This is a genomic window from Sporolactobacillus sp. CQH2019 (assembly GCF_028765345.1).
GTDB lineage: Bacteria > Bacillota > Bacilli > Bacillales > Sporolactobacillaceae > Sporolactobacillus.
On the sequence record NZ_JARAJZ010000012.1, the window covers coordinates 57672 to 115342 of the forward strand.

Below are 57671 nucleotides of genomic sequence, written 5' to 3' on the forward strand. Positions count from 1 at the left end.
ATGATCTTTTCCGAGGCCGAGAATTCTTACATTTAATATGGCTTTCTGAATCTCGCGCGCGAACCAGGACTCTCCCAGCCCGAAATTCAGCGTAAAGAAAGGCGTCTGACCGTTGCTTGAGAACAGCGTATTGATTTCATATTCGAGCGACTGCATCGAATCATAGATTTCTTTCTTCGTCATTTCGTATGCATAGCTTTCCTGCACGGCCGGATCGGAAATCCACGCCTTTGCGGTTTTCAAGTATTTATTGAAACTGATTCTGGCATAGGGTTCCAGCACTTCGTCGGCGCGGTTGAATGACGTGCCGCCATAAATATTCGATGAAACATTAGCCACTATCTGGGCAACGAGCGCCGTCGCCGTCTTGATCGATTTCGGCCGTTCCACATCGGCATTTCCGATTGAAAAGCCGTTTTTCAGCATACCCCTGAAATCAATCAGCATGCAATTGTACATTGAGAAAAAAGGCGAATAGTCAAGATCATGAAAATGAATGATCCCCTCATTATGAGCGGCGGCAAACTCTTCAGGCAGAATATGGCGCAGAGCATAATCCCGTGCCGTCACGCCCGCAAGCAGATCGCGCTGCGTGTTAAAAACCTTTTCGTCTTTATTGGCATTTTCGTTAGCTACATATTCATCCATATTGATTAAATCACGAATTTTATCATCCAGTGTTTTTTCTTTAATCACCGGTTCTTTAATCATTCCTGTCCCCCCTACCTAGGCTTCAAAAATATTATATAACAACATATAGTAGGGTCAAGAGGCATCATTATACAACATATTGATTAAAGACGCAATTTCGTTGATTTTCTGGATAACAGTGCGGAAAAAGAGAGAGAACCCCTCTTGTGACAACTTTTCGAACGCAGAAAAATGAAGAAGCATACGAATCTATCGGAGACAATGCCGGAACAAAAACTCTATACAACTTATATCGGATATTCGGCTCAACAAATAAACAGCTGTTTCTTAATTTTATCGGCGGGCAGAGTAGGGTGGCTGCTGATGCGGAAATGTGTATCCATGCCCCATGACAGCGGACGGGTCGCTTTCGCTGCTTTTTTCAGGCTGAAAAAAAACAGCGGCAGCTGCGGCACGGATGCTAAGTTTTGACTGCTGCCTGACACCCGTCTATAATTAAAATCACTGGAAATCTTTTAACAGCACGTTTGTAAGCGAATACATTGTCTGTGCCAGGAGGAGAGCGGATTATATGGCAGTAAAAGAAAACCGTCGTCAGGACATTGATCAACTGCTGACCGATATTGCCGTTTATGTGAAAGACGGATCGATTGAAAGTAAAGAAGCCTTATCAACCGCCCGCTTTGTTTTAATGGATACTGTCGGCTGCGGCCTGCTGGCTCTGCGTTTCCCCGAGTGCACGAAACTGCTCGGGCCTGTCGTGCCGGGCACGGTCGTTCCGAACGGAGTCCGTGTGCCCGGGACTTCCTATGTTCTTGACCCTGTCCAGGGCGCCTTTAACATCGGCTGTATGAACCGCTGGCTTGATTTCAACGACACATGGCTTGCGGCTGAATGGGGACATCCTTCCGACAATCTTGCCGCCATCCTCGCGGCAAGCGATTTCATCAGCCGTTCGAACCGTTCTAAGGGAAAAGCGCCGCTTCTGATGAAGCAAGTGCTGGAATCAATGGTGAAGGCTCATGAAATTCAGGGCGGGCTGGCACTTGGCAACAGTCTGAACAGACACGGGCTGGATCACGTGCTGTTTGTCAAAATCGCTTCCGCAGCGGTTTCATGCGCCCTCTTCGGCGGCAGCGGGGAAGACGTTGCGGCGGCGGTCTCACAGGCGATCGTTGACGGTTCAAGCCTGCGCACATACCGGCACGCCCCGAATACCGGATCCCGGAAATCATGGGCGGCAGGCGATGCGGCGAGCCGCGGCGTCCGTTTCGCGCTGATGACGCTGCATGGGGAGATGGGATACAGGACCCCGCTGACTGCCCCCGGCTGGGGATTTCAGGATGCACTGTTCGGCGGACAGAGCCTTGCGCTGGAACGTCCGCTCGATTCCTATGTCATGGAAAACGTCCTGTTCAAAGTTTCCTATCCTGCCGAATTTCACGGACAGACGGCGCTGGAGGCGGCAATCCGGCTTCATCCCGAGGCCGCCGGAAGGCTTGACGATATTCAGCGCATCGTCATCACAACTCATGAATCCGCCATCCGCATTATCGACAAGACGGGACCGCTGCGCAATCCGGCCGACCGCGACCACTGCATTCAATATATCGTCGCCATCGGTCTGATTTTCGGTACGCTGACCGCCGATCATTACGAAGACGAAGCAGCCGCGGATCCGCGCATCGACCGGCTGCGTGCTAAAATGCAGGTTGTCGAAAACGAGGCCTACAGCAGAGACTATCTGGATCCGGAAAAGCGGTCGATCGCCAGCAGCGTTCAGATCTTTTTCAAAGACGGAACGGAAACAGAGCGCGTTGCTGTTGAATATCCGATCGGCCACAGGAGGCGGCGCAAGGAGGCCGTGCCCCTGTTAATCGATAAATTCAGAAATAATTTGCTGACGGCTTTCACTGAAAAGAAAACAGAACAGATTCTCTCGCTTTGCCTGGACAGCAGCCGGCTTGAAGCCACGCCGGTAGATGAGTGGATGGATCTGCTTTCATTTGCCTGAGAAAGATATTAAAAAAATAAGCGGATCGGGAGGAGATTTTTTTGAGCTGGATTGTTAACGAACAAACACCGCAGAAGCAGCTGGCCGAACAATTCCGCCGGCTGATGGAAGGCCCGGAACTGTTACAGATTCCCGGAGTCCATGACGGCATGTCGGCGCTGATTGCCAGCAAAGTCGGATTTGAGGCGCTTTATCTATCGGGAGCCGCTTACACCGCAAGCCGCGGCCTCCCTGATCTCGGCATTATCTACTCTGATGAAGTTGCCGAGAAGGCGCGTGAACTGGTCCGTGCCGCCGATCTCCCTCTGCTCGCCGATATCGACACCGGATACGGCGGAGTGCTTAATACGGCCAGAGCGGCAAAAGAAATGACAGAAGCCGGGGTGGCGGCCGTTCAGATTGAAGATCAGCAGATGCCGAAAAAATGCGGACATCTGAACGGAAAGAAGCTGATCTCTTCCGAAGAAATGCAGCAGAAAATCCGGACGATCAAGGCCGTGGCTCCGGATCTCGTTGTTGTTGCGCGGACAGATGCCAAAGCCGTCGAGGGAATTGAACGCGCAGCCGTCCGGGCACGGGAATACATCGCCGCCGGTGCCGATGCCGTCTTTCCCGAAGCGCTCACGTCCAAGGATGATTTTCAGACCATGCGGCGCGCAGTCAGCAAACCCCTGCTCGCCAATATGACCGAGTTCGGAAAGACGCCTTATTTTACCGCTGAAGAATTCGCCGGATTCGGCTTCAATATGGTCATCTACCCCGTAACCTCAATGCGGGCGGCGGCCAAGGCGTGCGAACAGGTTTTCAGTGAAATTTTCGAAAAAGGGACGCAAAAAAACAGGCTCGACAGCATGCAGACGCGAGCGGAGCTTTACGAAACGATTGACTACGATAAGTATGAATCCCTCGACCGCCATATTGCCAAAACCGTTCTTCCCGAGATCGGAAAAGAGGGAAAAAAACCTTAATCCACCGCATCCGCGCCGTTTCATGGCATATAAAGAAATCCTAAGACATAGCGAAGATCAGTCAAACGTCTTTTTCAGAAAACGGCAAAGGCCGTTTTCGGCACATGAATAGTCCGTTACTTCATCCGCCTGCTCCTTTATGTGATCAGGCGCATTTTTCATGGCGGCGGAATGGCCGGCGATCTGAAACATTGGCAAGTCATTTTCTCCGTCTCCGACGGCAAGCGCCGATTCAAAAGAAAGGCGGCAGCGGTCAAACAGGATCCGAAGGCCACTCGCCTTCGAAATCCCTTTCGCCGTGACTTCTGCGTTATTCGGCGACGAGGAGAAAACTTCGAACGGTATTTCCCGGCTCAGTTCGGTCAGCTCCTGTTTCCATCGGCGGATTTTTCCCGCATCCCTGCTGAAGAAATACATTTTACTGGTACTGGAATATTCCGATTCGGCGATCGTTTTTTCCCAGGCGATTGTTTGATTGACGGCCTGCAGACGGGACAGCCATTCATTTTCCGACACCGAGTCCGGTTTAGCCCCGTGAACCTGTTCCAAAATATAGGGCCGGTCGCGGACAAGCGTGACACGCCCTCCCGCCGTCGGGATCAGCTCGTAGTACAGCTCAGCCCGTTCCGCACGTCTGACCAGCTCCGGGGCAAGCCTCTCGGGAAGCACGCCCTGAAAAATATTGGTTGTTCCCACATAAACAGCCATACCGTTTGCCGTAACCATACCGTCAACCGGAAAATCCTGCGGCAGTACCTCCCAAGCAGTTCCGTACGACCGCCCGGTGACGGCAAAAATATGAACGCCGCGTTTTCTGAGCACCTTTAAATAATTTCTCAATTCATCCGTCACTGTATTTCTCGGAGTCAGCACGGTTCCGTCAAGATCCATCATCACTGTCTGGTACACGTTCATCCCGCCTTTCAAAAATACAACCGTTTTTCACACTGCTCCATTCTATCACATGCGGCAGGCTTTAAGGAACACGTAAGGATCAACGATAAAAGTGGGGTAAGAGCTTTCTTGATTGAAATGAAGCACTCTGTGATCACTAGTCAGTGGCATTGGATAAGGGAACGACGAAGCTTATTGTAAACCTCACAATCCAAATAATTTCTTTGGAAAGGATATCTTTCTTTTTAGAAATCATCCTCTTAAACGACATCCATTCGTCAACTGAATAAATGAACGGCAGAGACCGATAGGAGTCCTGCCGATATTAATCCCTAGTTTTCAGTGTGAGAGCTCTAAAACATACAATGGACAATAGGAAGGCCCGATTAGTGCAGCTGAAGGCACTGTGTTTCTCACTCCGATTTCTATTTATTTAAAGTTATTCATACTCCAGTCATAATTATGTTGTTGACTCGGAGGCTGATTGCCTGATTAACAGTTCGGCGAAAAAATAATTTAATGCTCCTGAGACAAAATAAAGAAAGTTGCTACAGCCCTGGCAATCAAATTTTTTTGTTCGTTCACAATCTCACAATCCATAACTAGGGTTTCTTTTCCAATGTGAATTGTTTTCGCGGATATGTTCAGTCGTTCTCCCTGTCCGGGGGCAATAAAATTGATAGAAAGGTCCATGGTCACTGCAAACTGATTTTCATTCACTATTTGCGCAGCTAATTCTCCCATTGTCGTGTCGGCCAAGGCTGCAAGAACCCCTCCGGAAACCATACCCATTCCATTGAAGATGATCGGCTGAACGGGTACAGAAGCAATGATACTTTTTTCTGTCAGCTCCACTAAACGGAATCCAAACAATTCTTTTAGAAGCAGATACTCCTTATGGTCCGCTCGCAATGTTTGTATAAATGCCCCCATTACTTTTTTTTCAGAAGGATTTAGGGAATTCATATATTGAGTGACTAACTTGAAAAAAGGAACCTGTTTATCAATCATCTACACCGCTCCAATCTGGACATTTTGTCTAGTCTATAAGTTGAATGTGTCCAACATAAAATTCGTCTAAAAGTAAAGACTTTGTTGTTTCAATCAGCAAACAGGATACGGGTCAGAGAATCACCCTTCACCGTACTGCTTCAGAACTTCTGATTCATCAAATTTTCTTTAATCGACTGTAACATACCCTCTGATACCAAGATGTTCCTCAATACTTTAATGAACTTGATTCATCTAATGTCAATCCTTTTGTCTCAGGAGCCATAATTATTGATACAATCAGTCCAAGAACCGAGATCGCCACGCCGACAAGCATCGTCAGTCTGATCCCATGAGCCTTCATGAAAATTGGTAATGCATAAGTAGACAGCACGGTCCCGATTCTACTAAAAGCCATCACTGCACCTACTGCCGAAGCACGAATTTCAGTGGGAAAAAGTTCATTTGGATAAAGCCACTGAAGAATACCGGGGCCGCCGGAAAAAAATGCATAAATTCCGAACGATACAATAACGACCCATATATTCGCGTTGGGTAAAAATTCTAAAACAGCTAATGCAATGCTCATGATTGCAAAGCTTCCAATTAACAGAGGACGGCGGCCTATGGAATTCAACCAGAACATCGCCGGAATGCAGCCTATAAGGAAAAACAAGCTAATGACGATATCCCCCCAAATGGCCTGCTTCGCAGCCTCGAATCCGAACGCATTCAATATCTGAGGACCAAACGTATATAAACCGAACATAGGAACAACCTGGCATATCCAAATAATACCGATAAATATAATTCTTCTAAAATATCCTTTTTCAAATATCTTGCTGTATCGCGTTTTCTTAACTTCCCCCGTCTCTAATGCCACATCAACCCCAAACAGCCGCTGGACAATAGCACGCGCCTCCTCAACGCGGCCTTTACGCACCAGCCACCGGGGCGATTCCGGCGTTCCCCATCGACCGATAAGCAATATAATACAGGGGATGCACGTACTGCCCAGCATCCATCGCCAGCCTCCGTCTATATCATACAAATAATATCCAACAATATCCGCCGCTGTCGCGCCAACGTACCAAACAGCTGCAATAAATCCCATACTGATAGCTCTGTACTTTCTCGGCGTAAATTCCGACACAAGAGAAGTGGCAATCGGATAGTCTGCCCCGATAACCACTCCGATTAAAAATCTCATAATAACCAGCTGCATGGGAGAAGAAATAATCATAGTCCCAAGGGAAATGATTGCAATAACGATGACATCAATGGTAAACATCTTCTGACGCCCCACCAGATCAGTTATATAGCCGAACAGTGCCGATCCTATAAAAATTCCCGCCAGTGCGGAAGCCCCGACCAATGCGCTCCAATAAGCATTCAGATTCAGCTCTGGTCCCAGTTGGACAAGGGCGACTCCTATAATTACCAGAACATAGCCGTCTAAGAAGGGACCGCCGCTGGCAAAGAGTATCATCTTTTTCAAATAAGGTGTAATTTCAAAATCATCCAGTATTTTTTCTGATTGCATGCTCTTGATCTCCCTTTATTTTTGTATACTTTTATCTCCCTCTCTTTGAACAAATCATTAAGGCTGTTCCCTACGCCATATTTTAAAAATTTTTAGAAAATATTAATCAGGAAAAATTTTTTGTAATGATTCCTCTCATAATAGACACACGATCATGATTCTGCTGAAAATGATTATTTGTGCGGAGGTTCTTATCATATTTTCCCTATAAAACAAATGGAAGCAAGGCGAAGTCCATGTATAAGCGTTCTAACGTTTCCATCGCATTTTTATAATTTCATGGAGCTTCGCTTTTACTTCCTTAAAAAAAGTTTTATAGATGGATTCAAATTTTGAGCGGACTCAAGATTTTAGATCGTTTCTGAAATGGAAATAATATATTATTTCCATTCTACTAATCCGTAATTTAGATGATTGACACCCGTTTCCGCATTGGCAACTCTAAAATGAACGACATTGTGTTCCATTTTCCATATCTGAGTCTTTATGGTAGAGCCCGGATAGAGCGGAGCGGTAATACGAACCTTGAAACGTGTAATTTTTTCAGGCTCACCGGGAAAAAGTGATTGAGTAATATGCCGGCATGCAAATCCTGAGGTACTCAAGCCGTGAAGGATCGGTTTTTTATAACCGCATTTTTTTGCATATTCCCAATCCGCATGGACCTTGAACCAGTCACCCGATAATCTGTAGATGAGCGCCTGATTTAAGGGGATCAGCTCTGTGACTTCATAATCGGGCTCTCTGTCCGGAATTTCTACTCTGACAACCGGTTGTTTGGGTCCTCCGAATCCGCCGTCATAAATTTCTATATCTGTACTTTCGTTCGTAAACAGTTTTTCTCCATTCTCATCGTAAGTGGTTGCTTCATTTAGGGCCAGGCAGCCCTTATTAGGTCCCCGATCATATATGTTCTTAAGCATGCACGTCGTACTTAATTTACCTGATGTTTTGATCAATGGCTGATAAAATCTGATATCGAATCCCCAATGAAGCGAACCATCCCAGTTAAAACCGAAATCCATAGCCTTGCTGACTTCATGTGCCTCAGCAAGCATAGCCCCATATATAGGAATAATTTTTAAATTTTTTTCATATACATAATCCAGGTCAGTGATGCCGTCGGCGCCGGCACCGCAGCCAAGAGCGAAAATAATCAGATCTTTATAATCATATTCATGTACAAAGGGTCCAAACTGTTTTCCAATCATGTCCAATTTAAGTACCAATTTAATCATCCTTTCTCATTATGGTTTGATGAAAATATGCGCCTGTATGGCCGCTTTCTCACAGGTGCCATCATGTCCCTTCCGGTTCGTCCGTCAATGAAGGCAACCCTTATACTGTTCAAAGAGACTGTCCGCTTGATTGTCTTTATCATTTATTCGGCAGCTTTTCCTTCCTCATGCTTCGCACGTATCAACTTCCACCATTTGGCAGTCTGCACTATTTTTCACATCGTATTGAATCAATAATTTTAATACTGTGTTTAAATAGTCGTTGTATAATATGCCTCTTATTTCAACAACTTTTTTTGTATTTTACCTGTCCCTGTCCTAGGAAGAGATGTCACTACTTCTATAACAGAGGGAACTTTGAATTTAGCCATATGACATTTGCAGTATTCCATGATTTCATCAGTTGTAAGTTCTTCGCCGTCCTTAAAAACGACAAAAGCCTTGACTGCCTGATCGCGAATAGGATCGGGAATTCCTATCACTGATGCCTCAGCAACTTTTGGATGAGCCATCAGAATACTCTCAATTTCAGTGGACGATATATTTTCTCCCGACCTTTTAATCATGTTCACCTTTCGATCCACAAAATAAAACCAGCCTGATTCATCCACATAACCTTTATCGCCAGTATGCATCCACCCATCGCGATTCAAAGTTCTTGCCGTTGCATCCGTGTCATGATAATATTCCTTCATCAGCGTGCGCCCGGGTATTCCTTTTATATAGATCTCGCCAATGTTATTGGGAGGAAGTTCATTCTCGTCTTCGTCAATAATTCTTGCTTCATAGGATAGGCCCGGTTTCCCTATTGAGGGCCACTTTCTTTCTCCGCACGGCGGATCGCCAATGACTCCGACAAGGGACTCGCTGAGGCCGTAAGAATTTAGAAGTTTCACATTAAAACGTTTTTCAAAAGCATCTTTTTCCTGATCCGGAAGGGCAAGATAGTAGAATACATCACGAACGCAGTGATCTTTTTCCCAATCTTGCTGGGGCTGCAGCATCATCGTACGAACTAACATCGGGATACATTCCGTCATTGTTGCTTTATAGACGCAGACCTGTTTCCAGAAACGTCTTGCACTGTACTTTTCCACACTGATCAGCGTAGCGCCGACTGTCAGAATAGGCATGACGGTATTTAACTGGAAATCGACATGAAAGGCAGGCATGATTGTCAAATAACGATCTTCGTACCTTAACGAAAGTTGCCAGGCAGTGAAGGTCCCCGCATATAACATGTTGCATTGCGTAAGAACAACGCCCTTAGGCTTTGATGTTGTACCGGATGTGAACAATATTTCTGCAACATCGTCACTGCTTAAAGGCCTGGAATTTTTTAATTCCTTAGGTTGTGCTCTTCTGCCCTTTTCAAAATTAAGCGTGCCGGGAACTTGTTTTGCGGTTCTTGCTAATAATATCGTCTTCACATCATGATCATCATTCGGTCGATTACGGCTTGTAACATACAAAGGCAGAAACTCTTCCTCAATGACTGCAGCAGCAACGCCGTCGCATTTTTTAATGATATAGTCACATTCTTCTTGGGTATATTGCGTATTTAAAGCAACCAAAATAGCTCCGATTTTTGCCAGCCCGAACCAGCACATTAAAAACTCAGGACAATTATGAAGCTGGACGGCAACCTTCTCATTCTTTTTTATTCCAAGATCAAGGAAAAAATTTGCCGTCTTATTAATCTCTTCATTAAGCTGCGAATAGCTGAATTCATTGATGCCGCCTTCGCAGTCGCGAAATATCAGGACTGTTTTTTCTTTGTAAATCCGGGCTATTTCATCCCACATATCACGCAAAGTCTTACTCCCCACTATATCAGTCACTTTTCCCACCTCTGGCTAAATAACTAACTCTAGTCTTGTTTGATGCCCGAAACAAAGTAAAATGATAAATGAGATTTTTACACATTTACAAAGATTAATTATTTGGAGAAGGGAATCAAATATACTCCATATATTCCTTATTATGGATTCTATCTGTAAGATTTCCCTCCTAAACTATTCAATCAATCATTAACAATGATTTTATCCGTACCGGAATTCCACACCTTTCGTGCCTTCTGGATATTCCCATTTTTTTACAACCGTGCCGAGACATAAAATCCGACAGGTTCCGCATTCCAGGCATCCTGCATAATCAAAGGACAGCGTCCCGTCTTCATTGAGTTTATACAAACCTGCCGGACATGCATTAACCAGTTTCATTTTCTCTTTTCTATCAGGATAAGAAGAATCTATCTCTATATGAGGATGGTGCTCATCAACGAAATATTTATTTGTACCCAATTTTTCCTCAACGGTCATATTCATAGAGATCTCACTCCCCTTATGCCGTCCCTTACCAGATTCATGATACCGGCGGCGCTTATATGCTTTTTCATCCGTTTTCTTAATGGAATTGCCGGGGTTCCGTCAATAACAAAAATATCGGCCATCATGTTGGAAATCATCGTCGGATACTGGTTGAATAAACGTTCATTTTCTATGAACGCCGGGAATTTCTTATAAACAGAAAGGTCATGCATAATAAAACTATCATCGAGCAGGGTCTTGTAGACTTTGAGAGAGGAGGCAGTATAATCCTCTTTTTCCTTGGCCTTAATAACAGCTTTTGCAGCCAGCTCTCCTGAAGCAATAGCCAGATCCATTCCCCGTACCATGTAACCGATATTTAAACAAAATCCTGCCGCATCGCCGCAAATCAGAAATCCGTCGCCAAACAAAGTCGAGACCATTGACAATCCGGCTTCAGGTACCATATGGCCGCTTCTTTCAAGAAGTTTGCCATCTTTTATCAGAGGAGCTATTTCAGGATGACTGACAAAGTTTGTAAACATTTCCTCTACCGTTTTATTGTTTTCACCTATATGCTGCAGGCTCAGAACTAAACCTACAGAAAGGCTTTCCCGATTTGTATACAGAAAACCTCCGCCAGTCAATCCATTGGTGGGAGTTCCGGCAAATAAACATGCGGCACCCTCTTCCCCTGCCAGGCCGAAACGCTCCTCTATAACCTTTGCCGGCAGCTGATAAACCTCTTTAACACCTACGGCAACTTGAGAGGGATGGACCTTTTCTCTTAATCCGGCTTTTTCAGCCAGCAAAGAATGAACACCATCGGCCAGAATAACGACATTGGCCCTTATTTCCTCGCCGGCGCAGATAACCCCGGTAACTCTGCTGTCCTCCACAATCAGCTGATCAACCTTTACACCAGCAGCGGTTATTGCACCGGCTTCTTCTGCCTTGTCGAAAAGCCAGCGATCAAACTTGCCACGCAAAACAACGTAAGAATCGCTTCCTGCCGCAGCAAGCCGCGGCGAGTGATACTTTATAACAAAAGCATCTTTTTCAGTCAGCATGCCGATATATTCTTTGTCCACTCTTCTCTCTACCGGCGCTTCTTTGGTAAAGTCTGGAATTATTTTTTCTAAACTATGAGCATAGAGACGGCCGCCAGTCATATTTTTGGAGCCGCTGTAATTACCCCGTTCGACGATGAGTACTTCCAAGCCCTGCTTTGCCAGAACGTAAGCCGCCGTAGAACCGGCAAGGCCTCCTCCTACAATAATGGCATCAAATACGCTCAACCGTATCACTCCTACAATTTGCTTTATTACTACAGAAAATAGCTCTATAGCCCCTTACGGCCCTCACGAGCAATCTATTTACAATTGCTCCAGAAGCTGTTAATAGTTCTCGACGCACATCAAATATTTATTTTTGTGTTCTGATTTTCTCAACAATTTTTGGCAAAACTTTATATAGATCCCCTATTAGGCCAATATCAACCTGTTTAAAAATCGGGGCATTTCTATCCTTATTAATGGCTATCAGTGTTTTAGCCTGATTGACGCCTACCATATGTTGAATTTGCCCTGAAATGCCGATGGAAAGATAAATATCCGGTTTCAGAACCGCACCGGATACGCCAACATAGCGATCCTTGCTCATCCATTTCATACCCTCTGCAACCGGCCGGCTGCAGGCTGTTTCGGCCCCAATCAACGCTGCTAGTTCCTCTGCCATCTTTAAATCTTCTTTTTTTTCAAACCCTCTGCCGACGCCAACAACCCGTTTTGCGGCACTCAGATTGACTGGCTCGCTTTGTTTGGAGTGAATCTCCAGTACACGGATGCCGGCATTATCCGCCTTCGAATAAATGTGGGTCATCTCGCCCGACCGGGTCTCATCCATCGGCACGCAATCAAAAAGATCAGGTTCCACCGTTACGACTGCAGTTTCCGATGCCGCTTTTTCCATTCTGACGGCTGCCCCTCCGTAAACCAGCCGTTTCACGACGATACCATCATCCCCCGCGGAGATTTCCGATATATTCGAAAAAACGCAAGTGCCTAATTGAGACGCAATGCGTCCGGCCATAAGTTGGCCGCATGCCGAGGAACTAAATAAGGCAAGATCTGCCTTCCCTTCCTGCAGCAACTTCACAATCGATTGGGAGTGCCCTTCAATCATTCCGGAGTTCTCGGGCCGATCAAACAAATAGACCCGTTCCGCTCCCAAAGCAATAGCTCTCTTTGCCTGATCTTCACTGCCAAATAAAACGGCACACAGATGTTTTCCAAGCTGAGAACCGCCGCTGCACAATTCATCAGCGGTTTTAGAATCATCGGCAATGATCCAAACATTGTTAACGGTCACGAAATATTCACCTCTGCTTTAACTACTTCAATTCAGCAATAAGCTTTTTCACAAAATCATCTATAACCTCGTCAGATTCGCCTTCCAGAAGATCTAACCGCCGATCGACCTGTCCGGGTGCCAGCGTGCTGAGTATCCGGCCGGACGGTTCAACAGCAGCCAGACCTATCTCAGCTAATGTAAATTGAGTCAGCGGTTTTTTTCTGGCAGCAATGATATCTCTCATTCCCGCTATGCGCGGAGTATTTATTTCAGATGTCACAGACAGCACCGCTGGTAATGGAATCTCCAAAACCTGGATTTCATTTTCCAGCATACGCTCAACCACCGCCTTTTCTCCTTGAACCGTTATTTTGTTGACTGCATTGACAACAGGTATCCCCAACAACTCACCTAACTGATTGCCGGTTTCCTGCGCGTAGAGATCTGATGAGCCTGCTCCGCAAAGAATCAGATCAAAATCGCCCATTTTCATTATTGCGGCTTTCAGAATGGCAGCCGTCTGATAAGTGTCCGTTTCTGTCTGTTCATCCATCACCAGATACAAATCATCCAGACCCCTTGAAAGAATATCCTTTTTCAATTTCGGATTATCCAGATAACTTCCTCCAACCACCAGACCTGACAGTTTGCCGCCCACGGTTTCAATAATTTGTTTGCCCGCCTCGACGGCATTTAGATCATACTGGCCGAATTTCCATTCCGCCCGGCTGAGCGACAGCTGTCTATCTTTTGTAACAATAATATCCTGCTCCTCAGGAACCGCCTTACAGCATGAAATGATTCTCATTTTTCCACCTTCTAAATGACTCAGTCTTATGACGTATTCTAATCGGGAAATTGCAACCCATCGAACGCGATCTTCTAACAAACCGGACTTCGGTTTTATTCCTTTTGCGCGGTTTTTATAATGCCCTTTCGGCTGAGTTCCCGTATATGTTGCTCCGAATAGCCCAGCCGGTCCAAAATAGCTTCAGTATCCATTCCCCGCGCAGGCATTGGCCGCCAGACCTTGCCCGGATTTTTTTTGAACTTGGGAAATACATTCGGGCCCGTGCATTTTTTGCCTTGAAGCGTTTCCCACTCGATCAGATCCTTACGAGCCAAACAATGAGGATGGTTTTCAATTTCTTCATAGCTCATCATTCTCATTGCGGCAATATCGTATTGGGCCAATTCCTTTTCGGCTTCATCGGCTGTTTTGTTCAAAAAATATTCATCCAGCTTTTCCTCCAGTTGCGGGCCCTTAGGGCTATCGAACCTAACACTGCCGGGCATATCTTCCGGATAATCTTTAGTCCCGATCAGATTTCCCATTCCGATCAGGTTAAACATTGCTTTGATTTGTTTGGCACCGACCAATTCCAAAGCAATGTATCGGCCTCCTTTGCACTTATAGACTCCGCAGCCTATCTGAATCGGATCTTTTCCTTTATTTGCACGTGGGTACGTTACTTTGTCATTAAAGTAATCCATCATGTAATACTGGCCCATACGCAGAATAATCTCATGCATAGCAACGTCTATGCTTTCCCCTTCGCCCGACTCCTGTGCACGGTAGAGAGCAGCTAGGGAGGATCCAAGTACCATGAGCGCTGTGAAGTAATCCGCGGCATATGGAAAAGCCGGCGTGGGCTGCTCTTTTGTTCCGTTTTGCATCAGATAGCCGCTGAATGCCTGTGTTGTAAGATCATAGGCAGGCAGATTTACAGTGTTTTCATCGCCATCCAATCCCCAACCTGTTACGTGGGCAATAACCAAAGATTTATTGTGCTTCCACAGCAGCTCATCGGTAATGCCATGTCTTGCGAATGACGGGCCTTTACTTGATTCAACAAGGATGTCCGTCGATTCCATCAGTTTCAGGAAGGTTTCCTTTCCTTCGTCCGAAAAGATATTGATGGACAGGCTGTGCTCATTTCGGCGGTCCAATTCCGCATAATTACGTTCTACTCTTAATGAGTCATCGTGTTTTACATGTTCAATCCAGGTAACATCTGCTCCCCATTCAGCCATCATCTGCGGGCCGAATGCTCCGGCTACTTCCATCGCGGAAAATACAACTTTCAATCCTTGCAGCGGACCGAATATCGGCATATCTGAATGATCTATCATTGTTCTTGTCTCCAGCCTTTCATGAAATTTTAGAAAGCTGCTTCCTCAAACCTTAATTTACCGATACTTTTTAAGCGTTGCTTTAGCAGCCGTAAGAATCTGCATTTCGTCGGTTCCTCCGGACACTCTGTCTACGCGAATGTCCCGCCAAAAACGGCTGATACGATGATTACCGGCGATGCCGATGCCACCCAGAACCTGCATGGCGGCATCGACGACTTCAAAACCGGCATTGGCACAATAATACTTGCACATCGCTGCGTCTCCCGAGTCCATGATTTCATTATCATACTTCCACGCTGCCTCATATAACAGGTTCCGCATATTATGAATCTTTATCGCCATATGAGCAAATTTCTCTTCATTTAACTGGAACCTCCCAATCTTCCGGCCGAATTGTTCTCTTTGATTCGCGTACTTAGCCGCGTCCTCAAAAGCACACAGGGCGATTCCATAATCGCAGCATCCGACTAAAAATCTTTCAAAATCAAATTCTTCGGCAACTCGCTGCATGCCGTTTCCTTCTTTTCCAAACATATCCTTTTCATCTAATGCAACATTATCAAAGTATATCTCACAACAACTATCCATTCTTTGACCCAGTTTAGATAGCTTCTCTATTTTTATGCCTGATTTTTTCATATCCACGAACCATTCGGTTAAATTACCGTTTTCAGAGTCTTTTGCCATTACAACCAAATAGGGGGCTCCTGCTCCGCTTGTAATAAAAGTCTTATGGCCATTCAGATAAACCTTTCCATCTTTTCGGGTATATGCAGTCTGAAGCCCCCCTACGTCTGAACCCGCTCCTGGTTCGGTAATCGCTGAATTCCACATTTGTTTGCCGCTGCCGCGCAGTGCCATTATTTTATCAATCTGTTCTTCTGTTCCTTCACGCAGAACTGTATTAAATCCGGTCAGCTGATAGAGGACATAAGTGGGTACACCTAACCTCCCCAGTTCTTCCCAAGCAGCCGTCACAGTCATCAGACCCGCTTCAAGGCCCCCGTATTCTTCAGGCAATAAAAGACTATCAATGCCTATATTGGCAAGCTCTTTTACAAATCTTTCCGGATAGCGACTGTTGGCATCGCATTCCTCAAAATATTTTCCCCAGTTTTCCCTGCCCATTAATTCCCGAATTCTTGATATTAACAATTCCTGCTCGTCCGTCAGCCTAAAATCCATCATTCAGCCTCCCAAAAATTTCTTAAGTGCCAGCCAATCCAATTTCTAAACCGGTACAGACTAAACCTTTCCAAATCTCGCCTCCCATCGCTTGAATCCTGATTTGCCGGCTCATCCCTTTCTGTTCCTAATCTAAAAAAGCATTCACAGCTATACATGCAAAAATCATGCCAGATTCTCCATATCAAAAAAGCAGTGCTGCTATCCGAAATAGGCCCTATCATCCACCTCGCCAATACAGAGTCAGTTCAACAAAACGGCATCACTTAAAAGAGTCTGTAAAATATTTTTGACAAGTACAATGATTTTGTTGGGTAAGAGATTTTGAAGTAAACCGTTTCCAAGAAACAACGTAAAAGTTTTTTGACAAATATATTTCCTCATCATTGCCGTTCCGTTAAATCCAAGGGGCCTTGCGAAAATATTTATCCTTTAGACACGGCTTTTACCTCTGATGGGCAGAAAAACAGATTGACCTCATACTATTCACATTTTGTCATTAAGCCGCTTAATTTGATTGAATATGAATCATTGTATTAAAAATCACTCCTTTTTTAAAAAACTTGATGTACCCTTAAAAAGGTTATGATGAACTAGGATTATATCTTCATAAAAACAGCCAATCTTTTATTTAGGTAAAGCCGCATTTCTAATTATTAATTAATAGGCATTCAGCCAAGTCCTGCCTTTTTAAGTCCATACACCTATTGCAGCACAGAAACTTTAACTGAACTCTTATTGCCTGACCGTATTCAGATGATTGATTCATCCATTAACCGCGCATGATTTTATCTCAAAAACCGGCAACTTTGTTCCTGACTAATGAACATTTTGGGAGGTAGTACAAAATGACTCCAACCGACTTATCCAAATCTCCAAAGAATCTAAGAAGAATTAAAAAGAGCTGCGGAGACATAAGCGATAAATACCAATTAATTATCAATTCTTTGAACAGGCTAAAGGACTGTTACTTTTCAATCGTTGATAGAACAGGAAAGATTATCTTTATATCAAAAGAATTCGAAGATATTGATGGTTATAAAGTCGATGATATATTGGGAAGAAATGTACTGGATGTTTACAAGTTAAATGAACAGACCAGCGTACACATGAAAACAATCAAAGAAAAAAAAACAATGGAAAATACCCTTTTCAGATATACTTCTGCCGACGGTCAGATAATTGAACTTGTCATGGACATCTATCCAATTTATTCAGAAGGAGAAATCATCGGTTCATTTGCTGTGAGTCATGATACGAGCAAAATGAAAACGCTTACTGATAAGCTTTTTCAACTGCAAAAAACTTTTTATCAACAATTACAGAAAATCAACAATAACGGGACCCGGTTTTGTTTTGACGACATCATCGGTCCGGGAGAGGGCATGAAAAATGTCATTGCAACTGCCCAAAAAATGGCCTGTTCGGAGTCGCGGATCATGATTTTAGGAGAAACAGGAACAGGAAAAGAACTGTTCGCTCAAAGTATCCATAATTACAGTTCAAGAGCCAAAGGACCCTTTATAGCAGTAAACTGCTCAGCAATCCCGGAGACTTTATTGGAAAGTACTCTATTCGGGACAAGCAAAGGAGCATTCACCGGTGCGGTGGATAAAGCCGGTTTGTTCGAAGAAGCAAAAAACGGAACACTTTTTTTGGATGAAATTAATTCTATGGGAATAGTTTTTCAAACAAAGCTATTGAGGGCGCTGGAGACGAATAGTATCCGACGCGTGGGCAGCAACAAAGAAGTTCCCATAAACGCACGAATTATCAGCGCAATGAATATCGAACCCGAGGAGGCTGTAGAAACAGGAAAACTAAGAAGTGATTTTTATTACAGGCTTGCTGTTGTTACTTTAGAATGCCCCTCCCTGCGAAACAGAAAAGAAGATATCATCCCTCTATCCAAATATTTCATTAACAAATATAATAAAATTCTAGGGAGAAAAATTCGGGGTGTATCCGAAGAAGTTGAACAAGTATTGCAAAATTATGATTGGCCAGGTAATGTTCGTGAGTTGAGCCATTGTATCGAACATGCAATGAATATGGTTGATCCCGCCGATTATGTTCTGAGCAAACATCATCTGCCCGTTTTTCTCCAAAAAAAGGGAAACCATGCCAGTTTCACTCTATCCATTAGCGCGTCAGAAGTAGACGATTATAAACAAGTCATGCTGCATATTGAAAAAAACCTATTGACACAGGCTTTGAAAGAAAGTAAGGGAAATATTAATCAGGCAGCTAAAAAGCTGAACCTATCCAGACAATGTTTATTTTATAAGTTAAAACGGCTAAATATTAATATCCAGCATGAAACTCATATTGCATGAGTCCAGAACGATCCATCTGCAAGATAGACCGGCCGGTTCGCAGCTAGCAAACCGGCCGGTTTTATTTGTACATCGCCATCCCCTTCATAATACTGCTCATTTTTTTTACACGGTATTACATTTTCTCCTGCGAACGCCGCATAACGCCTCTATAAATTTTTTTACTTGTTCATTCGTTTTGACAGCAATAGACTTGCGATTACCATTATCCCATGAGTCCAGATCAGAAAATAGTGCCGTTTTACGCCAAAGAGCGGCACTTTGAACATATGAAGCAGCTCCTATTTGGCACAAATCTTGCAGAGAATATCTTGATAGAAATAAATGATAGTCTGATATACCTGATATCAAGATCAGAGAAGAGGCGAAGAAGCTCAAACCCGTTGCTGACGGCAAGTCCAGAGTTCTATGAGAGGAGGAATCAGGAAAACTTCGCAGCAATCTGAAAGTGTTGTCTTTAAACAGTTCTACTGTTTTGTCGGATTTGACCACTTAGGAAGTTTTAACCGACAGACCAAGGCAAAAAAAGCTGATTAGAAAAGGAGAGGGGATTTAAGAATTTTAAAATGGGAAGAAAATGTTTTGAACACAAGCAGAAAATAAAGGTGGGAAAAATATTATGAAAATCAGTAAAACGAAGTATTTCGCAAGATTGGTAGTACTTGGGTTTGCTAACCCTGTAATGTATGTGCTGCCCTACTTATATTACACATGGGGCAATCAAATGCTTGGCAGATACCACGCCAGCTTAACAACATTGGCCGGGTTAGTCGGTATATATGGAATTATAGCTTTAATTACGTATGCGCCATCCGGTATTTTAGTTGATATTTTTGGAGCATGGAAATTGTCGATTTTCTCATATATCACTACGACCGCGCTCGTTCTAGTAAGTGCATTTGTAACTGATATTAATGTATTAAAAATCGTTTATATTGCATTGGGATTTACTACAATTTTAACATTCTGGTCACCATGGATTACTTCAACAGCAAGAGCCGGCGGTATAGAAAATCAAACGAAGTCTTTTGGATTTACCTATACATTCGTAGGACTCGGCGGAATTATTGTAAACACGATACTTGTAAAAATCATTGGTAATACAAGCAGCGGAATTAAACCCGGGTTAATTGTGTTGGCAATCATTACAGCTATAATAGGCGTTCTATATATGCTCTTATTTAAAGATATTGATAATATAGAGGGCGAAAATGATGACAGTTCAAAATTCAAATTCTCAATGGTAACACAGGCGATAAAAATACCTGGATTATGGTATGCAGGACTTGTTGTCTTTGCTTTCTATGCACTGCTTACAACAACAAGTGTATTTAACCAATTATTAACAAACTCTTACGGAATGACTAATGAACAAGCATCGTTTATTGCCGTATTTCGTACAAATGGACTTGGTTTAATAGCGGGTCCGGCATTAGTATTTGTTGTATCTAGATTTAAATCCACAGCTAAAACATTACTATCAACTGCGATTGTTGAAGTAGTATTTGTTGCGGCAATTATGCTTTTACCAAAAAGTCCATCTCAGGTTATTTCAGCTATGGTTATCGTATTGGCGATAGCATTCTTGCAGCTTGGTGCTCGTTCAATTTATTTTGGCCAAATTGGTGAAGCAGGAATCCCTGATCGAATTTTAGGTACAGCTTCCGGGATAATTTCATTAATTGCATACTCTTCGGATATATATATGCCTCAACTAGTAGCGGGAATGATTACAGATAAAGCTGGAAAAATAATGACTTCTGGTTATAACACAGTTTACATGCTTCAGTTTGGATTATTAGCAATGGTAGTTGTATTTAGTTTACTTGTTTGGAGAGAATCTAAAAAAAATAAAGCTATACTTGGATAGTGTCAAAGTTGCCATCATAATGGACATTCTAATTTTTAATTGAATTTGCATGACAAATTTCTCTAAAAAGGTTAAGAATGTCCTTTTTTTATTATTGCTGCCGGATCTTGCTTGTTCCTTGCATTTAGAGAAAACCGGCTCTGAATGATGATGAAAAAAGAATGTCAAAAAAAATATAAAAAATTTCACAGCCGTCTAATGAAAGATAAAAATGATCAGAAAGCAGGGTGCCAACTCATGAAACAAACCAAAATTCTGGTTGAAAAAAATGTACCATGCAAAATGAGAGATGGCGTTGTTCTTTATGCAGATATTTATCGGCCTGATAAAGAAGGCAAATTTCCAATTTTGTTAACGAGACATCCTTATGGAAAGGATTTGCCGCTTTATTCCTATCGTTATCTCGATACAAATCGGCTTGTGGAAAATGGATTTGTTGTCATTAATCAGGACGTGAGGGGGCGTTTCCATTCGGAAGGAGAGTTCTATCCGTGGAAATATGAAGCAAATGATGGATATGATACAGTGGAATGGGCAGCATCCTTGCCGTATTCAACAGGAAAAATCGGTATGTTTGGCATGTCGTATTATGGCTATACGCAACTGTTGGCAGCCATCAAGAAACCTCCCCATTTGGCTGCTATTTTTCCTGCGATGACGTTGAATGAACAAAGAAATGATTTTGTCTATCATAATGGGGTTTTTCAAACCGGTGGGTTCGAAACATGGACACTTGAATCGATCGTTGCCGATTTACTGAGAAGAAAGATAAAGGACCCGACAGAAAAAAAAGAGGCTATACGAAAGCTTGCCGACAACCTTAATAAAATGGAGGAATTATACCATTTTACTCCCTATAATGAATGGCCTCCATTAAAGGAGCTGAATGTCGCCGACTATTACTTTGATCAAATATCCCATGCTCCGGAGGATGAAGATTACTGGAAAGAAGCAAACATTGCTGATAAGTACATGGATTTGCAGATACCAGCCTTTCATTTAAGCGGATGGTATGATTGCTTTACCGGTCCGACATTAATGAATTATGAAGAAATGAAAAAAACAGGACAACCGCAAAAACTGATTGTAGGGCCATGGGGGCATGGCTATTTTGCCTCTGTGCAGGGAGAGTGTTCCTATGGCGTCCATGCTTCCGGGGACTGGATTGACTTGGAAGAGGACATCACTGACCTCCATATTCGCTGGTTTAACCATTGGCTAAAAGGAACCGATAATGGTATCGAGACGGAAGCTCCTGTAAAAATTTTTATTATGGGGATCAACAAGTGGCGGAATGAAATGGAATGGCCTCTTAAAAGAACTCAATACACCAATATTTATTTGCACAGCAGCGGGAAGGCAAATACAAGAACAGGGAATGGGAGTCTTTCAATGAATTTCCCTGAAGCTGAAGTGTCGGATACTTTTATTTATGATCCTGAAAACCCGGTGCCGTCAAAGGGTGGGGGTACGCTATTTATTGGAGTGCAAACAGCGGGTCCGCTTGATCAAGGTCGGATAGAAGACAGAGAAGATGTGCTTGTTTATACGACGGAGCCGCTAACTGAAGCAATGGAAGTGACAGGACCGATAAAGGTAAAATTGTGGGCTTTAACGGATGCGAAAGATACAGATTTCACTGCCAAGCTGGTAGATACGTATCCGGAGGGAAGAGCGATCATTTTAACACAAGGCATTACTAACGCAAAATATCGCAATGGCAATCAGCCTGAAAAGGAATTGAACGGGGAAATCGTTGAATATGAAATCGACCTCTGGGCAACAAGCAATGTTTTTATGCCCGGGCATCGGATTACGCTGGAAATTTCCTCGAGCTGTTTTCCTCAATATGCGCCAAATCCGAATACGGGGAAATCACTGATTGATAGTAAGAAAGCAGTAAAAGCGCAGCAGGTTATTTTCCACAATGAAAAATATCCGTCTCATATGATATTGCCTATGATTTCAAATAACTAAATAGTCAAAAGTTCCAAGTACCTATGAAATCAGTAATTCATCGTCTGATGCCGGCATTTCCTGCTTCTCTTAAATTATTTAAACGCGGGTTTCGTCGGACAATTGTTCGGCGCTAATAGGCCACCACCGTTGCTGCCGAGCATAGAGTCGGATGATCGCTTCCGGAGCTGATGTCCGGCCGGTACTGGCCAGAATCGCCTGTTGCTCCCCCATCATGACGAGCACAGAGGAGGATACTGAGACTAAGGATACCAGTTATCGTCAATTTTTCCAAAAAATATTTTAAAAGGGCAATATAAGATTATTAATGTAGATGCACTCTTGACTGGGATTAAGTGAAAGAGGTAACAAACCTTTGAATGCGTATAGATCACTTATATGTCCTTTCTCAAATGTGTATATTCGGGCGTAAATGAACCCGCAATATTCTGCTTAAAATAAAACTAAGATCATTCAGATTTATGCTGTTTATAATAGGCTATTCCCGTCGTCTATACCTTATTCCATCAGCACTCCGATGCCTGTCCAATGGATTGCTTCTTCGGCTATGGCTGCACAAAGAGAGGTGTAACGAATGGGCAGGCTTCGTGGAATTATTTTCATCATCGCTGCAGCCGATTTATTTGGTATTATGCCGGTATGGGTCAAACTAGCATATACAACTGGATTGACTGTCTTTGGGGTTGTTTTTCTGCGTTCGGGTATTGCTGCAGCGATACTAGGAATATTACTCTTCTGCCGCAAGATTGATTTTCATATCGGGAAGCCGCAATTAGATCCATTGCTGTTATTGAGTACATTAGGTTATACAGCTACTATTTTCACTTTGTACTTATCTTATAAATATATTAGTGCTGGTGTCGCCACTTCGTTGCATTATCTGTATCCCGTCCTGGTGATGCTGCTCGGTTATTTAATGTATCGTAAAAAGAGACCACAGGTTTATAAATGTTGTGCTCTCCTGATGTCTCTGATCGGTATCTATTTGATCGCTGATCGGGGAGGAGGGGATTTTTCTCTTAAAGGTGTTGGACTAGCTATAAGTTCCGCTGCTTTTTTTGCGATTTATGTGCTGTCCATTAATTACCCTCAGCTAAAAAAATTGGACAGCCTGATGCTTGCCTTTTATGACTGCTTGATGACAACGATTATTTCCCTTGCAGTACTTGTGGTTCAAGCGAAATGGCCGCCGAAGATTACACTGAAAGGTTTGTACTATACAGGATTGATAAGCTTTTTCTGTACTGTTCTGGCATTGCTTGTCTTTATAGAAGGCGTGAAAATAATCGGATCAGTTAGTGCATCCATCCTCAGTACCCTGGAACCGGTGGTTAGCCTTGTATCAGGTATCATTGTTTTACATGAACCGATAACCTGGTACACATCTCTTGGGTGCATATTGATTATCACCTCCGTCATTCTGATTGCTATTTCAGACCTGAAAAGGGGTGCTGCCGGCTGAGAAAGGATAAAATCAACTTCAAAAGAAATCTGGATTTCAGTGGTAACTTTAAAGAAGGCTGACTCAAAAGCCCTTTAAAAGAAAAGAAGCGGAGAGAAATCAATAAAAAAATTTCTCTCCGCTTCTTTTTAGTGTGAAGCTGCCCACCTTCTCCTTGCAGAAAGTCCATTCGGACCTTATTCAGAAGGTTATGGGCCAGCGCAACAAGCTGAATTCAGTCGAGACTTTTTCAAAATGAAAGGGGATTTCTATTCTGTTTCAAGTTGCCGAAGACGGGTGCAACTTCCCGCTCTCATCGCCGGTATTTGACTCTGCCTGCTTCCGAAGTGAAGGGCAGGCCTTGCTTTCCCTTCACTTCTTTTTCCAAGAAAGGAAAAGACGAGAGGGGAAACGCTCCTTCTCGCCTTTCATTTGAGGCACCCTTTGGGGACAGCCTCTTTCTATTGATTTGGCCATTTGTTTTTTCTGCATTTCCAATACTGAAAAGGAGCTGTAGATTAAATCTCTGCATTTCCACACCGAAAAAATTTTTAAATAATATTTCACATCTTGTTTTGTTCACGTCAATGGACGGGCAGAGACTCCTCGACACTCTCGCTAAAAATCGTCATTGCCCGGTCGATTTGATCTTTTTCCACAATCAACGGGGGAATGAAACGGATGACATTCTTGCTGACACCGCAGGTTAGCAGAATCAGCCCTTTTTCCAACGCCTTTTTCTGTATGCGCGCAACGATTGCGGCATCCGGGCGGCCCTGTCCGTCAACAAATTCGGCGCCGATCATCAGGCCGAGCCCTCTGACTTCCATAATTTCATCGTGCCGCTCTTTCAGCGATTCCAGTCTCTTCTTAAAATAGCCGCCGATCTCCGCGGCATGATCGGCAAGACCGTTCTCAAGAAGTTCAAACACCGCCACGCCGGCGGCACAGGCTACCGGATTGCCTCCGAACGTTCCGCCGTGTGTTCCCGCCGGCCATCTGTCCATGAGAGATCGCCTGGCAACCACCGCACTGAGCGGAAACCCGTTGGCGATCGCCTTAGCGAGAGTCATGATGTCCGGCTTAACATCAAAGTGTTCATAGGCAAAGATTTTGCCGGTCCGCCCGAACCCCGTCTGTACCTCGTCGAAAGCAAGCAGTATACCGTGCTCATCGCAGATTTTGCGCAAGGCCTGAAGAAACGGCTTCGGCGGTACAATATACCCGCCTTCACCTTGAACCGGTTCGAGAATCATACAGGCCACCTGTTCCGGCTCGATCAGATCGTGGAAAATCTCATCCAGCTGGGCCAGGCAGCGCGCCACTTCCTGTTCCTCGGTCAGCCCGCTGCGGATCGCGTATGGGTATTCTGCATAGTAGACGCTCGGGAGCAGGCCTTCATAGTTGCGGCGATAGCGGGCATTCGAAGCCGTCAGCGTCGTCATTGCCAGCGTCCGGCCATGGAAGCTGCGCTTGAATGAAATAATGCCCGGCCGGCGCGTCACCTGTTTTGCCAGTTTAATAGCCCCCTCGTTGGCTTCGGCACCGCTGTTCGAAAAATAGATTTTATAATCGCCGCCAACATGCCCCAGTATCTTTTCCGCCAGTTCAATATAGGAAGGATAGTAAACGACATTATGGCCGCCATGAATCAGTTTATCCATCTGCTCCTTGGCCTTCTTTACGACAAAGGGATGGTTGTGCCCGCAGTTCACAACCGCTACGCCGCTGGCAAAGTCCAGATATTTCCGGCCCGTCTCATCCCATACGTAGGTGCCCTCGCCTCTGATAATGCCGAGATGTGTTGCACGATCCGCGACAGGCGGGAACAGATCCAGTGATTTTTCATACAAACTTTTCTCCGCCATTGTTCTCATGACCTCCTTTTTCTTAAAATGAACTCGGATACAGAGCTGCTCAGCAGCAGATACGTTATTATATAATGCGTTCAGGCATCTTATTATTGAATTTCGGCTCCCGCTTTTTTAACGGCCGGACAAATGCACCGATTTTTACGATCGGACGGTCCGAAATCAGCTCGGACAGGCGGCTGTTCAGGTAAAACCTTCTGCCGTATTATCGGCGCAGACACATGAGACATCTCCCGAAAATGGCCGGCGCAGCGGCCCGGACATAAATTTTTATAATATTTTTTCGAGAAAATCCCTCGCCCGCTCTGTTTTCGGTGCACTGAAGAATTGGCCGGGCGGGGCGCTTTCCAGGATCTGTCCGTCGTCCATAAAGGCAATCTTATCGGCGACCATTTTGGCAAAGCCCATTTCATGAGTCACAATAAGCATCGTCATTCCCGTATCCGCCAGCGACTGAATGACGTCCAGCACTTCCTTGACCATTTCCGGGTCAAGAGCGGACGTCGGTTCGTCAAATAACATGTAGTCGGGTTCCATGGCGAGTGCCCTGGCAATCGCGACACGCTGCTGCTGACCGCCCGACAGTCTGCTTGGATACTCCGCTGCCTTCTCCGACAGGCCGACTTTTTCCAATAATTCCGCGGCCCGTCCCTCAGCCTTATCCCTGGACAGCCCCTTGACCTTCATCGGCGCATAAATCAGGTTTTCGAGGACGGTTTTATGCGGAAAAAGATAGAAGTGCTGAAAAACCATGCCGACTTTTTCACGGACTTTAACGACCTGTTTCGGGCGCAGCGAAGTCATCTCCTGTCCGTCAATCTCTACCCGTCCTTTGGTCGGCTTCTCAAGAAAATTGATACAGCGCAAAAAAGTAGATTTGCCGGATCCGGAAGGCCCGATGATCACGACAACTTCTCCCTCTCTGACCTCGAGAGAAACATCTTTTAAAACGTGCAGCTCTCCAAAATTTTTAAAAATATGTTCGGTTTTAATCACTGCGGCGCATCCTCCTTTCGAGCCGGCCTCCGAGATGAGTCAGAATCAGGACGATCACATAGTACATCACAAGTGAGACAAGCATCGGCGGAAAATATAGATAGTATTGTGCCGCCACGATCTGGGAACGGCGCATCATGTCGGTGACCGAGATTGTCGAGACAATGGCCGAATCCTTAGTCAGCGTAATAAATTCATTCATCATTGCCGGCAGAATGTTCTTGATGGCCTGCGGCAGGATGATATCTTTCATTGCCGGCCAATAGGAAACGCCCAGTGCTTCGGATGCTTCAAACTGGCCTTTGTCAACCGCATTGATGCCGGAGCGGATAATTTCCGACATATAGGCGGCGGAGTTCAGTCCGAACGTCAGCACCGCACACGTCAGCGGATTGACATCCCCCATCTGAAACAGCTGCGGGATGCCGAAATAGGCGATCGCCAGCTGCAGAATCAGCGGCGTCCCGCGGAAAACGGATGTGTAAGCCCGGGCCAGTCCGCTCAGCACTTTAATGTTTCCGATCTTGCACAATGAGAGCAGAATTCCGCCGACAAAGCCAAGGATCGAGGCGCCGAGCGCGATGCCCAGCGATACCCAGACACCGTTGATGATATATGGAATTGAAGGGGCAATCGTCTTAAATCCCCCGATTAATTCGTTCAGCATTGCCCTGTTTTTCCCCTCTTCCGATCAGTAAATAATGAGCCGGTTATTGATTTTTGATCCATTGATTAACCAGCTGCTGGGTCTTTCCGTTCTTATTCATCTTGTCCAGAACTTTGTCAAACTCCGCTTTCAGCTTGCTGTCTTTAGGAAAGGCGACGCTGATCGGATCGGCCTGGGATTTCCCGTTAACGAGCGCTTTAAACTGATGCAGGCTTTTGTCTTTGTTCGTATAGCCGTATGCAACGGAGCTGACAGTAATAATCGCGTCCAGTTTTCCCGCTTTCATCGCTTCGGCCATGTCGTTCAGCTTATCCCATCTCTGAATGTTCATCGGAATCGTCTTGTTCAGCTTGACAGCCAGTGTTTCCTGCGTTGTTCCGAGCTGAACGCCGACTTTTTTCCCTTTCAGATCATTGACACTGTTAATCTTTGCTCCCTTTTTGGACAGAACAACCTGATAGTCGTTAAAGTATGGTTTGGTGAATTCCACCTGTTTTTCTCTGTCCGGGGTGTCAACCATTCCGGCCATGACAAAATCAACCTGTTTGCTGTTCAGTGCGGCAATAAGCCCGTTGAAGTCCTGGTTTTTGATCTGCAGATTGTAGCCCAGCTGACTGGCAATATATTTCGCCATATCAATATCGAATCCGACTATTTTATTGCCGTCTGCCGTATTCACGGACTCAAACGGCGGATAATCCGCGCTGGTCCCCATAACAATGGTTTTCTTGGCCTGTCCGCCGCTGCTGCCTGCGCTGCTGCACGCAGTCAGCACGATCAGAAGACAGGCAATCATGATTAATCCGGTTTTTTTGAACATAAATAATCGCCTCTTTTTTATTTTTTGCTTGCAGGTAGGAAACAGACCGGGAAGAAATCCGGCTTCAGGTTCCGCACGTTCCAGAAAGGACGCCCTCCGTCATTCCCCTGATCAAACGGGGAAGCACGCCGAAGGAGTACGGCTTGTACACGCGTTCCATCCACGTGTGCGCCTTCTTGCCGTAAACGCCCATATCGACAACCGGTATATTAAGCCGCCGTATGCGGTCGGTCGGAATGCTGTACATTCGCCCCCATCCCGGAAAGTTTTCGATGATCTCATTTGTTTCTTCCTCCGTCTCATTCATGGCTAGATAACTGCTGTCCGCCAGATACGGGAAAAATCTTTTTTTGGCAAACAGTTCCCCCGTTTTCTTACCGGTTTTTACCAACATCCGGTCAAGCAGGTCATCGCAGCGCCGTTCCGCATCGATCTCTGCGCGCAGATAATTGTGCGGACAGTAAGGGGGCGCGAAAAAAACAATCACTTTCGGACGATAGTCTTTCGCCGCTGCTTCGAGTGCTTCAATGATTCGGTAACTGATCCGGCGAAAATCCTCGGACGGATGAATCTGAACCGTTTTCTCCGTCACTTCTTCAACATCCACACCCGTTGTCCTTGCTTCTTCAGCGAACGCTTCATAGGTCATTACAAGGGTCGACCAGTCCGGCGGATCTGCCTTCAAACCGCAATTACCCGAGAACTTAGTGTATTGTTTTTTCAAAAAAACTTCAAGGTCTTGACAAGCGGCTTGCGCCGCACTTTCCAGCTGCCTCAGTACATCTTCCGGGGAACGCTCGTAAAGAAAATAATTAAAATAGAGATAGGCGGCTCCTGCCGTCTGGACATTATAGAACGGCTTGCTGTCCCGTTGATAGAGACAGGACGGCGGCAAAATCACTTCGCCCGGAATTTTCTCCGCGGCATCCATGTTGTTGTTCAGTGCCGTATTAATTCTGCCGGCAATCCAGGTCGGATCAATGCCGGAAAACGTTTCTCCGACATGGGCCTCCCTGCCCCGTATGTAAAAGCAGCCAAGCAGCTTGCCCGCAGAACCGGTATAGACATAGCGGTGCGGATCGCCCTTATAAAGCGGACTGACAAAATCTCCGTTAATCGCCAGCAAGTAGGTCAGATGCCTTTCCCTTCTCAGCCGGATCAATTCTTCCACCGCCTCGATGACGCCTTTATGATCATTTTCTTCGACAGGGTTGAACATGACGAGCAAATTGCCCGGAAGCTCGCCGCGATGGTCCGAGTAGTAAAGCAGGTTGCTCAGATGAACGGCATCGCCGCTCTTCATATCGAGGGCGCCCCGGCCGAAAAGCCAGTCTCCCGAAACGGCATCTGCCTTTGTATCGGCATCTTTATCATAGTTTTTGAAAAATGTCTGCAAATAATCCGGATCGAGCGCAAAGGACTCGATCCCGCCAAAGTCGGAAGTGCCGACGGTGTCTGTATGGCCGTGGTAAATTACGGTTTTATCTGTCGGCACTCCGCTCTCAAGCAAAGCAAAAACATTTTTCCTGCCCAGTTTATCCCCCTTCAGGCGCTGTGTCCAGACCAGATCCGGATGATTTTTAAAAAAAGGAAAGGAGCGGATGATCGCCTCCAGCCGGGCGGCAATATCCACTTCTCCATGTGTACCATTGACGCTTCTGATACGGACCAGGTCGCGCGTGATCTTCTCGGCCTGCTGTTCGAACGGCAGATCTTTAATTTGTCGATACATGAATATCCCTTCTTTCAATCCTCTCAGTCATCCAGATCATCTCTCTGAAGGACGAGCGACGAACAATGAATCCCGCCGCCCATTTTGTTAATTTCGTCAACCGGCACGGCGATGACTTCGATTCCGGCCTTTCCGAGCGCCTCAATGGTCCGCTGACCGAGCGAAGTAAACAGCACTTTACCAGGAGACAGGCAGAGACAGTTCGTCGTCATCGGCGGATCAAGCGGATCTGTATAAATCAGTTCAATACCGCGCTGCTGCAGCATCTGCAGGAACCAATGCGGCAGATTGTCCGGATCGACAAGCGCCTTGTTCACGTCGACCATATTGAAAACTTCATCAAGATGGATCATGCTTGACGGCAAATCAACGACGATCAGCTCCATCCCCTGCCAGGAAAGAATCGCGCGCAGCTGATCAATGCCCGCCTGATTGACGCGGATCGAGCGTCCGGCAACAGCGGTTTTCCTGTCCAGCACCATAAAGCTGCCGCCTTCGGCAAACCCTTCGCCCTGAATGGACGCGAGCACGGGCATGCCGATTTTAGCCGCTGTTTTAAGCGTCCCCCGCGTTTCCCCGTATCGGAATTTCAATGCGAACCGGGCCAGGATCAGCCCGCCCGGGATTACCATTCCGACATCGCGGGTGAACAGATTATTGGTCAGCAAATCGGCGTCTTCCTCCAGAGGAATAACATCCACCCCTTCTTTCTTCAGCACTGAAGTCATCCGGTCATGCTGCTCCTGCATTTTGGCAAGATCCAGCGGTTCTTTGCCAAGGCAATAGCTGACCACGTTGCCCCGATCGTCCCGCAGAATTCTCGCATGGACGGCAGGCTCATACTCGGCTTTATTCAGCGCAAGCATTTCGTCTCCCGGCCGATGAACAAAAACTTTTCTGACTTTGCCGACCGCATTGCTGTTTCCCCAGCCGCCGCCCCAGTAGGTTTCGAGCAGCGATCGATCCGCAAAGGGGCGCCGAATCATGTTTTCATCCAGAAATTTATGCAATACCGACAAACCGATCACTCCTTCTCATGAATGAACTACAGCCGAGTTAACAAGTAGTGGAATAAAAATTAACATTATATACTCTTATCATAATATAAAATCAAAACAGAAAACATATAAATTTTGTGATGATATATATTCAATATTTTAACACTATTTCGAATAAGATACTGCATCTTTTTCTAACCGCTTTGTGCCGTTACATTCTGTGTCTTTGCAAAACCGATTGAGCAGATGTCAGACATTCCGTCTGAACAAAATAATCATGTCAATTTATCTGACAATTCGTTTGACGTTTCGCTCCCTGTCGTATATTATTATCCCTGTAAACTTCATCCTTTCTGTTTTCGTATATCCTTAATCATACGGTTTAAGGGTCTCTACCCAGGAACCGTAAATTCACGGCTACAAAAAATATGCGCGCATATTTTTTGTAGCCCTTTTTTCAATTTGCCGAGCAATATTATTGCACGGCTTTGCAAAGGCTGATTTAATAGAAGAGTAGTTTATAAACCAAATAGTTTAAAAACAGGAGGGATCCCCATGAGTCCATTCACTCTACCGGAACTGGATTACGCTTTCGATGCTCTTGAACCTTATATTGACGCGGAAACGATGCGTATTCATCACGGCAAGCACCATCAGACGTACGTCAACAACCTGAACACCGCACTTGAAGGCTATCCCGATCTGAACGGCAAATCTCTGATCGGCTTACTGACGGACCTCGGAGCTGTCCCTGAAAACATCCGGACAGCAGTACGCAATAACGGCGGCGGGCACTATAACCACAGTTTTTTTTGGAAAATACTGACCCCGGGCGGATCGGAAACGCCCGCAAGTGAGCTGAAAGAAGCCATCAACGGCCAATTCGGCAGTTTCGACGCATTCAGGGCACAGTTTTCGGCCGCAGCCGCGGGCCGCTTCGGCTCAGGCTGGGCATGGCTGGTCCTGGATCAAGGCAAGAACCTGAAGATCACAAGCACGCCGAACCAAGACAATCCGCTGACAGACGGAGAAATCCCGCTGCTCGGGCTTGATGTTTGGGAACACGCCTACTACCTGAAATACCAGAACAGAAGGCCGGAATACATTCAGAACTTCTTTAATGTAATCAACTGGGATCTTGTCGGAACAAATTACGCTAATGCACTGAATCAGGCAGTTTGATCAATTGAGGAAAAAAGCGCCGGCCGGCGCTTTTTTCCTTTCTATCGGGCGTGAAACATCACCGTGTCCAGGCCCCCGGCAGGCGAGCTGGGTCGAAACGGCAAAAGCAAGAAAACAAACACGAAATCCGCACAAACCGAATCAGAAATCAGATAGGCCGATCCGGTCCCGGTCCAACGCCGGGCGGCTGTATCCTTTCCTTTCCACATCCCGTATATGCAAAGAACGCTTCTCAAAAACGGGACAAAAGGCTGTTCTGTTTTTCATGCCGGGCTAATCCGAACGGCTGCTTTGTTTAGCGCTTCCCGCCGCTGAATCTGATCCGGAACCGGCAATGGGCCTCTCCGTCGGCACGGCACAGCATTCTGTCGGCACTTTCGGCTCCAAGCACACTTTTCATGAGACTCGTCTCGAACCTGCAGGCAAGCTTATACTGTTTCGCGACGGCAAGGATCGGGCAATTGTATTCGATCAGCTCAAAGGTTCCGTCGCCGATCCGGTGCAGCCGGCACATATACCCGTGCTCATTCTGCAGCCGCGCAAGCGCTTCGGCTTTGCCTTCATCGCTTTTCTCACGGCTGATCGCCGGTCGGTAGGCCTGATAAAGCCTGCCTTTTCTTTTTTCAAACAATTGCCGGACCGCTTTCTCGCCGTAAAGCTGTTCGATATCTTTCAAAAACTGAACGGCGATATGCTCATAGTTTTTTGGAAAAGATGTCTCAGCCTTTTCTGTAAGGGAAAAAAGCTGGACCGGTCTTCCAACCGGTCTTTTGAGATTCTCCGCCTGAATCAGTCCGCCGCCCTCAAGGGCACTCAAATGTTTTCTCACGCCCATTTCAGTCATATGAAGCAGCTTTGCCAGATCGCCGGCAGAAAGCGGTTGCTCTCTCTTCAGAATATCGAGAATTTTGTCTTTCGTTCCCTTCATCGATCCGGGATCTCCCTCCCGTCCTTCTATATTACCGTAGATCAGCCCTGCGGCTTGATTTTAGCAACATTTAGGTTTATAAAGTATAACGTAATGTTTTCCCGACTTGATGTCAAGGAGGCAGCCGTATGAATATGGGGCTGGGTATGATTCTGATCGAAATCTGTGATTACAATATATTGACAGCGGAGCATCTGAAAAAAATAGCCCGTCATCCGGAAGTAGCCGTGATGAGTTACGACTGCCTGAATCTATGCGGCATGTGCAGCCTTCGTCCCTTTGCCGTTGTGAACGGGCAAAGAGTATTTGCAGCATCCGTTGAAGACTGTCTGGCAAAAATTGAGCAAAGAGTGGAAGAGGAGTTAAAAAAACTGGCTTAAATCTTATGCCGGATTTTAGGTTTTTGGCAGCAGAAAGTCCGGCGGGACCGTTTATAAAAAGATCCCCCGCCGGACCCGGCCCACTCCCGATTACCTTGGTGCATGCAGAAATTTAACGCAGACCGGATCGGGCACGGCGAGCTTGGAACCCGTTGCAGCCAGCCGCCCGGTTTCCGGATCCCGCGTAAAGAGGACAAGACTGCCCGTATTCTGGTTGGCGGCTATCAGAAACCGCTCCGACGGATCAAGCGCGAAGTCGCGCGGCCATTCGCCTCCCGTTGAAACACGATCAAGCAAAGTCAGCGTTCCCGATTCCTTGTCTGCACCGAACAGAACGATACTGTTGTCGCCCCGGTTCGAAACATAGACGAAGCGCCCGTCCGCCGGGATCCTGATGGCGCTTCCCTGATTGTGACCGCGAAAAGCGGCGGGCAGCGCACGGATCGTCTGAAGCACGGAGAAATGGCCGGATGCCGCATCAAAACGAAGCACGATCACTTCAGAACTGATTTCCGACATAACGTAGGCAAACGGGGCTTTCGGATGAAACGCAAGATGCCGCGGCCCTGTGCCCGGTTTAAAAGCCAGGACGTCCTGCCGGATCAGTTTTCCCTTTGCTTCCTGGTAAGTGGTCAGTGTATCTGTGCCCAGATCAATGGCAACGACAAATCGTCCATCCGGCGTGTAATCGGCAAAATGAACATGCGGTCCTTCCTGCCGCGAACGGTCCGCGCCGGAGCCTTGATGATGAACGACGTCCGAAGCCGGTCCGGCACCGCGGTTTTCGCCAATCGGGTATACAGCGACCGTTCCTTTGTGGTAATTGGCCGACAGTAGATGATGATTTTCCCGGTCCGCGCCGACGTAGCACGGCGGCGCACCCTTGGAGATCTGTTCGTCCAGAATTCTCAACCGTCCTTCCGGCGTGACCGCGAAGGCGGCGACACCGCCGGAGCCGTCCTTTTTAATGACCGAATAAAGCCTCCTGTCATCCTCACTGAACGTCAGATAGGTTGGATTGTCGAGTCTTGCCGCGAGTTCCGTCCGATCAAGCATCTGCCTGTCTGTATCGAGAATGAACGAATAAATGCCCTCGCTGTCCCCATTTGTATACGTTCCGGCGAAGCCTCTGTAAATGCTCATTTTCATCCCCCTCCCCTTATCCAAACAATTTAAAACGGTTTCTGATTCCGTACAACAGACTGCTGACCGCCAGCATCAGGCATGAGAAAAACACGGACGCGCTGAGCAGGATCAGCAGATAAAAATTAAAGCGGCCGATCCAGATCATCATCTGCCGGTGCAGGGACGGATCGAGAACGGCATTCAGCACGTTGGCAAGAACAACCAGCAGAAACATAGCTCCGGCTCCGCTTCTCGCCCCGCGGATATCTTCCGGACTGAGCGACATCCGCGAAGAGATGCAGACCGCTAGAAAAATGAACAGCCAGAAGGCCGGACGGGCCAAATTTTCAACGGTAAAAAAATTGCGGAAAACGTCCAGATCCGCGAACAGCAGGTCCCCCCATGTGCGCGGATCGACGAGAGAGAACGTCTGCGTTCCAGCAAAAAAATAGCGAACGATCAAATACGAACCGTTCGGCACAAGAAAACGGGCACTGGCAAAGATAGCCAGACCGCCGCTGATCAGCGGTGCCAGCCCGATAAACAGATTGCCGATATTCTGGTAGAGACTGTCCGGATTGTACGTGTGGGTCACGTAGCCGATCGTCCCGTCCGATCGGTTGGCCTGAAACAGTTTGATTCCGGTCACCCGGTGCCCGAAGAGCAGGCACATCGCTGCATGGCCCAGTTCATGAACCGGCGTGCCCAGCCAGGCCGTAAAATAGATGCCCTTCATTCCAAAAGTGCGGATTATCAGTCGATTGGACAGCCGCTCCAGATAGCCGAGAATAAACCCGCCAAGCACAAGCCCGCCGATAAGCGAAATAAATTCAGTTGTGCTGAGCCATAAAATCTGCAGAACGGTCCAAAACAGACCTGCATTGAACATTTTTAACGCAGGCCCAGCTGCTGCTTTTCAAGAAAAGGCTTCAGCGCTTTCCGGTATGGCAGTTCAAGACCTCCGGCGATCTGTCCGGTCCACGTTTCCTCACGTGTCCCGCCGGACCGCGTCTGATAGTAATGAGCGATTTTTTGATCATACGTCTTGAGGGAATCCGCCGAAGGTTTGGCATTGTAGTGATTCCGATGAAAAATAACATCGAGCGGCAGGCGCGGCTTCTGTTCCGGATCCTGATCCGGGTAGCCGACAGCCAGGCCGAAAATCGGATAGACATCCTGCGGCAGCTGCAGAATTTCAGCTGTCTTATTGATATCATTCTGGATGCTGCCGATATAGCAGATGCCGAGCCCCATCGATTCCGCAGCGACAGCCAGATTCTGCGCCGCAAAAGAAGCGTCGCCGAACGCGACGATCAGCCGCTGCGCCGTATCCAGGACGGATGTATCTTTTTTATAGCGCTCGCCGATCACTTTATTCCGGTACTGGTCCGCCAGAAAAACAAAAAAATAGCCATTATGTTCGACATAATCCGAATCGTAGGCGATCTTGCGCAACTGTTTTTTGATGCCCGGATCGTCGATCCCGATGATCGAGTAGGACTGGGTAAAACTTGATGTCGAGGCGGCCTGCGCGCTTTTCACCAGAAGCCTGACCTGGTCTTCCGTCAGCGCTTTATTTTTAAACTTGCGAATGGACCGGTGACTTAACAGCGTCTCAATGACGGCATTTGTTTCCACACCCGTGCATCTCCTTTGCAAACTCTGATATTTTCTGAACGGCGTCTGCATCGACATCCGTATTGATTCTTAAAACACCTTCCATTATATAATTTCAACCGTCTCTTCCGCCAGCGACGCGCCTGACCGCGGAGTGGATTTTTGTTTTTTTTCATAACGTGAAAATTCGGGCTTTCAAAATTAAAAAAGCAGGAGAACATTTTTCCAGTCCCCACTGCTTTTTGACGGAGCCGCCTTTTTTTATTTCGTCAGTTCTTCGGTCAGGACAGGAACAATCTGTTTCTTGCGCGATACGACGCCTTTCAGCGTCGCTGTATGGTTGACCAGCTTCACGTTGAAGGCGGTCTCGGCGGCAGCGGCGGCCTTGCCCAGTACCAGAGCTTCCGAGTCGCTCGTCAGGATATTTGTTACGGCCAGCAGGAACAGATCAAGATTTTTCGTATCGATTTCCTTGTTAATCGCCGTCTCAAGCTCCTTCCGGTGCGACAGGGCATCATTCGTATCGACGACATTGACCTGGGCAATTTCCACCGAGTAATGGCCCATTTCGAACGGTTTGACATCGAGGCGGATCAGTTCTTCAGCCGTCTTGCCGCTGATATTCGTGCCGGCCTTGAGCATGTCGAGACCGTAGCTTTCCGCCTCAATGCCCGAAATTTTCTCAAGCTCGCGGGCTGCCTTTATATCTTCCTCCGTACAGGTCGGCGATTTGAAAAGAAGCGTGTCGGAAATAATCGACGACAGCATCAGGCCGGCAATCGTTTTCGGAACAGCCAGTCCGTTTTCTTTATATAATTTATTGAGGATCGTTGCCGTGCAGCCGACCGGTTCCGCCCGATAATAAAGCGGCGCTTTTGTTTCGAAATTCGCAATCCGGTGATGATCGACCACGGAGAGCACGTCGACTTTGCCAATGTCGTCCACGCTTTGCTGCCGTTCATTATGATCGACAAGATAAACCGCGGACGTCTCATCGGAAACGGTCCCGACAAGACGCGGCACTTCAACATGAAAGTAATTCAGGACGTATTCCGTTTCACCGTTCAGCTCGCCGAGGCGGACTGCTTCCACGTTCTCTCCCAGCTGCTTTTTCAGGTCAGCGAACGCAATCGCCGAGCAAATTGCATCCGTGTCCGGGCTCTTATGCCCGAATACCAGCACTTTTTCCATTTTTCTACCCCTTAATCATATTTATTTGGCTATTCACAGTCCGGATAACCCCGTTCATAGTCTCTTAACAAAAACATACCCTATGTGTCCGACAATTTCAATAGCCGCGTACCTTGACGATATGAAGGCCGCCGCGCTGCTGACGAATTGGGATATACTTCTTTATCGTTTTGTCAATGATAATTCATCCATTCATAGTCATAAAAAAGACGTATTCCAGTATAGTTCATAGAAGTTTCACTAAATTAAGTGTTTTCACTGGCAATCTTTTAAACGAGTACCTATAATAAACTTATTAAATGAAGGAAAAGGATGATTCTATTATGTTAGGTGTAACCGCATCGGTAAAATCAGAGAAACTGGCGAAATCAGTAACATCGCCAAGAAAATTTATAGTCGGCAAGGGAATTTTGGCAAATATCAGCGACTACATTTCGCCGTTGGGTGACAGCGCTTACTTTATCTGCGATGAGTTTATTGTCGATCGGGCAGCCAAGGAAGCCGGGGCTTCGTTCAAGGCCGCGGGCAAGAAAGCCGCTTTTGAGAAATTCAATTATGAATGTTCACAGACGGAAATCGACCGCAACCGCAAACTGGCACAAGAAGCCGGAGCAAATGTCATCGTCGGCATCGGCGGCGGGAAAACATTGGATACGGCCAAATCGGTCGCCTACTATGAAAAGCTGCCGGTCGTCATTTATCCGACGATTGCCTCAACCGATGCCCCGTGTACATCGATCGCAGTCATTTATACAAATGAAGGACAGTTCGATCATTACCTGTACCTGCCCGGCAACCCGGACATGGTCATTGCGGATACCGATATTCTCGCCGCTGCGCCGAAACGCTTCTTCGCTGCCGGTGTCGGCGACGGATTGACGACCTATTTCGAGGCGCGCGCCTGCTACCGGTCGAACGGCATCAACCTTGCCAACCTGAAGCCGTCGCTTGTCGGCGTCGGACTGGCAAAGCTTTGCTATGATACGATCCGCCGCAACGCGATTCCGGCTTTGCGTGCCGTTGAAAGAAAACTGTCGACTCCGGCCGTTGAAGCAACGATTGAAGCGACCATCTACCTGAGCGGCGTCGGTGCGGAATCCGGCGGCCTGGCTGCGGCTCATGCCATCCACAACGGAATGACGGCAGTACCGGCGCTGCACCGTGTCCAGCACGGCGAAAAGGTGACATTCGCTCTTCTCGTACAGCTTGTCCTGGAAAACGCGCCTCAGGAGGAAATGGAAGAAGTCATTAGAATCATTAAAGCCGTCGGTCTTCCGCTTACATTGAAAGACCTCGGCCTCAAGGAATTTAAAGAAGACGAATGGCGCAAGGTCGCCGAACTGTCCTGCGCGAAAAACGATACGATGGGCAACATGCCGTTCGAGGTCACTCCGGATGATGTATTCAATGCGATCGTGACGGCCGATGCCATCGCTGAATCCTATCACGACTGAGCCGTATCGGACATTAAGCGGGATCAGGAATATCTAATATGAACAAAAACAAGAGCACTTCGTTTTTTTAAAGCGAGGGCTCTTTTTATATGATCCGTACCGGCCGCGGCTTATCGAAAAAACTCACGGCAGCGTGCCGTTAAAGAATACGTTCAGCCGTCTGCCGCTCCTCCTCCCTTTCCCGTTTTCCCGGCAATGCCTGCTTCCCCGGATTCTAAAGGAAAGATCGTTTCCGGCTTCCTATTCTCTTTTCAGCAGTTTGGTGTTGGCGATGTATAGCGCACCGACGAGCACAAGAATTGCTATGGAATACAGCAGTACCGACCGGGGATCGTTGTGGGTGACCACGATCAGACGGACGATCGCCGTCACCCCGATATATACAAAATAACGAAGCGGAAAATGGTAATGCGCCTGAAAATATTTGATAATCAGCGCGATGAATTCAAAATAAAGGAAATAAATAAGAATTCCCTCAAGCAGATGATCATAAGAAGCGTTATTTTTTAAAAACAAATAGGTAAAAAACTGGATTGTCTCTTTAATCAGCGCCACACTCAAAATAACAGCCAGCGTGCCCAATGCAATGTTGAGTATCCACTGCAGGCCTCTCACAAGCAATTGATCGAGTTTTTTGTTTTCCATCTGATTAGCTCCCGCGATTGACCGAATTGAAATGATGCAAACCGTCGATATTATGGCGGGTATGCATATCATTGTCTCTCTTATACTATCTTAACAACGCTTTACTAGTCTGAAAAGACACAGATCCTTTAAGAACGATATATTTTCCTCACTGCCGTTAAATAAACCGTCATTTGTACAAATGGAATCAGAAGAACAATCATCACGGGAAAAATCGGCCAGGCTCCGGCAAAAAACGGATAGACAGCAATGATTACCGCACAGAAAGGAGCGGCGACCCATGTTGCCGCAAACGCCTTTCTGCATGCCTCGGCACTGATCGCCTTTTCCCGTTCATCCTCCGAGGGCGTTATGAGCGGATTCAGCCAGAACGAGCCTTTCCGCTTTTTCCTTTTTAAAGGATAGATGATCAGTTCTATCAGGCCCAGAATCAATAAAGGGAGAATCGGCAAAAGATTGACTGTGAGCGTGAGCGTCTCCCTGTCCGTCCTTATGGCTTCGGCGGCCTGGCCGGTGAAAGAGATCAAGGGTGTTGCAGCAAGCCCTATAAAGATAAGGAAAACAAAACAGAGAACAAAAGAAATCCTCAGCTTTCTCATGAATGATCCTCTCCTTTTTCTAACTGAAATACTTCTTCCATCGGAAGCTCAAACGCACTGCAGATCAGCAGGCCGAGCATCAGTGAAGGCACATAATCCCCCTTTTCGATAGAGGCAATGGTCTGTCTTGTAACACTGACTTTGTCCGCCAATTGAGACTGCGTCCAATCATGGCGCGCCCGAAGTTCTTTAACATGATTTTGAATGCGCGGCACTTGATCACCCCAGACTGATTATGTCCAGTCAATCTAACATAATGTTAAATCAGTTTAACATTTACAGCTTACATGTTAATAAGAACAATGTCAATGCTTTCATTGCCGGAAATTGGACCCGCGACCGGCCCGGATCGCTGAATGACGGCCGGGATAGCAGCGTATGAAGCAGCAGACGCTGGAAGCTGTCAAACCGGCCGAAAAAATGAGCAGCGCCGCCGTTACACCTCGGCAGACGCTGCTATGCAAACATTTCATTCGTTCATCAGAAAAACAGCCGGTCCGCTTTTTTTCTGCGGACCGGCTGCCTGTTTCGGAAGGTTTTATATTTTAGTTTTTCTTCAGTCTCCTTGCAACCACATTGCCGGCCGACTGGATAATCTGGACGATGACAATCAGGATAATGATCACGGCATACATCACGTCCGGCTGAAAACGGACATAGCCGAACTGATAAGCGAGATCGCCAAGGCCGCCCGCTCCGACAAAACCGGCCATCGCCGTTTCGCCGATCAGTCCGATTGTCGCGATCGTCAGGCCGAGAATAATCGAAGAACGTGCTTCGCGAATAACCACGTTCCAGATAATTTTCGTTGTCGAAATGCCCATTGACTGGTATGCCTCAATAATCCCCCGGTCAACTTCAAGCATGGCCGATTCTATCAGACGTGCTATGTACGGCGCACAGGCAACGACCAAGGGGACAATGACCCCGCGGACGCCGATCGTCGTTCCGGCGACCAGCTTTGTAAACGGAAGAATAAAAAATAACAGAATGATGAAGGGAATCGACCGGATCACATTAATAAACGCATTGAGAAATGTGTAGACAGACAGATTCTCTGCCTGGCCTCCCTTACGTGTCAGCACCAGAAAGACACCGAGCGGAATGCCGATAAGAATGGAAATAAGCAGAGAAATCACGGTCATCTGCATCGTCTCGATAAATCCCTGCCAGATCGCGCCGCCCCATTGATTCAAAAAGTCCGCCATGTCAGTCGTTCACCTCTTCCACAATAATCCCTTCGTCCTGCAAAAAACGAACTGCGGCTTCAATCTGCTCCGGCTCTCCTTTGAGATGCACCAGAAGACTGCCGATCGACTGATCCTTCAATTGATCGATGCCGCCGGCAATAATGCTCGGCAGGACATCAAACCGTCTGGCAAGCGTCGCAAGAGACGGATCCTTGGCCGATTCGCCCAGAAAAGTCAGATTGACTAATTGACCGGAAGCAAGCAAATCTTGCAGCAGTTTCGCAGGAATGCCGAACCGCGATTCGCTGCGGACAAATTGTTTGGTCATCGCTTCTTTCGGCTGGGCGAATATGTCGACCACCGATCCCGTTTCAACGATTCGCCCCTTCTCCATGACGGCGACCCGGTCGCAGATACGCTGGATCACATTGAGCTCATGGGTAATCAGAAAGATTGTAATGCCGAGTTCTTTGTTGACCCTGAGCAGAAGTTCAAGGATCGAATCCGTTGTATTCGGATCAAGCGCACTCGTCGCTTCATCGCTGAGCAGCACTTCCGGCTCATGGGCCAGAGCGCGGGCGATCGCCACACGCTGTTTCTGTCCTCCTGAAAGCTGGCTCGGGAAAGCCTTGCTTCGATCGCTCAGGCCGACGATTTCCAGATATTTTTCCGTTCTCTGCTTAATTTTTTCTTTGGGAACGCCTTCCAATTTAAGCGGAATCGCGACATTGTCATAAACATCGGCCGTCGCCAGCAGATTGTAGCCCTGAAAGATCATGCCTATTTTCCGGCGCAGCTTCTGCAGATCCTTCCTGCCGAGAGAAAGGACATCCACATCGTCGACAAAGATTTTCCCTGCGGTCGGCCTTTCAAGCAGGTTCACGCAGCGGATCAATGTACTTTTCCCGGCCCCGCTGTAACCGATCACGCCGAATATCTCGCCTTTATTAATCTCCACGGATACGTCTTTCAAAGCTTCAATTTTATTCTTACCCACTTTAAACGTCTTTGACACATGCTCCAGCTTGATCAAAATGTTTCCTCCTTACCATGCAGGAACAACGGAACCGCCGAACGTTTTCTGAATATATGCCTTGACTTCGGCAGATTGATAGTATTTTTCTACCTGTTTCACGACTTTATCATTCTTGTTATCTGTACGAACGACAAAATAGTTGGCATATGGATTATTAACGAGCGGTTCGTGGAAGATGGAATCTTTTAAAACCGTCAGGCCGGCGCCCATCGCAAAATTCGTGTTGATTGCCGCAGCGGTTACTTCATTGAGCTGTGCCGGAAGCTGGGCGGCATCCAGTTCAACGATCTGCAGATTTTTCGGATTGCTGATGACGTCTCTTTTTGTCGACGTGATGCCCGCCCCTTTCTTCAGCTTAATCACGCCGGCTTTCTCAAACAGCTGCAGCGCACGAAGTTCGTTGGCCGGATCGTTCGGTACGGCGATTTTGTCTCCGTTTTTAAGATCCTTTAAATTTTTAATCTTCTTGGAATAGATACCCATCGGGAAAGCAACCGTTTTAAATGCATCTGTGATTTTATACCCTTTATTTGAAATCTGGTCCTTTAGAAAGGGCATTGTCTGATAACTGTTTGCATCCAGTTCCTTATCGTTCAGTGCCGTATTCGGCGTGTTGTAATCATTGAAAACTTTCAGATGAATCGTGAGCCCGTCTTTCTTTGCCAGTTTGGCCACTTCTTCCATGATCTGCTGGTGCGGGCCGCCGGTTACTCCGACCGTGATTTCCTTCGTGCTCAATCCGCTCGCAGAACTGCTGCCGCACGCGGTCAGCACAAAAATCAAAGAAACAATCAGGACAGCCGACAAAACTCCTGTAAACTTTTTCAAACCGTTTTCCCCCTGTATTTTTACATGATAACTATAATTGCCAGCCTTCAAATACTTCCTTCCAGAGAAATTCGGCAATAAAAAAGCTTCTCTGTTAAGAGAAGCTTTATCGATCCGATCTTCTCTTATCTTTCAAAATCCGAAAAAGGATTCTGCAGGAATTGGCACCTGAATTAACATAACAATTAGGTTGCCGGGCTTCATCGGGCCAGTCCCTCCGCCGCTCTGGATAAGAATGTATTCAATTGGCCAATGATTTGATTTTACCTCGAAATCAGGACGATGTCAAAAAATTGTCGATAATGCCTGAAGATTAAAATTTTCCTGTCTAAACGAGCGGCTCCTGACGGCCGGGCAGCCGATTCCGATGGATAAAAAACGATGCATCAGTTTGCTTTCACTGAAGCATAGCCCTTCGGATGGCTGCTGTGCCAGGACCATGCGTCAGCCAGAATTTCCGGGATATTCGTGTGTTCAGGCTTCCAGCCGAGGATCTTCTTCGCCTTGTCTGAAGAAGCGATCAGCGTGCTTGGATCGCCGGCGCGGCGCGGCGCTATTTCCGCCGGTATGGCCCTGCCGGTTACCCGGCGCGCCGCTTCGATAATTTCTTTCACAGAGAAGCCTTCACTCGATCCGAGATTGAAAACATCGCTTTGCCCGCCTTTCAGCAGGTAGGCGAGCGCCAGGCGATGGGCGGCAATCAGGTCCTCAATGTGCACATAATCGCGGATGCATGTGCCGTCCTTTGTCGGATAATCATCGCCGAAAATCAGAATCCTGTCGCGCTCGCCGGCCGCCGTCTGCAGCACAATCGGTATCAGATGGGTCTCCGGGTGGTGGTCTTCACCGATCTTGCCCTTTTTGCTCGCTCCGGCCACGTTGAAATAGCGCAAGGCGACAAAACGCATGCCGTAGGCACGGTCGCACCATTTCATCATTTTTTCCATCGTCAGCTTCGTTTCTCCGTACGGATTGGTCGGCCGAGTCGGCATCGTTTCGGTAATCGGCACCTGTTCCGGCTCGCCGTAAGTTGCCGCCGTCGACGAGAAGACAATATGTCTGACATCGTTTTCCTGCATCACTTCAAGCAGAATCTGCATGCCGTAGACGTTATTATTGAAATACTTCAGCGGTTTTTCAACCGACTCGCCGACCAGAGAATTGGCGGCGAAATGGATGACACCTTCAATTTTTTCCTTTTTAAAAACCGAATCGAGGAACCTTTTGTCACGGATATCGCCCTGATAAAATTTGGCATCCGGATGCAGCGCTTCTCTGTGCCCGGTCTGCAGGCTGTCGACAACGACGACGTCGGTTCCTGCATCAATCAGCTGATAGACGGCGTGCGAGCCGATATAACCCGCACCGCCCAATACTAAAATAGACATTGCCAGACTCCTTCCCAGCGGATGGATCGTATTTTTTCATCTTGCAGACACCATCATTGTCCATCATCCGGCTGATTTTGACAAGTGCGGCCGCCGCAGGCCGGCGGCTGATCAGGGACAGATCAGCGGCGGGCGGTGCTCATCCATATAGCTGCCGATCGCCGTTAAACAGCTGAGATCGAGCGGGCTCGCAGACAGGAAGACACTCTTTTCTCCCAGCTTCAGAACCTTCATCAGTGTTTGCTTTATAAAGGAGGAGACCGGCGTCTGAATTTCCAGCCGGACAATCCTGCCCTGCCCTTTCGGTTCGGTTTCTTCGGCGGCCATTTCTTTGCGTGTCACCCTGAATGAAGAGACCCCGGTGACCGGGTCGCTGAACAGCCGCGGGATCTGTTCCATAATCATGGTTTCAAGAAAGATAAACACGGGCGGTTGTTCCGACAGCAGGAAGCAGCGGGGAAGCAAGGGGGGAACCTGAACGAGGCCGAGCCCCGCCTTTCCGTCGCGTCTCAGAGCGGCAGCCAGATTCAGCGTCCGGCTCTGAAGCCGCGGAAAGGGATGTGAGGCGTCAAGAACTAAGGGGGTGAGGGCGGGGAAAACAATTTTCTCAAAACGATCATGAAGCAGCGCACGATCCGACGCTACGGAGGAATCATAAAGGATGTGTTCATCCAGCAATTTGGGCAGGACAATCTCCCGGAAAAAGTCGGCCTGTTCTGAAACGATCCGGCGGCAGAAGCCGAAAAAAGCAGCCTCTTTTTCTGTTTCACGATTCTGCGGAAGAGCGGATGACTGATTCAGAAAGTATGTTTTTAGAATAAAACAGCGATCCAGATCGTCTGCAATGGCACTGAGCAGCCGTATATCGGCAGAAAGCGGCCCCTCCCTCGTTTTCTTTTCGATAAGCAGCCGGCGGTTTGAGAGCAGCCGGCCGAACAACTGGCTTCTTTCAATGGCGGGATTTTCCGAATTCATGTCTCTCTCTTCCCTTATCGCTTAAATAAGCGGCCCGCCCGTTCTTTGAAGGTGACGGTAATCGGCATCTGGAGGGCGCGTTCAAGATGTTTCTTATGTTTTTGCGCTGCCTGGTCTTCGAAGAACGGATCATCGTGATAATAGGCACTGAGCTGCAGCGGTTTTTTCCTTGAAATTTTAACCTTTACTTCGTCAACGACATGCTGTCTTGTCCGGTCGAAATCATGAGCCAGACGCAGTACCGCCCCCAGAATTTCATAGAGCTTCAACTCTTCTTTGGTGACCATTTTATGAAACGGTGCGGCAAAATCGAGAAGGTTCGGCTGCGACTTGAATGAAGCAATCAGTGCAACGGCAAGCCGGTCATGGTGGCTGATTCCGTTGATATTAATATTTGTCAATAAATAAAAGGTATGCGCGCTGCTTGACTCGTTATTCACATATTCACCGATATAGGCCAGGTCCGCACTGTGCGACAGAAGCCACGCCGTTCTTTTTTTGGAATATTTTTGTTCAATCGCCGGACTGATTCCGTCGAAAATCTGGAACGCAAGCGCTTTAACGTAACTCGTATGATTTGCGTCCAGGTTAAAATTTTTTCTCAAATAGCGAATGCTTTCATTCAGTACGTAAGGAATCTGATTCACACCCTTTGCGCCCAGAAGCCATTCATAAAAAACGCCCTCGCGGATTCCTTCGCCGCTCAGCATAAACGTGCCGCCGCGATTCAGCCCGACGAGTGTATTAATGACGACAGCGGCAGGAAGAATGATATCGGCACGGTCTTTTGAAAGTCCGTCCATCGACCCGCGCGCTTCGATGGTCATTGAAGCCAGCGTGTTCGTCAAGGCGTCCAGGCGTTCACGCGGCATTGTATATTGATGAAGCCCGACCATCGGATAGTGCTCCTGTATCTGATCGATACGCGCCAGGTTGCGCGCACTCCCGCCTATGCCGATCACCGGGAGTTCCTGATCGACCAGCCAATCGAATTGGGAAAAGGTCTTGATCAGAAATGACTTCAGCATTTTTCCCGCATTAGTGTCTCCGGGTGCATAGAACGTATGATACAGGGTCACGGCACCGAATGGAAAAGAATGGGCATGAATCAGCTTGCGGTTCAGAAACATCGTGACTTCCGTGCTGCCGCCGCCGATATCGATGGAAATGCCGTTTTCTATGAATGTTGAGTTGATAATCGCATAATAACCATAATAAGCTTCTTTTAGACCCGAAAGCAGACGAATGGTCAGTCCGGTCTGTTTCTTGGCGAGGGCAAATACCCAGTCACGATTTTTCGCCTTGCGCATCGCCGCCGTCGCGACGGCATCAATCGCCGTCACATTTTTTTCCCGGCCGAGAATCGATTGAAACCGTTTCAGAACGGTCAGAAGGATAGAGATTCCTTCCTGACTTAAATTTTCATCTTCATCTATGTAGTTGCTGAGCCTGGCAACCGCCTTGAAGTTATGCAGTTCCTTAAAAAAAAAGTTCTTGTCTATGCCGATAACTACCAGCCGAATGGAGTTTGAACCGATGTCGATCATCGCATGTTTTCGCACAATCTCCACTGTATAGCCTCCTCACTGATCATATGGAAACCGGACGGCGCATGCCGGCGAACCGGGCGCCACAACAGACGGCCCGTTTCCCGGAACCGTGCAGGCGGGCGGGATTCACCGCTTAGTGTCCGGTTTGTGCCGCTATTTTTCCGCATTTAAAGTATAGCCTAATTACGGCAGAAGTGGGATGCAAAAAATTTGAAGACACTCTTAATGGTGAAAGGACAATAAAAGCGCCGGCGTCCGAAATTCGGGACGTTGGACGCTTTATCCGACTTTCCATTTATTTTAAAGCGATTTTTATCCTGTTTCTGTCAGTTCCGGCCCGATTCCGCCGTTTCGGCCCCCTTGCCGGAATCTTTTTCCGCAAAACCGCTGCCGGAAATAAGCCTGTGCTCGAAACGTTCCTCAGACTCATCTATTTCACCGCGATCAGGATAGGACTGAACAGGAATTCCGCGTTTTATTAAGTAAGTTTCGATTGCCTTGACCATCTGTTTCACGACGGCGATGCGGGCGAACCACTTACTGTTCGCCGGAATAATATGCCAGGGCGCATTCGGACGGTCCGTTTTCTCGAACATTTCTTCCGCCGCCTCGACGTACTCATCCCATTTTGCCCGATTGCGCCAGTCTTCGCTTGTAATTTTCCAGCGCTTCATCGGATTTTCCTCGCGCTCCTTGAAGCGCCTGTATTGTTCATCCTTGCTGATGTGCAGCCAGAATTTTTCAATGATATAGTGATCGTCGGTCAGCAGTTTCTCAAAATCGTTCAATTCGTCATAAGCGCGTTTCCATTCTTTCTTTTCAGCGAAACCCTCGATCCGCTCGACAAGCACCCGGCCGTACCAGGAACGGTCGAAAATCGCAATTTGGCCGTATTGCGGAATCTTGCGCCAGAAACGCTGCATGTAATGATACCTTTTCTCATGGGGAGCAGGGGCGGCGATCGAGGTCACGCGAACGCGCCTCGGATCAAGGTTGGCAACAGCCCGTTTGATCGCGCCGCCCTTTCCGGCCGCATCCCAGCCTTCAAAAACAAAAACAGCGGCAATCTTATTTTCGACAAGCTGATGCTGCAGAGCCAAAAGTTTCAGTTGATACTTTTCCAATTTTTTATTATATTTTTTCCTGCTTTCAATGTGTTGAGTCAGGTCCACCCGATCCAGTCTTCCCTTTGCCATATGTGCGCTCCCCCTTGTAATGCTGCGCGGGCCTTCCAAATATCAGCCTCCGCAAATCATTTTCCCTGTATGAACGATTAATGGATTCGCCTGTCCCCGATCCGCCGAATCAAGCTCCCGGCAAAAGATCCGGCAACGCCTTTAATATGCCCGCAAACGGTACTCTGTACACCGGAAGGAGACCCATTTATCCATCCGGCCGGGCCGCTCGGGATAAATTGAATGAAAGCCGTCAATACTAAAAGAACGGCAAACGCAACATGCCGAATTTTATCAGAAAGCCGTGAAAAACAAATGCCAAAGCATGAAACAGATGCGGAACAGCTGAACAAGCGGGCCAAATCAGCTGATTTCGACGACGAAGAATTTGCACAGCCGCTTGACGAACATTCGATTGAAGAAAAAGAACGTGCTCAGAGAACCGGCAATGACAGCATCAGTGAAACAAAGCAGCAAAATAAATAAGTCGTCAAAAGGGATCCGCGGACAATCGCACGGATCCCTTTTGATTGTGAGAATCAGCCATTAAAAAAGCCCGTGCATTCATTATACCAAAAACGTTCGGAACGGTGCGGTTTAACACCTTCCCTCCGATCAGAAATCAGCCGGATTGAGCCGGCATGCAAAAATGGCTGTTTCTTAATTCTTAAAGGAATGGATCGGTGCGGGAATACGCCCGCCGCGCACGATGAAATCCGCCGATGAACGGCCGTTCACCGCCATGACCGGTGCATGGCCGAGCAGCCCGCCGAATTCGACGCTGTCTCCCACTTTTTTGCCCGGTGCAGGGATTACCCGTACAGCCGTGGTCTTATTATTAATCACGCCGATGGCCGCTTCGTCGGCGATCATCGCGGAAATAGTTTCGGCGGGCGTGTCCCCGGGAATGGCGATCATATCCAGGCCGACCGAGCAAACCGCGGTCATCGCCTCCAGTTTCTCCAGATTGAGGGAACGGTTTTCGACGGCTTCAATCATGCCCGCATCCTCGGAAACCGGTATAAAGGCACCGCTCAGGCCGCCGACATGGCTGCATGCCATAACCCCGCCCTTCTTCACCGCATCATTCAGCAGGGCAAGCGCCGCCGTCGTTCCGTGCGTGCCTGCGGACTCCAGTCCCATTTCTTCAAGAATGCGGGCGACGGAATCGCCGACGGCCGGCGTGGGGGCGAGAGAAAGATCGACAATGCCGAACGGCACGCCGAGTCGTTTCGAGGCCTCCTGGCCGACAAGCTGGCCCATGCGCGTAATTTTAAACGCAATCTTCTTGATCGTTTCCGAAACGACATCGAAGCGCTCTCCCTTTACTTTCTCTAGCGCCCTCTTGACCACTCCGGGCCCGCTGACGCCGACATTGAGAATGCAGTCGGCTTCTCCGATACCGTGGAAAGCTCCGGCCATGAACGGATTATCTTCAACGGCATTGGCAAAAACAACCAGTTTGGCGCATCCCAGCCCCTGCCGGTCTGCCGTCAGTTCCGCCGTTTTCCTGATGATCCGTCCCATTTCCGCGACCGCATCCATGTTAATTCCCGATCGCGTCGAACCGACATTAACCGAAGAACAGACACGTTCCGTCGTCCGAAGCGCGTCGGGAATCGACCGGATCAGGCGCCGGTCGCCGGCCGTATATCCTTTCTGGACCAGTGCGCTGAATCCGCCGATAAAATTAACCCCGGTTGCCTTTGCCGCCCGATCGAGCGTTTCGGCATAGGCAGTATAGTCCGTATCTCCCGACGCACCGGCAACAAGCGCAATAGGCGTCACGGAAATACGCTTATGTATGATCGGAATGCCGAATTCATCGGCGATGTCTTCGCCGGTCTTGACCAAGTGTTCCGCAAGCCGTGTGATTTTGTCGTATATCTTTTTTCTTGCCTTCGAACCGTCGCTTTCAATACAGTCCAAAAGAGAAATACCCATCGTGATTGTCCGGATATCCAGTTTTTCTTCTTCAATCATCCGGATTGTTTCCAGTATTTTTGTCGTCTCCATCGTTGTTCAAGAACCTCCGTATCATAGACTGTGCATCGAAGTAAAAATTTCTTCTCTCTGAATTTTAATCTGAACGTTCAGTGCCTCGCCCTTCTCGGACAGCACTCTTTTAATTTCGCCGAAATTCTCGGCCGCTTTCGATAAGTCGAGAATCATCATCATAGTAAAATAGCCGTTCATAATCGTCTGCGTCACATCCAGAATATTGATTTCAAAGTCTGCAAGCTGGCTGCTGACGCCGGCAATGATGCCTACGTTGTCCTTGCCGATTACTGTTAAAATAGCTTTCACTGTCTTTCGCTCCCATCATTTCAATGATTGCCGGTATGCCAGGACACCCGGATCCGTCGGATCGAGCCGCCTGTTTTTCAGCCGTCATTTGACAAAAAAGATCTTTTCCTTTATTATAATTTTTGTCTTCAACAGCATGCGGGTGTAGTTTAATGGTAAAATTAGAGCTTCCCAAGCTCTCGTCGTGGGTTCGATTCCCATCACCCGCTTATCATGTTTTCGGAAAGGAGCGAACGATTCGCTCCTTTTTGCTTTGTCCCGCGGCCCGGTCAGATGCTGGTTACTTTGCCGAAGCTGCCTAAATGATCGATCCGGTTATAGTCGATGATCTGCCAGGAGCTTCCGTCTGAAATGATATGACTGATGCATGTGTTGAACAGTTTTGTTTTCCCGGTTCCGATTCTGCCTTCCGACAGCAGTGCCAGAATGGTGTTAATCAGGCCGCCGTGCGCCACAAGCAGAATAAGTCCGTCCGGAAAACGCCTTCTGATCCCTTCCAGCCCGCTCATGGCACGCTTCTCTATCTGATCGAACGGTTCCATCCCCGGGATCCTGCCGTCCGGAAAATGGCTGTCACGCTCCTGAACGGTCATTCCCGACGCCAGTCCGTAGTCTTTCTCGGTAAAGTCGCCGCTTTCAAACATAGGAAGGCCGCCGATATATCCGTTGACAATCCGGGCCGTTTCCTTTGCCCTGGCCAGCGGGCTCGTAAATACGGCGGCAAATTCCGTACGCTGCAGATACTGCCCGACTCTTTCCGCCTGTTCTTTTCCTTTGGCATTCAAGGGAATATCTTCGCGTCCCTGCAGTCTTCCGGCCGCATTCCACTCCGTTTCTCCATGCCTGAGGAGGCATATCGCTGTCAATTCATTCATCCTCCATCTGCTGAAACTGTCTGAAGCGCCGGCCCGGTACCGGCAAGGCTTCCCCGGCACTTCAGCCTGACAAACTGTGTAAATTCATTATAACGAAAAAACAGAACTTGTGCGCTGATAAATTCCGCATTTTTTTTGCCGGCTTATTTGAGAGACATAAAAATTTTTTTCAATTTAAACCATGCAGACAAGGCCAGACACTGCTGTGCGTCCATCAGGCCGCCGGCTCCTCCCCAGGCAAATTTTTAAAAGGCTCTTTCCAAAAAGCCGGATGATTTCAATACGCACCCCATCGGACAGAATTGAAACCCAGATCGGCACAATAAAGGAGGTGAGCATACTGCGCCAGCATGCCGCGGTTTTATGGTATGATAAGCGTTAACTGAATAAATGAGGTGAATAAAAAGTGAAGATAGAAGTATGGTCCGATTTTGTCTGCCCATTCTGTTATATAGGAAAACATCGTTTAGAGAACGCTTTGGCGCAATTTCCGCATAAAGATCAGACGAACATTGAATGGAGGAGCTTCGAACTTGATCCGAATGCCCCCGTTTACTCCGGGCTGCGCATTGAAGACATTCTTGCAAAAAAATACGGAATATCCATCGAACAGGCAAAACAGGCGAATCAAGGCGTCGCCGCTCAGGCAGCGGAACTCGGCCTGCTGTTTGATTTCGAAAAAATGAAACCGACGAATTCATTTGATGCGCATCGGCTCGCCAAGTATGCAAAAACTCAGAACCGGGACGCAGTCCTTTCCGAAAAACTTTTCAAAGCGCATTTCACGGAAGGCCGGGATATCGGCGATCGCAAGACACTATCGGCCCTTGCGGAATCCGCCGGACTCGACCGCACAGAAGCGGAGAAGGTCCTGCAGGATCAAAAGGCATTTGCCGATGATGTCCGAAAGGACGAGGCACTTGCCCGTCAATACGGGATCACCGGCGTTCCTTTCTTCCTCTTCAATTCGAAATATGCCGTTTCAGGCGCACAACCGCCGGAGACTTTTCGATCCGCCTTAGAAACGGCGTGGCAGGAAGAGGCCGCATCACCTGCCTTTCAGGATCTTTCGACTGAAAAAGATGTTACATGTGCGGACGGAAGCTGCGTCATTCCTGAAAAATAAACGGAGGCCGTTTTGCCCCACAACGGAGACAAGCCCCCCGAACAGAAAAAGCCTGAGCCGAACCGAAGAATGAGAAATAGGAGCCGGCGAATTTATAAAGCGCTCAGCAATCGATTTTCGGCAATAAGGCAGCTGATTGGGCAAAGCACGGATTAATCAACGATACCGTGCCTCGCCTCTTCTTTTCACACATTTTTCTTTCCTATATAAAAAGTATAAAGGTGTCCTATAAAGCAGGCTTTCTGACTCTATAGGACACCTTTAATACAGCGCTTTTTTTATATTCCAGAGACTCGCCGTTATCTCTGTCCTTTAACATACGGGATCCCGTCTGCCTTCGGCGGCTCGGCGCGCCCGACAAATCCTGTCAGAACAATAAGCGTCAGAACATAGGGCGCGATCATCATCACAACCGATGGAAGCCGGTCAATATAAGGAATCTGCTGACTCGTGATACTGAGCGCCTGGGCGAACCCGAAGAAAAGCGAGGCGCCCATCGCGCCGATCGGATGCCATTTGCCGAACACCATGGCGGCAAGCGCCAGGAAGCCCTGGCCGGCAATGGTCGAAACATTGTAATTCGCCGTAATCGTCACCAGGTAAACGGCGCCGCCGATTCCGCCGAAAAAGCCGCTCAGCATGACGCCGATATAGCGCATGCGGGTGACATTGATACCCAGCGTATCCGCCGCGGCAGGATGCTCGCCGACAGAACGCAGACGAAGACCGAAAGTAGTCTTGAAAATGATATACCAGACAGCAAACGACACCAATATTGCAAGATAAGACGTATAGGTGACCTGCTGAAAGAAAATAGGGCCGACGATCGGAATATTGGATAGTAAAGGAACGCTGATTTTATTAATATTGTGCGCAATGTAAGGCGTCTGTCCATTCCCGTTATAAATCAGCTTAACAAGAAATATTGTCAGTCCCGCCGCCAGAAAATTGAGAGCAACGCCGCTGACCGTCTGATCCGCTCTGAAAGTGATCGAGACGACGGCATGGATCAAAGAAAAAATGGCTCCGGCAACCGCCGCAATAAGAATGGCGATCCATGGCGAAGCATTGCCCAGACCCGCATGTTCAAGGAACAATGTGGCGATCGCCGCCGTGAATGCACCGACGGACATCAAGCCTTCCAGGCCAATGTTGACAACCCCGGAACGCTCAGAAAAAACACCGCCCAATGACGTGAAAATTAACGGCGCCGCCGTCAAAAGCGTCGAAGGAACAATGATCGCAAGAACTTCAAGAATGCTCAATTTTTATGCCCCCTCATTGAAAAACGAAGCAGTGCCCATTTAATTACATAGCTGGATCCGACAAAGAAAATAATAAGGGCAATAACGATCTGAATCAGTTCAACAGGCACGCCCGCCACCGATTGCATCGTCAGCCCGCCTGTCTGCAGCCCTGCAAACAGCGCTCCGGCGAGAATGACACCGACGGGCGTGTTCAGCCCCAGAAGGGCAACGGCAATTCCGTTAAACCCGATACCGGTAAACGTCGAATTAATCATCATATACTGGTATGTGCCCAGTCCTTCCATTGCACCGGCAAGTCCGGCAAATATGCCTGAGATAGTCAGCGACAGAATGATATTGCTGCTGACATTCATTCCCGCGTACTTTGAGGCGTCCGGGCTGAAGCCGACCGACCGAAGTTCATAACCTCTCGTTGTTTTCCACAGGATAAACCACATGGCGGCTGCAGCAAGGATGGCAACGATAAAGCCCCAGTGCAGCCTGGAGCCCTGCGTCAGATTGGCGAGGGCCGGAGAAGCGAGCGACGCTGAAGAAGGAATCGTCGGCGTTCGTTCGCCTTCTGTATAGAGAAAATTTTTGATGAGATAGCTGGTCGTATAGAGGGCGATATAGTTCATCATAATGGTCGAAATGACCTCATGGACTTTGAAGCGTGCTTTCAGGAATCCCGGAAGAAAGCCCCATAGTCCCCCGGCAGCCCCGCCTGCCAGGATGCAGAGCGGAAGCAGAATAACTTTGGGTAGCCCGGCCAGCACAATCGCCGCCGCAACCGATGCAAACCATCCGACAAGCAGCTGTCCCTCAACACCGATATTAAACAGACCCGTGCGGAAGGCAAAAGCTACGGCAAGTCCCGCCAGGACCAGCGGAATCATGGCACGGATTGTTTCCCCCGCATAATAGGGCTGAAGAAAAATGGATTGAACAATGGATCCATAGGCCAAAAGCGGATTGTAGCCCGCAGCCACCATGATCACGGCGCCGCAGAGCAGGCCCAGCACCACGGACACAATAGGCACCAGAAGCTTCATCCACTGAAGTTTACTCAGCATTTTACTCATGCCCGCGCCCCCTCTGTTTTGCGGCCGGCCATCAGCAAGCCGAGTTCATTTTCATTGGTTTCTTTCGGATTGACAATATCGATAATACGTCCTTCGAAAATGACGGCAATACGGTCGCTCAAGTGAAGGATTTCATCCAGTTCAAACGAAACAAGCAGTACCGCTTTCCCCTTCTCCTTCTCTTCAAGCAGTTTTCCGTGTATAAACTCAATGGCTCCGATATCAAGCCCGCGGGTCGGCTGCGCTGCAACGAGCAGCTGCGGGCTGCGGTCCACTTCGCGGGCGACAATCACTTTTTGCTGGTTGCCTCCGGACAGCGAACGCGCCAGGGTATGCTCGCCGGGCGTCCGCACGTCATATTCATGGATCAGTTGTCTCGCTTTTTTTGAAATCACCTTATTGTTCAGTACGCCCGCATACGAATAGGGCTGTTTATAGTAAGTCTGAAGAACCATGTTCTCGCCGATTGAAAAGTCCAGCACCAGCCCGTGTTTCTGCCGGTCTTCTGGAATATAGCCCAGTCCTGCTTCAATGATTTTTCTGGTTTTACAGTGGGTCACATCATTGCCGTTGATTTCAATGGCGCCTTCTTTTACTTTTCGAAGTCCCGCAATCGCCTCAACGAGCTCCGTCTGGCCGTTGCCGTCCACACCGGCGATGCCCATAATTTCCCCGCCGTGTACGGTCAGATTCAGCTGATTCAATGCTTTGACCCTTCTGGTATCCAGCACAGTCAGGTTCCTGATCTCAAGCACTTTTTCCTTGGGCTCATAAGGCGCGTTATTAATCTGGACGTTCACCTTTCGGCCGACCATCATATCTGCCAGGTCGCCCGGATTCGTCTCGCCGATACCGACAGTGCCGATTATTTTCCCGCGGCGGATGACGGTGCAGCGGTCGCATGCCTCAAAGATCTCTTTAAGTTTGTGCGTAATCAGAATGATCGATTTGCCTTCTTTGACAAGACGCTTCATGATGTCAATCAATTCTTTGATTTCAAGCGGTGTCAGCACGGCTGTCGGCTCATCGAAAATCAGGATATCCGATCCGCGGTACAGCGTCTTGAGAATCTCCACACGCTGCTGCATACCCACTGTTATGTCCTCCACTTTTTTTGCCGGATCCACGTCAAGTCCGTATTTTTCCGACAGATCCCTGGCAATCTTTACGGCTCCGGCCATGTCCAGCCTGCCGTGAATCGTCGGCTCTCTGCCCAGTATGATATTTTCAGCAACTGTAAATTTTTCGACAAGCATGAAATGCTGATGAACCATCCCGATTCCGAGACGATTGGCATCATTCGGATCGGCAATCCGCACTTTTTTCCCGTGAACATAGATTTCACCTTCATCCGGCTGGTAAAGGCCGAACAGCACATTCATCAGCGTCGATTTTCCCGCCCCGTTTTCCCCGAAAAGAGCATGTATTTCTCCTTCCTTCACCTGAAGGGTAATATCGTCATTGGCGATAATACCGGGAAATGCTTTCCTGATATGCTTCATCTCAATCGCGTAGGGCATTTCTCTGTCTCCAATCTCAAATTATGTACTTGATGTTCTTGATTAGATAGATGACAAGCAACTCAATAAACCACGTATACCGTTCATTATATTGGCTGAAGAAGTCTTCAAATGAGTGCCGAATGTTGAAATGGAGACTGCTTATAATTTGTCATGCGGATCGTGCATTTAAAAAAGTCATGAATGAAAATCCCGCGGCTCCTCGAGACACGGACCGTAACAGAGGATTCCGGCCGATTATTAGACGATTTCTTAAACAGGCACTTAAGAAAACAGCCCTAAAAATAACAATAATGATGGATGGGGCGCCATCCGCCTCATCCATCAGGTCAGTGCATCTTACTTCAAGTTAGAAAGATATGTTTGATATTCCCGGTCTGTTGTCGGCACCTTGATGCTGCCGTCAATAATTTTCTGTTTGTAGGCATTCACACGATCAAGCACGTTCTGAGGCATGTTCTTTGTTGTCGGAGCGATACCGACGCCGTTTTCTTTCAGCCCGTACATAAGCACCTGGCCGCCGGGGAATTTACCTGCCTTGGCTTTCGTTGCAACATCATAGATGGCTTTGTCTACGCGTTTAACCATTGAAGTTAACGTAACGTTTTGAGGAAGTCCCTGAGCATACTGATCCTTGTCGACACCGATGACCCAGACCTTCTTTCCGTTCTTTGTCCGGTCTTTTGCTTCGGTAAATACGCCGTTCCCGGTGTCGCCTGCTGAAGCATAAATAATGTCTGCGCCCTTCGTATACATCGTTGAAGCAATAGCCTGCCCCTTATCGGGAGCATTGAAGGCACCTGCATACTGGACATCGATGCTCGCCTTCGGGTTAACCGCCTTGACCCCGGCTTTGAAACCATTTTCGAACTTTTTAATCAGGGCCGAATTAACACCGCCGATAAAACCGACCTGATTTGTTTTTGTCATCATACCGGCCACAACGCCGACGAGGAACGAACCCTGCTCTTCCTTAAAAGTTATGCTGGCCACATTTTTCAGCGGCTTATTGTCCTTTCCTACAGCAACCGCATCAATGATGCCGAGTTTGGCATTAGGATTCTGTTCAGCCACATTCTGTACATCATTCTGCATCAGGAAGCCAATGCCGAAGACCACATTATAGCTCTGATGGACGAGCTGATTCAGGTTCGGAGAATAATCGGATGCCTGTGTCGACTGAAGATACTTGACATCCGTTCCCACTTTTAACCGGTTAGCCTTGGCAAAGCTCTGCAGGCCTTCCCATGAAGACTGGTTAAA

Annotated in this window: 50 protein-coding genes, 1 tRNA gene, 2 pseudogenes and 2 riboswitches (2 of these 55 cut by a window edge); of the genes and pseudogenes, 13 read left to right on the top strand and 40 right to left on the bottom strand. The window is 47.5% G+C overall.

The annotated features are described in order from the left end of the window. Nucleotides 1–684 (bottom strand): annotated as a pseudogene (gene nrdD, locus OYT88_RS16165) (anaerobic ribonucleoside-triphosphate reductase) (its annotated part extends 1152 nt beyond the left edge of the window); the annotation flags it as partial. 198 nt (nt 685–882) lie between these two features. Between nrdD and OYT88_RS16170 the strand changes: the two are divergent. From OYT88_RS16170 to prpB, 3 genes are all read left to right on the top strand, one after another. Next, the gene (locus OYT88_RS16170) at nt 883–1122 is read left to right on the top strand and encodes a hypothetical protein (RefSeq protein ID WP_274401374.1); all 240 of its coding nucleotides are present in this window, start codon (nt 883–885) and stop codon (nt 1120–1122) included. A gap of 100 nt (nt 1123–1222) precedes the next feature. Continuing rightward, on the top strand, nt 1223–2665 hold the full coding sequence (locus OYT88_RS16175) for a bifunctional 2-methylcitrate dehydratase/aconitate hydratase (protein ID WP_274401375.1): 1443 nt from the start codon (nt 1223–1225) through the stop codon (nt 2663–2665). A 41-nt stretch (nt 2666–2706) separates the two neighbouring features. Then, nucleotides 2707–3633 (top strand): methylisocitrate lyase, encoded by a 927-nt coding sequence (gene prpB, locus OYT88_RS16180; protein ID WP_274401376.1) that lies wholly within the window; start codon nt 2707–2709, stop codon nt 3631–3633. Between the two features lie 57 nt (nt 3634–3690). Here the strand turns inward: prpB and OYT88_RS16185 are convergent, their stop codons facing one another. The 11 genes from OYT88_RS16185 to caiA all read right to left on the bottom strand — a co-directional run bounded on the left by OYT88_RS16185 (nt 3691) and on the right by caiA (nt 16280). Continuing rightward, nucleotides 3691–4542, bottom strand: a complete 852-nt coding sequence (locus tag OYT88_RS16185) for an HAD family hydrolase (protein WP_443217527.1) — start codon at nt 4540–4542, stop codon at nt 3691–3693. Nucleotides 4543–5043: 501 nt separating this feature from the next. Then, on the bottom strand, nt 5044–5538 hold the full coding sequence (locus OYT88_RS16190; protein WP_274401378.1) for a PaaI family thioesterase: 495 nt from the start codon (nt 5536–5538) through the stop codon (nt 5044–5046). 208 nt (nt 5539–5746) lie between these two features. After that, nucleotides 5747–7060, bottom strand: coding sequence for an MFS transporter (locus tag OYT88_RS16195; protein ID WP_274401379.1), 1314 nt, complete (start codon nt 7058–7060; stop codon nt 5747–5749). A gap of 380 nt (nt 7061–7440) precedes the next feature. Next, on the bottom strand, nt 7441–8289 hold the full coding sequence (locus OYT88_RS16200; protein ID WP_274401380.1) for a MaoC/PaaZ C-terminal domain-containing protein: 849 nt from the start codon (nt 8287–8289) through the stop codon (nt 7441–7443). Between the two features lie 287 nt (nt 8290–8576). Continuing rightward, nucleotides 8577–10148: a crotonobetaine/carnitine-CoA ligase gene (caiC, locus tag OYT88_RS16205; RefSeq protein ID WP_274401381.1), complete on the bottom strand. Its 1572-nt coding sequence runs from the start codon at nt 10146–10148 to the stop codon at nt 8577–8579. 192 nt (nt 10149–10340) lie between these two features. Then, nucleotides 10341–10625 (bottom strand): ferredoxin family protein, encoded by a 285-nt coding sequence (locus OYT88_RS16210; protein ID WP_443029748.1) that lies wholly within the window; start codon nt 10623–10625, stop codon nt 10341–10343. Next, the gene (locus OYT88_RS16215) at nt 10622–11905 is read right to left on the bottom strand and encodes an FAD-dependent oxidoreductase (RefSeq protein WP_443217528.1); all 1284 of its coding nucleotides are present in this window, start codon (nt 11903–11905) and stop codon (nt 10622–10624) included. Before OYT88_RS16215 ends, OYT88_RS16210 begins: the two co-directional genes overlap by 4 nt. Before the next feature lie 127 nt (nt 11906–12032). Then, entirely contained in the window at nt 12033–12977 is a 945-nt protein-coding gene (locus OYT88_RS16220; protein WP_274401383.1) for an electron transfer flavoprotein subunit alpha/FixB family protein, read from the bottom strand. 22 nt (nt 12978–12999) lie between these two features. Further along, entirely contained in the window at nt 13000–13767 is a 768-nt protein-coding gene (locus tag OYT88_RS16225; RefSeq protein ID WP_274401384.1) for an electron transfer flavoprotein, read from the bottom strand. 95 nt (nt 13768–13862) lie between these two features. Continuing rightward, entirely contained in the window at nt 13863–15092 is a 1230-nt protein-coding gene (caiB, locus tag OYT88_RS16230) for an L-carnitine CoA-transferase (protein WP_274401385.1), read from the bottom strand. Nucleotides 15093–15149: 57 nt separating this feature from the next. Then, a complete protein-coding gene (gene caiA / locus OYT88_RS16235) occupies nt 15150–16280 on the bottom strand; it encodes a crotonobetainyl-CoA dehydrogenase (RefSeq protein ID WP_274401386.1) in 1131 nt (376 codons plus the stop codon). Nucleotides 16281–17128: 848 nt separating this feature from the next. Here caiA and OYT88_RS16240 point away from each other — a divergent pair. From OYT88_RS16240 to OYT88_RS16255, 4 genes are all read left to right on the top strand, one after another. Then, complete coding sequence (locus OYT88_RS16240; protein ID WP_274401387.1) at nt 17129–18616, top strand: sigma-54 interaction domain-containing protein; 1488 nt, start codon at nt 17129–17131, stop codon at nt 18614–18616. A 619-nt stretch (nt 18617–19235) separates the two neighbouring features. Then, nucleotides 19236–20486 carry an MFS transporter gene (locus tag OYT88_RS16245; RefSeq protein WP_274401388.1) on the top strand — a complete coding sequence of 417 codons (1251 nt, stop codon included), beginning with the start codon at nt 19236–19238 and terminating at the stop codon, nt 20484–20486. A 144-nt stretch (nt 20487–20630) separates the two neighbouring features. After that, nucleotides 20631–22463 (top strand): CocE/NonD family hydrolase, encoded by a 1833-nt coding sequence (locus tag OYT88_RS16250; protein WP_274401389.1) that lies wholly within the window; start codon nt 20631–20633, stop codon nt 22461–22463. A gap of 574 nt (nt 22464–23037) precedes the next feature. Next, nucleotides 23038–23925: a DMT family transporter gene (locus OYT88_RS16255; RefSeq protein WP_274401390.1), complete on the top strand. Its 888-nt coding sequence runs from the start codon at nt 23038–23040 to the stop codon at nt 23923–23925. A 563-nt stretch (nt 23926–24488) separates the two neighbouring features. On the opposite strand, the gene OYT88_RS16260 is transcribed toward OYT88_RS16255, so the two are convergent. The 6 genes from OYT88_RS16260 to OYT88_RS16285 all read right to left on the bottom strand — a co-directional run bounded on the left by OYT88_RS16260 (nt 24489) and on the right by OYT88_RS16285 (nt 31009). Continuing rightward, nucleotides 24489–25772: an aspartate aminotransferase family protein gene (locus tag OYT88_RS16260; RefSeq protein ID WP_274401391.1), complete on the bottom strand. Its 1284-nt coding sequence runs from the start codon at nt 25770–25772 to the stop codon at nt 24489–24491. Between the two features lie 273 nt (nt 25773–26045). Further along, on the bottom strand, nt 26046–26771 hold the full coding sequence (locus OYT88_RS16265) for an amino acid ABC transporter ATP-binding protein (protein WP_274401392.1): 726 nt from the start codon (nt 26769–26771) through the stop codon (nt 26046–26048). After that, the gene (locus OYT88_RS16270; protein WP_274401393.1) at nt 26764–27438 is read right to left on the bottom strand and encodes an amino acid ABC transporter permease; all 675 of its coding nucleotides are present in this window, start codon (nt 27436–27438) and stop codon (nt 26764–26766) included. The genes OYT88_RS16265 and OYT88_RS16270 overlap by 8 nt, the downstream gene beginning before the upstream one ends. 43 nt (nt 27439–27481) lie before the next feature. Continuing rightward, on the bottom strand, nt 27482–28258 hold the full coding sequence (locus tag OYT88_RS16275; RefSeq protein ID WP_274401394.1) for an ABC transporter substrate-binding protein: 777 nt from the start codon (nt 28256–28258) through the stop codon (nt 27482–27484). A 64-nt stretch (nt 28259–28322) separates the two neighbouring features. Next, a complete protein-coding gene (locus OYT88_RS16280; RefSeq protein ID WP_274401395.1) occupies nt 28323–29990 on the bottom strand; it encodes a M20/M25/M40 family metallo-hydrolase in 1668 nt (555 codons plus the stop codon). Between the two features lie 23 nt (nt 29991–30013). Beyond that, complete coding sequence (locus tag OYT88_RS16285; protein ID WP_274401396.1) at nt 30014–31009, bottom strand: dimethylarginine dimethylaminohydrolase family protein; 996 nt, start codon at nt 31007–31009, stop codon at nt 30014–30016. 318 nt (nt 31010–31327) lie between these two features. After that, nucleotides 31328–31428: riboswitch (purine riboswitch) on the top strand. A gap of 115 nt (nt 31429–31543) precedes the next feature. Between OYT88_RS16285 and OYT88_RS16290 the strand changes: the two genes are divergently transcribed. Beyond that, entirely contained in the window at nt 31544–32170 is a 627-nt protein-coding gene (locus tag OYT88_RS16290; RefSeq protein WP_274401397.1) for a superoxide dismutase, read from the top strand. Between the two features lie 295 nt (nt 32171–32465). Here the strand turns inward: OYT88_RS16290 and OYT88_RS16295 are convergent, their stop codons facing one another. After that, nucleotides 32466–33098, bottom strand: a complete 633-nt coding sequence (locus OYT88_RS16295; RefSeq protein WP_274401398.1) for a helix-turn-helix transcriptional regulator — start codon at nt 33096–33098, stop codon at nt 32466–32468. Between the two features lie 128 nt (nt 33099–33226). Between OYT88_RS16295 and OYT88_RS16300 the strand changes: the two genes are divergently transcribed. Then, complete coding sequence (locus OYT88_RS16300; RefSeq protein WP_274401399.1) at nt 33227–33478, top strand: YuzB family protein; 252 nt, start codon at nt 33227–33229, stop codon at nt 33476–33478. 90 nt (nt 33479–33568) lie between these two features. Here OYT88_RS16300 and OYT88_RS16305 read toward each other — a convergent pair whose 3' ends face one another. The 4 genes from OYT88_RS16305 to OYT88_RS16320 all read right to left on the bottom strand — a co-directional run bounded on the left by OYT88_RS16305 (nt 33569) and on the right by OYT88_RS16320 (nt 37411). Beyond that, nucleotides 33569–34621, bottom strand: a complete 1053-nt coding sequence (locus OYT88_RS16305; protein WP_443217531.1) for a lactonase family protein — start codon at nt 34619–34621, stop codon at nt 33569–33571. A 16-nt stretch (nt 34622–34637) separates the two neighbouring features. Further along, the gene (locus tag OYT88_RS16310) at nt 34638–35492 is read right to left on the bottom strand and encodes a M50 family metallopeptidase (protein WP_274401401.1); all 855 of its coding nucleotides are present in this window, start codon (nt 35490–35492) and stop codon (nt 34638–34640) included. A 2-nt stretch (nt 35493–35494) separates the two neighbouring features. Then, nucleotides 35495–36241 (bottom strand): oxygen-insensitive NADPH nitroreductase, encoded by a 747-nt coding sequence (gene nfsA, locus OYT88_RS16315; RefSeq protein WP_274401402.1) that lies wholly within the window; start codon nt 36239–36241, stop codon nt 35495–35497. Between the two features lie 240 nt (nt 36242–36481). Further along, nucleotides 36482–37411: a manganese-dependent inorganic pyrophosphatase gene (locus OYT88_RS16320; RefSeq protein ID WP_274401403.1), complete on the bottom strand. Its 930-nt coding sequence runs from the start codon at nt 37409–37411 to the stop codon at nt 36482–36484. 323 nt (nt 37412–37734) lie between these two features. Here OYT88_RS16320 and OYT88_RS16325 point away from each other — a divergent pair, with 323 nt between their 5' ends. Then, the gene (locus tag OYT88_RS16325) at nt 37735–38865 is read left to right on the top strand and encodes a glycerol dehydrogenase (RefSeq protein WP_274401404.1); all 1131 of its coding nucleotides are present in this window, start codon (nt 37735–37737) and stop codon (nt 38863–38865) included. Between the two features lie 240 nt (nt 38866–39105). Here OYT88_RS16325 and psiE read toward each other — a convergent pair whose 3' ends face one another. The 10 genes and pseudogenes from psiE to OYT88_RS16375 form a co-directional block, all read right to left on the bottom strand. Beyond that, complete coding sequence (gene psiE, locus OYT88_RS16330) at nt 39106–39510, bottom strand: phosphate-starvation-inducible protein PsiE (protein ID WP_274401405.1); 405 nt, start codon at nt 39508–39510, stop codon at nt 39106–39108. Nucleotides 39511–39638: 128 nt separating this feature from the next. Then, the gene (locus tag OYT88_RS16335; RefSeq protein WP_274401407.1) at nt 39639–40109 is read right to left on the bottom strand and encodes a hypothetical protein; all 471 of its coding nucleotides are present in this window, start codon (nt 40107–40109) and stop codon (nt 39639–39641) included. Further along, nucleotides 40106–40324, bottom strand: coding sequence for a helix-turn-helix transcriptional regulator (locus OYT88_RS16340; protein ID WP_274401408.1), 219 nt, complete (start codon nt 40322–40324; stop codon nt 40106–40108). Before OYT88_RS16340 ends, OYT88_RS16335 begins: the two co-directional genes overlap by 4 nt. 330 nt (nt 40325–40654) lie before the next feature. Next, on the bottom strand, nt 40655–41317 hold the full coding sequence (locus OYT88_RS16345) for a methionine ABC transporter permease (RefSeq protein ID WP_274401409.1): 663 nt from the start codon (nt 41315–41317) through the stop codon (nt 40655–40657). Between the two features lies 1 nt (nt 41318). Continuing rightward, on the bottom strand, nt 41319–42332 hold the full coding sequence (locus OYT88_RS16350) for a methionine ABC transporter ATP-binding protein (RefSeq protein ID WP_274401410.1): 1014 nt from the start codon (nt 42330–42332) through the stop codon (nt 41319–41321). 12 nt (nt 42333–42344) lie between these two features. Then, entirely contained in the window at nt 42345–43163 is an 819-nt protein-coding gene (locus OYT88_RS16355) for a MetQ/NlpA family ABC transporter substrate-binding protein (RefSeq protein WP_274401411.1), read from the bottom strand. A gap of 122 nt (nt 43164–43285) precedes the next feature. After that, a riboswitch (SAM riboswitch) is annotated at nt 43286–43399 on the bottom strand. 150 nt (nt 43400–43549) lie between these two features. Next, entirely contained in the window at nt 43550–44551 is a 1002-nt protein-coding gene (gene galE, locus OYT88_RS16360; protein ID WP_274401412.1) for a UDP-glucose 4-epimerase GalE, read from the bottom strand. Nucleotides 44552–44662: 111 nt separating this feature from the next. Then, a complete protein-coding gene (locus tag OYT88_RS16365) occupies nt 44663–45526 on the bottom strand; it encodes a polyphosphate kinase (protein WP_274401413.1) in 864 nt (287 codons plus the stop codon). A gap of 14 nt (nt 45527–45540) precedes the next feature. Continuing rightward, a complete protein-coding gene (locus tag OYT88_RS16370) occupies nt 45541–47097 on the bottom strand; it encodes a Ppx/GppA phosphatase family protein (RefSeq protein WP_274401415.1) in 1557 nt (518 codons plus the stop codon). Between the two features lie 428 nt (nt 47098–47525). Beyond that, nucleotides 47526–48272, bottom strand: a pseudogene (locus OYT88_RS16375) (polyphosphate kinase 2 family protein); the annotation flags it as partial. A gap of 294 nt (nt 48273–48566) precedes the next feature. On the opposite strand from OYT88_RS16375, the gene OYT88_RS16380 reads away from it, so the two are divergent. Further along, nucleotides 48567–48737, top strand: a complete 171-nt coding sequence (locus OYT88_RS16380) for a hypothetical protein (RefSeq protein ID WP_274401417.1) — start codon at nt 48567–48569, stop codon at nt 48735–48737. Nucleotides 48738–48911: 174 nt separating this feature from the next. Here the strand turns inward: OYT88_RS16380 and OYT88_RS16385 are convergent, their stop codons facing one another. Then, complete coding sequence (locus tag OYT88_RS16385; protein WP_274401418.1) at nt 48912–50267, bottom strand: PFL family protein; 1356 nt, start codon at nt 50265–50267, stop codon at nt 48912–48914. A 21-nt stretch (nt 50268–50288) separates the two neighbouring features. Beyond that, the gene (locus OYT88_RS16390) at nt 50289–50558 is read right to left on the bottom strand and encodes an ACT domain-containing protein (RefSeq protein ID WP_274401419.1); all 270 of its coding nucleotides are present in this window, start codon (nt 50556–50558) and stop codon (nt 50289–50291) included. 138 nt (nt 50559–50696) lie between these two features. Here OYT88_RS16390 and OYT88_RS16395 point away from each other — a divergent pair. After that, nucleotides 50697–50767, top strand: a tRNA-Gly gene (locus OYT88_RS16395). A 60-nt stretch (nt 50768–50827) separates the two neighbouring features. Here the strand turns inward: OYT88_RS16395 and OYT88_RS16400 are convergent. Beyond that, nucleotides 50828–51424, bottom strand: a complete 597-nt coding sequence (locus tag OYT88_RS16400) for a histidine phosphatase family protein (RefSeq protein WP_274401420.1) — start codon at nt 51422–51424, stop codon at nt 50828–50830. 415 nt (nt 51425–51839) lie between these two features. Here OYT88_RS16400 and OYT88_RS16405 point away from each other — a divergent pair, with 415 nt between their 5' ends. Continuing rightward, the gene (locus OYT88_RS16405) at nt 51840–52559 is read left to right on the top strand and encodes a DsbA family oxidoreductase (RefSeq protein ID WP_274401421.1); all 720 of its coding nucleotides are present in this window, start codon (nt 51840–51842) and stop codon (nt 52557–52559) included. Between the two features lie 299 nt (nt 52560–52858). Here OYT88_RS16405 and OYT88_RS16410 read toward each other — a convergent pair whose 3' ends face one another. From OYT88_RS16410 to OYT88_RS16425, 4 genes are all read right to left on the bottom strand, one after another. Further along, nucleotides 52859–53824, bottom strand: coding sequence for an ABC transporter permease (locus OYT88_RS16410; RefSeq protein WP_274401422.1), 966 nt, complete (start codon nt 53822–53824; stop codon nt 52859–52861). After that, nucleotides 53821–54888: an ABC transporter permease gene (locus OYT88_RS16415; RefSeq protein ID WP_274401424.1), complete on the bottom strand. Its 1068-nt coding sequence runs from the start codon at nt 54886–54888 to the stop codon at nt 53821–53823. Before OYT88_RS16415 ends, OYT88_RS16410 begins: the two co-directional genes overlap by 4 nt. Further along, entirely contained in the window at nt 54885–56408 is a 1524-nt protein-coding gene (locus OYT88_RS16420) for an ABC transporter ATP-binding protein (RefSeq protein ID WP_274401425.1), read from the bottom strand. Before OYT88_RS16420 ends, OYT88_RS16415 begins: the two co-directional genes overlap by 4 nt. Nucleotides 56409–56747: 339 nt before the next feature. Then, a protein-coding gene (locus tag OYT88_RS16425; RefSeq protein ID WP_274401426.1) for a BMP family lipoprotein crosses the window boundary here: on the bottom strand, nt 56748–57671 show its 3' portion. 156 nt of this gene lie beyond the right edge of the window; the window shows 924 of its 1080 coding nt (coding positions 157–1080); its start codon lies off the right edge, out of view; it ends in the stop codon at nt 56748–56750.

What these genes read in the sequence shown, in the direction of transcription:
- OYT88_RS16380 (WP_274401417.1), top strand. Translation starts at nt 48,567, where the DNA reads ATGCCAAAGCATGAAACAGATGCGGAACAGCTGAACAAGCGGGCCAAA.
- OYT88_RS16190 (WP_274401378.1), bottom strand. Translation starts at nt 5,538, where the DNA reads ATGATTGATAAACAGGTTCCTTTTTTCAAGTTAGTCACTCAATATATG.
- OYT88_RS16295 (WP_274401398.1), bottom strand. Translation starts at nt 33,098, where the DNA reads ATGAAGGGAACGAAAGACAAAATTCTCGATATTCTGAAGAGAGAGCAA.
- OYT88_RS16310 (WP_274401401.1), bottom strand. Translation starts at nt 35,492, where the DNA reads ATGTTCAATGCAGGTCTGTTTTGGACCGTTCTGCAGATTTTATGGCTC.
- OYT88_RS16175 (WP_274401375.1), top strand. Translation starts at nt 1,223, where the DNA reads ATGGCAGTAAAAGAAAACCGTCGTCAGGACATTGATCAACTGCTGACC.
- OYT88_RS16250 (WP_274401389.1), top strand. Translation starts at nt 20,631, where the DNA reads ATGATGATGAAAAAAGAATGTCAAAAAAAATATAAAAAATTTCACAGC.
- OYT88_RS16225 (WP_274401384.1), bottom strand. Translation starts at nt 13,767, where the DNA reads ATGAGAATCATTTCATGCTGTAAGGCGGTTCCTGAGGAGCAGGATATT.
- galE (WP_274401412.1), bottom strand. Translation starts at nt 44,551, where the DNA reads ATGTCTATTTTAGTATTGGGCGGTGCGGGTTATATCGGCTCGCACGCC.
- OYT88_RS16420 (WP_274401425.1), bottom strand. Translation starts at nt 56,408, where the DNA reads ATGCCCTACGCGATTGAGATGAAGCATATCAGGAAAGCATTTCCCGGT.
- OYT88_RS16270 (WP_274401393.1), bottom strand. Translation starts at nt 27,438, where the DNA reads ATGCTGAACGAATTAATCGGGGGATTTAAGACGATTGCCCCTTCAATT.
- OYT88_RS16385 (WP_274401418.1), bottom strand. Translation starts at nt 50,267, where the DNA reads ATGGAGACGACAAAAATACTGGAAACAATCCGGATGATTGAAGAAGAA.
- OYT88_RS16365 (WP_274401413.1), bottom strand. Translation starts at nt 45,526, where the DNA reads ATGAATTCGGAAAATCCCGCCATTGAAAGAAGCCAGTTGTTCGGCCGG.
- OYT88_RS16255 (WP_274401390.1), top strand. Translation starts at nt 23,038, where the DNA reads ATGGGCAGGCTTCGTGGAATTATTTTCATCATCGCTGCAGCCGATTTA.
- caiB (WP_274401385.1), bottom strand. Translation starts at nt 15,092, where the DNA reads ATGATAGATCATTCAGATATGCCGATATTCGGTCCGCTGCAAGGATTG.
- psiE (WP_274401405.1), bottom strand. Translation starts at nt 39,510, where the DNA reads ATGGAAAACAAAAAACTCGATCAATTGCTTGTGAGAGGCCTGCAGTGG.
- OYT88_RS16305 (WP_443217531.1), bottom strand. Translation starts at nt 34,621, where the DNA reads ATGAGCATTTACAGAGGCTTCGCCGGAACGTATACAAATGGGGACAGC.
- OYT88_RS16320 (WP_274401403.1), bottom strand. Translation starts at nt 37,411, where the DNA reads ATGGAAAAAGTGCTGGTATTCGGGCATAAGAGCCCGGACACGGATGCA.
- OYT88_RS16210 (WP_443029748.1), bottom strand. Translation starts at nt 10,625, where the DNA reads ATGAATATGACCGTTGAGGAAAAATTGGGTACAAATAAATATTTCGTT.
- OYT88_RS16260 (WP_274401391.1), bottom strand. Translation starts at nt 25,772, where the DNA reads ATGGCGGAGAAAAGTTTGTATGAAAAATCACTGGATCTGTTCCCGCCT.
- OYT88_RS16415 (WP_274401424.1), bottom strand. Translation starts at nt 54,888, where the DNA reads ATGAGTAAAATGCTGAGTAAACTTCAGTGGATGAAGCTTCTGGTGCCT.
- OYT88_RS16280 (WP_274401395.1), bottom strand. Translation starts at nt 29,990, where the DNA reads ATGTATCGACAAATTAAAGATCTGCCGTTCGAACAGCAGGCCGAGAAG.
- OYT88_RS16290 (WP_274401397.1), top strand. Translation starts at nt 31,544, where the DNA reads ATGAGTCCATTCACTCTACCGGAACTGGATTACGCTTTCGATGCTCTT.
- OYT88_RS16170 (WP_274401374.1), top strand. Translation starts at nt 883, where the DNA reads ATGAAGAAGCATACGAATCTATCGGAGACAATGCCGGAACAAAAACTC.
- OYT88_RS16240 (WP_274401387.1), top strand. Translation starts at nt 17,129, where the DNA reads ATGACTCCAACCGACTTATCCAAATCTCCAAAGAATCTAAGAAGAATT.
- OYT88_RS16195 (WP_274401379.1), bottom strand. Translation starts at nt 7,060, where the DNA reads ATGCAATCAGAAAAAATACTGGATGATTTTGAAATTACACCTTATTTG.
- OYT88_RS16300 (WP_274401399.1), top strand. Translation starts at nt 33,227, where the DNA reads ATGAATATGGGGCTGGGTATGATTCTGATCGAAATCTGTGATTACAAT.
- OYT88_RS16335 (WP_274401407.1), bottom strand. Translation starts at nt 40,109, where the DNA reads ATGAGAAAGCTGAGGATTTCTTTTGTTCTCTGTTTTGTTTTCCTTATC.
- OYT88_RS16325 (WP_274401404.1), top strand. Translation starts at nt 37,735, where the DNA reads ATGTTAGGTGTAACCGCATCGGTAAAATCAGAGAAACTGGCGAAATCA.
- OYT88_RS16245 (WP_274401388.1), top strand. Translation starts at nt 19,236, where the DNA reads ATGAAAATCAGTAAAACGAAGTATTTCGCAAGATTGGTAGTACTTGGG.
- caiA (WP_274401386.1), bottom strand. Translation starts at nt 16,280, where the DNA reads ATGGATTTTAGGCTGACGGACGAGCAGGAATTGTTAATATCAAGAATT.
- OYT88_RS16275 (WP_274401394.1), bottom strand. Translation starts at nt 28,258, where the DNA reads ATGTTCAAAAAAACCGGATTAATCATGATTGCCTGTCTTCTGATCGTG.
- OYT88_RS16345 (WP_274401409.1), bottom strand. Translation starts at nt 41,317, where the DNA reads ATGGCGGACTTTTTGAATCAATGGGGCGGCGCGATCTGGCAGGGATTT.